The 57,671-nt window shown below is 68.4% G+C and carries 45 protein-coding genes and 3 pseudogenes (1 of these 48 running past the window's edge); 20 read left to right on the top strand and 28 right to left on the bottom strand.

The window, feature by feature from the left end; genetic code table 11:
* The 6 genes from EF387_RS40065 to EF387_RS40040 all read left to right on the top strand — a co-directional run.
* Positions 1-143, top strand: the final stretch of a protein-coding gene (locus tag EF387_RS40065) for an OsmC family protein (protein ID WP_128381538.1). It extends 280 nt beyond the left edge of the window; only the last 143 of its 423 coding nucleotides appear in the window; its start codon lies off the left edge, out of view; it ends in the stop codon at positions 141-143.
* Positions 144-325: 182 nt separating this feature from the next.
* On the top strand, positions 326-2,026 hold the full coding sequence (locus tag EF387_RS40060; protein ID WP_162467299.1) for an FAD-dependent oxidoreductase: 1,701 nt from the start codon (positions 326-328) through the stop codon (positions 2,024-2,026).
* Between the two features lie 285 nt (positions 2,027-2,311).
* A complete protein-coding gene (locus EF387_RS40055) occupies positions 2,312-3,058 on the top strand; it encodes an SDR family oxidoreductase (protein ID WP_128381536.1) in 747 nt (248 codons plus the stop codon).
* 254 nt (positions 3,059-3,312) lie between these two features.
* Complete coding sequence (locus tag EF387_RS40050; RefSeq protein ID WP_128381535.1) at positions 3,313-3,918, top strand: YceI family protein; 606 nt, start codon at positions 3,313-3,315, stop codon at positions 3,916-3,918.
* Between the two features lie 84 nt (positions 3,919-4,002).
* Positions 4,003-4,212 carry a hypothetical protein gene (locus EF387_RS40045; RefSeq protein WP_128381534.1) on the top strand — a complete coding sequence of 70 codons (210 nt, stop codon included), beginning with the start codon at positions 4,003-4,005 and terminating at the stop codon, positions 4,210-4,212.
* Between the two features lie 228 nt (positions 4,213-4,440).
* Complete coding sequence (locus EF387_RS40040) at positions 4,441-5,370, top strand: UTP--glucose-1-phosphate uridylyltransferase (RefSeq protein WP_128381552.1); 930 nt, start codon at positions 4,441-4,443, stop codon at positions 5,368-5,370.
* A gap of 4 nt (positions 5,371-5,374) precedes the next feature.
* Here EF387_RS40040 and EF387_RS40035 read toward each other — a convergent pair whose 3' ends face one another.
* From EF387_RS40035 to EF387_RS40010, 6 genes are all read right to left on the bottom strand, one after another.
* Positions 5,375-6,061, bottom strand: coding sequence for a TetR/AcrR family transcriptional regulator (locus EF387_RS40035; RefSeq protein ID WP_162467297.1), 687 nt, complete (start codon positions 6,059-6,061; stop codon positions 5,375-5,377).
* 11 nt (positions 6,062-6,072) lie between these two features.
* Complete coding sequence (locus EF387_RS40030; protein ID WP_128381532.1) at positions 6,073-7,011, bottom strand: hypothetical protein; 939 nt, start codon at positions 7,009-7,011, stop codon at positions 6,073-6,075.
* The gene (locus tag EF387_RS40025) at positions 7,008-7,493 is read right to left on the bottom strand and encodes a hypothetical protein (protein WP_128381531.1); all 486 of its coding nucleotides are present in this window, start codon (positions 7,491-7,493) and stop codon (positions 7,008-7,010) included. The genes EF387_RS40030 and EF387_RS40025 overlap by 4 nt, the downstream gene beginning before the upstream one ends.
* Positions 7,494-7,496: 3 nt before the next feature.
* On the bottom strand, positions 7,497-8,720 hold the full coding sequence (locus EF387_RS40020) for a macrolide family glycosyltransferase (protein ID WP_128381530.1): 1,224 nt from the start codon (positions 8,718-8,720) through the stop codon (positions 7,497-7,499).
* Positions 8,717-9,685, bottom strand: coding sequence for a patatin-like phospholipase family protein (locus EF387_RS40015; RefSeq protein ID WP_238431964.1), 969 nt, complete (start codon positions 9,683-9,685; stop codon positions 8,717-8,719). Before EF387_RS40015 ends, EF387_RS40020 begins: the two co-directional genes overlap by 4 nt.
* A gap of 560 nt (positions 9,686-10,245) precedes the next feature.
* Positions 10,246-11,196: an alpha/beta hydrolase gene (locus EF387_RS40010; RefSeq protein ID WP_128381528.1), complete on the bottom strand. Its 951-nt coding sequence runs from the start codon at positions 11,194-11,196 to the stop codon at positions 10,246-10,248.
* A gap of 499 nt (positions 11,197-11,695) precedes the next feature.
* Between EF387_RS40010 and EF387_RS47195 the strand changes: the two genes are divergently transcribed.
* The 3 genes from EF387_RS47195 (at position 11,696) to EF387_RS40000 (ending at position 15,340) form a co-directional block, all read left to right on the top strand.
* Positions 11,696-11,941: a hypothetical protein gene (locus EF387_RS47195; RefSeq protein WP_162467296.1), complete on the top strand. Its 246-nt coding sequence runs from the start codon at positions 11,696-11,698 to the stop codon at positions 11,939-11,941.
* Positions 11,942-11,984: 43 nt separating this feature from the next.
* On the top strand, positions 11,985-12,455 hold the full coding sequence (locus tag EF387_RS40005) for a transposase (protein WP_162467295.1): 471 nt from the start codon (positions 11,985-11,987) through the stop codon (positions 12,453-12,455).
* 113 nt (positions 12,456-12,568) lie between these two features.
* Positions 12,569-15,340 (top strand): helix-turn-helix transcriptional regulator, encoded by a 2,772-nt coding sequence (locus tag EF387_RS40000; RefSeq protein WP_128381527.1) that lies wholly within the window; start codon positions 12,569-12,571, stop codon positions 15,338-15,340.
* Between the two features lie 125 nt (positions 15,341-15,465).
* On the opposite strand, the gene EF387_RS39995 is transcribed toward EF387_RS40000, so the two are convergent.
* Positions 15,466-18,234, bottom strand: a complete 2,769-nt coding sequence (locus EF387_RS39995; protein ID WP_128381550.1) for a helix-turn-helix transcriptional regulator — start codon at positions 18,232-18,234, stop codon at positions 15,466-15,468.
* A gap of 352 nt (positions 18,235-18,586) precedes the next feature.
* Between EF387_RS39995 and EF387_RS39990 the strand changes: the two genes are divergently transcribed.
* Positions 18,587-19,291, top strand: coding sequence for a sigma-70 family RNA polymerase sigma factor (locus EF387_RS39990; protein ID WP_202918519.1), 705 nt, complete (start codon positions 18,587-18,589; stop codon positions 19,289-19,291).
* Positions 19,292-19,548: 257 nt separating this feature from the next.
* Here the strand turns inward: EF387_RS39990 and qcrB are convergent, their stop codons facing one another.
* Complete coding sequence (gene qcrB / locus EF387_RS39985) at positions 19,549-21,183, bottom strand: cytochrome bc1 complex cytochrome b subunit (RefSeq protein ID WP_128381526.1); 1,635 nt, start codon at positions 21,181-21,183, stop codon at positions 19,549-19,551.
* 373 nt (positions 21,184-21,556) lie between these two features.
* Here qcrB and EF387_RS39980 point away from each other — a divergent pair, with 373 nt between their 5' ends.
* The gene (locus EF387_RS39980; protein ID WP_238431963.1) at positions 21,557-22,735 is read left to right on the top strand and encodes a low temperature requirement protein A; all 1,179 of its coding nucleotides are present in this window, start codon (positions 21,557-21,559) and stop codon (positions 22,733-22,735) included.
* A gap of 73 nt (positions 22,736-22,808) precedes the next feature.
* Here the strand turns inward: EF387_RS39980 and EF387_RS39975 are convergent, their stop codons facing one another.
* Positions 22,809-23,099, bottom strand: a complete 291-nt coding sequence (locus EF387_RS39975; protein ID WP_128381525.1) for a WhiB family transcriptional regulator — start codon at positions 23,097-23,099, stop codon at positions 22,809-22,811.
* Positions 23,100-23,478: 379 nt separating this feature from the next.
* Here EF387_RS39975 and EF387_RS39970 point away from each other — a divergent pair, with 379 nt between their 5' ends.
* On the top strand, positions 23,479-24,411 hold the full coding sequence (locus tag EF387_RS39970) for a sigma factor-like helix-turn-helix DNA-binding protein (protein ID WP_128381524.1): 933 nt from the start codon (positions 23,479-23,481) through the stop codon (positions 24,409-24,411).
* 41 nt (positions 24,412-24,452) lie between these two features.
* Here the strand turns inward: EF387_RS39970 and EF387_RS39965 are convergent, their stop codons facing one another.
* From EF387_RS39965 to EF387_RS46895, 4 genes and pseudogenes are all read right to left on the bottom strand, one after another.
* Positions 24,453-25,385 (bottom strand): sigma-70 family RNA polymerase sigma factor, encoded by a 933-nt coding sequence (locus tag EF387_RS39965; RefSeq protein WP_128381523.1) that lies wholly within the window; start codon positions 25,383-25,385, stop codon positions 24,453-24,455.
* A 443-nt stretch (positions 25,386-25,828) separates the two neighbouring features.
* Positions 25,829-28,270: an FtsX-like permease family protein gene (locus EF387_RS39960; protein WP_128381522.1), complete on the bottom strand. Its 2,442-nt coding sequence runs from the start codon at positions 28,268-28,270 to the stop codon at positions 25,829-25,831.
* Positions 28,267-28,395: pseudogene (locus tag EF387_RS39955) on the bottom strand (ABC transporter ATP-binding protein); the annotation flags it as partial. The pseudogene EF387_RS39955 and the gene EF387_RS39960, both read right to left, overlap by 4 nt.
* Positions 28,396-28,409: 14 nt before the next feature.
* Positions 28,410-28,565 carry a hypothetical protein gene (locus EF387_RS46895; RefSeq protein ID WP_155589816.1) on the bottom strand — a complete coding sequence of 52 codons (156 nt, stop codon included), beginning with the start codon at positions 28,563-28,565 and terminating at the stop codon, positions 28,410-28,412.
* A 432-nt stretch (positions 28,566-28,997) separates the two neighbouring features.
* Between EF387_RS46895 and EF387_RS39950 the strand changes: the two genes are divergently transcribed.
* On the top strand, positions 28,998-29,582 hold the full coding sequence (locus EF387_RS39950) for a hypothetical protein (RefSeq protein ID WP_128381521.1): 585 nt from the start codon (positions 28,998-29,000) through the stop codon (positions 29,580-29,582).
* Positions 29,583-29,654: 72 nt separating this feature from the next.
* Here EF387_RS39950 and EF387_RS39945 read toward each other — a convergent pair whose 3' ends face one another.
* On the bottom strand, positions 29,655-30,155 hold the full coding sequence (locus EF387_RS39945) for a GNAT family N-acetyltransferase (protein WP_128381520.1): 501 nt from the start codon (positions 30,153-30,155) through the stop codon (positions 29,655-29,657).
* Between the two features lie 78 nt (positions 30,156-30,233).
* Positions 30,234-30,575 (bottom strand): hypothetical protein, encoded by a 342-nt coding sequence (locus tag EF387_RS39940; protein WP_128381519.1) that lies wholly within the window; start codon positions 30,573-30,575, stop codon positions 30,234-30,236.
* Positions 30,576-31,034: 459 nt separating this feature from the next.
* On the opposite strand from EF387_RS39940, the gene EF387_RS39935 reads away from it, so the two are divergent.
* A complete protein-coding gene (locus EF387_RS39935; protein ID WP_128381518.1) occupies positions 31,035-33,788 on the top strand; it encodes a cation-translocating P-type ATPase in 2,754 nt (917 codons plus the stop codon).
* A 165-nt stretch (positions 33,789-33,953) separates the two neighbouring features.
* Here the strand turns inward: EF387_RS39935 and EF387_RS39930 are convergent, their stop codons facing one another.
* A complete protein-coding gene (locus tag EF387_RS39930) occupies positions 33,954-35,309 on the bottom strand; it encodes an NAD(P)/FAD-dependent oxidoreductase (RefSeq protein WP_128381517.1) in 1,356 nt (451 codons plus the stop codon).
* A gap of 165 nt (positions 35,310-35,474) precedes the next feature.
* Here EF387_RS39930 and EF387_RS39925 point away from each other — a divergent pair, with 165 nt between their 5' ends.
* A complete protein-coding gene (locus EF387_RS39925) occupies positions 35,475-36,938 on the top strand; it encodes an FG-GAP repeat domain-containing protein (protein WP_128381516.1) in 1,464 nt (487 codons plus the stop codon).
* Positions 36,939-37,096: 158 nt separating this feature from the next.
* On the opposite strand, the gene EF387_RS39920 is transcribed toward EF387_RS39925, so the two are convergent.
* Both EF387_RS39920 and EF387_RS48870 read right to left on the bottom strand, forming a co-directional pair.
* A complete protein-coding gene (locus EF387_RS39920; protein WP_128381515.1) occupies positions 37,097-39,817 on the bottom strand; it encodes a DUF6493 family protein in 2,721 nt (906 codons plus the stop codon).
* The gene (locus EF387_RS48870) at positions 39,814-41,421 is read right to left on the bottom strand and encodes an SWIM zinc finger family protein (protein WP_238431966.1); all 1,608 of its coding nucleotides are present in this window, start codon (positions 41,419-41,421) and stop codon (positions 39,814-39,816) included. Before EF387_RS48870 ends, EF387_RS39920 begins: the two co-directional genes overlap by 4 nt.
* Before the next feature lie 889 nt (positions 41,422-42,310).
* Between EF387_RS48870 and EF387_RS39905 the strand changes: the two genes are divergently transcribed.
* Entirely contained in the window at positions 42,311-42,970 is a 660-nt protein-coding gene (locus tag EF387_RS39905; protein ID WP_128381514.1) for a DUF1326 domain-containing protein, read from the top strand.
* A 271-nt stretch (positions 42,971-43,241) separates the two neighbouring features.
* On the opposite strand, the gene EF387_RS39900 is transcribed toward EF387_RS39905, so the two are convergent.
* The 3 genes from EF387_RS39900 to EF387_RS39890 all read right to left on the bottom strand — a co-directional run bounded on the left by EF387_RS39900 (position 43,242) and on the right by EF387_RS39890 (position 45,821).
* Entirely contained in the window at positions 43,242-44,078 is an 837-nt protein-coding gene (locus tag EF387_RS39900) for a DUF2182 domain-containing protein (protein ID WP_128381513.1), read from the bottom strand.
* 649 nt (positions 44,079-44,727) lie between these two features.
* Complete coding sequence (locus tag EF387_RS39895; RefSeq protein WP_128381512.1) at positions 44,728-45,372, bottom strand: TetR/AcrR family transcriptional regulator; 645 nt, start codon at positions 45,370-45,372, stop codon at positions 44,728-44,730.
* A 29-nt stretch (positions 45,373-45,401) separates the two neighbouring features.
* Entirely contained in the window at positions 45,402-45,821 is a 420-nt protein-coding gene (locus EF387_RS39890; protein WP_274388980.1) for a PaaI family thioesterase, read from the bottom strand.
* 729 nt (positions 45,822-46,550) lie between these two features.
* Here EF387_RS39890 and EF387_RS39885 point away from each other — a divergent pair.
* Positions 46,551-47,054 (top strand): GyrI-like domain-containing protein, encoded by a 504-nt coding sequence (locus EF387_RS39885; RefSeq protein WP_238431961.1) that lies wholly within the window; start codon positions 46,551-46,553, stop codon positions 47,052-47,054.
* Between the two features lie 94 nt (positions 47,055-47,148).
* Here the strand turns inward: EF387_RS39885 and EF387_RS39880 are convergent.
* The 6 genes and pseudogenes from EF387_RS39880 to EF387_RS50235 all read right to left on the bottom strand — a co-directional run bounded on the left by EF387_RS39880 (position 47,149) and on the right by EF387_RS50235 (position 50,465).
* Positions 47,149-47,948, bottom strand: a pseudogene (locus EF387_RS39880) (transposase).
* A gap of 277 nt (positions 47,949-48,225) precedes the next feature.
* Positions 48,226-48,579: a cupin domain-containing protein gene (locus EF387_RS39875; protein ID WP_128381509.1), complete on the bottom strand. Its 354-nt coding sequence runs from the start codon at positions 48,577-48,579 to the stop codon at positions 48,226-48,228.
* A 182-nt stretch (positions 48,580-48,761) separates the two neighbouring features.
* Positions 48,762-48,914, bottom strand: coding sequence for a hypothetical protein (locus tag EF387_RS46890; RefSeq protein WP_155589815.1), 153 nt, complete (start codon positions 48,912-48,914; stop codon positions 48,762-48,764).
* Between the two features lie 282 nt (positions 48,915-49,196).
* A complete protein-coding gene (locus EF387_RS49535) occupies positions 49,197-49,511 on the bottom strand; it encodes a TIM barrel protein (RefSeq protein ID WP_274388979.1) in 315 nt (104 codons plus the stop codon).
* 23 nt (positions 49,512-49,534) lie between these two features.
* Positions 49,535-49,792, bottom strand: a complete 258-nt coding sequence (locus tag EF387_RS49530; protein ID WP_274388978.1) for a TIM barrel protein — start codon at positions 49,790-49,792, stop codon at positions 49,535-49,537.
* Positions 49,696-50,465 (bottom strand): annotated as a pseudogene (locus EF387_RS50235) (four-carbon acid sugar kinase family protein). Before EF387_RS50235 ends, EF387_RS49530 begins: the two are co-directional and overlap by 97 nt.
* A gap of 651 nt (positions 50,466-51,116) precedes the next feature.
* Here EF387_RS50235 and EF387_RS39860 point away from each other — a divergent pair.
* The 3 genes from EF387_RS39860 to EF387_RS39850 all read left to right on the top strand — a co-directional run bounded on the left by EF387_RS39860 (position 51,117) and on the right by EF387_RS39850 (position 54,983).
* On the top strand, positions 51,117-51,584 hold the full coding sequence (locus EF387_RS39860; protein ID WP_162467293.1) for a cupin domain-containing protein: 468 nt from the start codon (positions 51,117-51,119) through the stop codon (positions 51,582-51,584).
* Between the two features lie 218 nt (positions 51,585-51,802).
* Entirely contained in the window at positions 51,803-52,660 is an 858-nt protein-coding gene (locus tag EF387_RS39855; RefSeq protein WP_420802678.1) for an aldehyde dehydrogenase family protein, read from the top strand.
* A gap of 349 nt (positions 52,661-53,009) precedes the next feature.
* On the top strand, positions 53,010-54,983 hold the full coding sequence (locus EF387_RS39850; protein ID WP_128381507.1) for a MalT transcriptional regulator family protein: 1,974 nt from the start codon (positions 53,010-53,012) through the stop codon (positions 54,981-54,983).
* A gap of 1,043 nt (positions 54,984-56,026) precedes the next feature.
* Here the strand turns inward: EF387_RS39850 and EF387_RS39845 are convergent.
* A complete protein-coding gene (locus EF387_RS39845; RefSeq protein ID WP_238431960.1) occupies positions 56,027-57,526 on the bottom strand; it encodes a glycosyl hydrolase family 28 protein in 1,500 nt (499 codons plus the stop codon).
* Positions 57,527-57,671 lie beyond the last annotated feature (145 nt).

The raw sequence follows: 57,671 nt of genomic DNA, 5'->3' as shown, positions 1-57,671 counted from the left end.
ATCCTGCCCGCATTGAGGAACTCTTGGCAGCTGCGGGGCGCTGCCCTGTGCATCGCCTCCTGACCAAGGAGATTTCGATCGTCACCGTGCCCACTGTCATGGCGAGGCCCTCGGAGTCCCGCAATCGCACACTGCCGCGGTGACCGGCCCTACCGTGGCAACCGAGCGATCGGACGGTGGTCGCCATCAAGGACGAACGGCTCGCCCGGCTGCCCCGAGGGCGTCGTGGAGAGGTGTCACAGATCCCGGTACGGCCTGGTCGTAGTGAGTGACAACCCGGCGATCGGAGTGAACCGTGGCTTTCAACGAACAACGTCTTGCCACCATGGTGCTGGTGATCGGCACCGGAGGCGCTGGGCTGCGAGCCGCAATCGAACTGGCTGAGGCCGGCATCGACGTCCTCGCGGTCGGCAAGCGCCCCAGGGAGGACGCCCATACGGCACTTGCTGCCGGAGGGATCAACGCGGCTCTGGCCACCATGGACCCCGAGGACAGCTGGCAGCAGCACGCGGCCGACACGCTCAAGGAGAGTTATCTGCTGGCCGACCCTCGCACCGTCCAAATCGTCACGCAGGGTGCCGCCCGAGGCATCGACGACCTGGAACGCTACGGCATGGCCTTCGCCAGGGAGGAGGACGGCCGAATCTCCCAGCGCTTCTTCGGCGCCCACAAGTTCCGGCGCACCGCCTTCGCGGGCGACTACACCGGCCTGGAGATCCAGCGCACGCTCATCAGGCGCGCGGATCAGCTGAGGATCCCCGTGCTCGACGGCGTCTACATCACCCGGCTGCTCGTGCACGACGGCGCCGCCTTCGGTGCCTACGGCTTCGACCTCACGCGCGGAACGCGCTACGTGATCCACGCCGACGCCGTCATTCTCGCCGCGGGCGGTCACACCCGCATCTGGCGGCGCACGTCCTCACGGCGCGACGAGAACACCGGCGACTCCTTCCGCCTGGCCGTGGAGGCCGGAGCCCGCCTGCGCGACCCCGAGCTGGTGCAGTTCCATCCTTCCGGGGTCATCGAGCCGGAGAGCGCGGCCGGAACCCTGGTCAGCGAGGCCGCCCGAGGGGAAGGAGGGATCCTGCGCAACGCGCTCGGGGAACGGTTCATGGCGCGCTACGACCCCGACCGCATGGAGCTGTCCACCCGTGACCGGGTGGCCCTGGCGTCCTACACGGAGATCAAGGAAGGGCGCGGGACCTCCAAGGGAGGCGTGTGGCTGGACGTCTCCCACTTGCCACGGCAGACGATCATGACGCGGCTGCCTCGTGTCTACCAGACGCTTCTGGACCTGCAGATGCTGGACATCACCCGCGAGCCGATCGAGATAGCGCCCACCGCGCACTACTCGATGGGCGGGGTGTGGGTGCGTCCCGAGGACCACAGCACTGGCGTAGCCGGCCTGTACGCCATCGGAGAGGCGTCGAGCGGGCTGCACGGCGCCAATCGCCTCGGTGGGAACAGTCTCATCGAGCTGCTGGTCTTCGGCCGCATCACAGGCCAGGCGGCCGCCGCGTACTCGCGGTCCCTGACCGCGCAGCCGCGGTCGGCGTCGGCCGTCGCGGAGGCCCGCGCGGAGGTCGACGCTCTTCTCGCGGCCGACGGACCGGAGAACGTCCGCGCCCTGCAGCGTGCCATCCGCAACACCATGACCGAGCATGCGGGAGTCGTGCGCGACGAAGAGGGCCTGCGGGCCGGGCTGGCGGAGCTCGCAGTGATCGAGAAAAGGATGGAGGACGTCGGCGTACACCCGGACATCGCCGGCTATCAGGACCTGGCGCACGCCTTCGACCTCAAGTCCGCGGCCCTGGCGGCCCGGGCCACCCTCGAAGCAGCACTGGAGCGTCGCGAGACACGCGGCTGTCACAACCGCAGCGACTACCCCGGCCTGAATCCCGCCCTGCAGGTCAATCTCGTGTGGTCCCCGACGGCCGGCATCACCCGCGAGAGCATTCCGGCCGTCCCCGACGAGATTTCCTCCCTGATGGAAGAGGTCTCGACCGAAGGAAAACTTGCCGAATAACCTCGTACGACTCTGCGCGGCGCGGGACGGCGGCGCGCCCGTCTGCTCTCTTTCCCGCACGCCAGGTGATCGCCGGCGGAATCGTGGCGCGAGCGAACCAACAGTCGCGCTGTCTCGTGCCGCCGGCTCCTGACGGACATTTCGGGGAACTCCGGATTCTTGCGAGCCTCTGTCACAGGCAGAGCCCCTGTCTTGTCTCTTCTAGTGCAGACCGAATTCGGTGCCGGTGGACAGATCATCGCAGGATACGCGCCGCACCATGAACACTTGCGAGAGGAATCCGTTATGAAGGTCGTAGTCATCGGTGGAACCGGGCTCATCGGCTCGAAGCTGGTCAGCAAACTCAATCAGCACGGGCACGAGGCGGTCGCGGCCGCGCCCAACACCGGCGTCAACACTCTGACGGGCGAGGGCCTGGCCGAGGTCCTGGAGGGCGCGTCGGTCGTGGTCGACGTTTCCAACTCGCCTTCCTTCGAGGACCAGGCCGCCATGGAGTTCTTCCGCACCTCCACGACCAACCTCGTGAAGGCGGAGGCCGACGCCGGAGTGACGCACCACGTGGCGCTGTCCGTGGTCGGTACGGACCGGCTCCAGGAGAGCGGGTACTTCCGCGCCAAGCAGGCCCAGGAAGAGCTGATCAAGGAGTCCGGCATCCCCTACTCCATCGTCCACGCGACCCAGTTCTTCGAGTTCATGAAGGGGATCGCGGAGATGTCGACCGTTGGCGACACCGTGCGTCTGGCCCCCGTCAAGATCCAGCCCATCTACTCCGACGACGTGGCCGCGGCTGTCGGCCGCACCGCGGTAGGCCCCCCGGTCAACGGCGTGGTGGAGGTCGCGGGCCCCGACGTGTTCCAGCTCGACGAGCTCATCCGCAAGGGACTCGCTGCCAAGAACGACCCCCGCACGGTCGTCACGGACCCGCACGCCCCGTACTCCGGCGCCCAGGTGAACGAGACCACGCTGCTGCCGGGTCCGGGCGCGCACATCGCCGGAACCCGGTTCGCCGACTGGCTCGCGCAGCAGCAGTAGGTCCTGCCGTGGCCCCTGCCTGCCGGCAGGGGCCACCCCCGCAGTCCGGCCGCAGAGTCGCTCCACCACATGCACAGACACTGCGTTGGCCTTTCGCGGAACAAGCCGTTTTCGGTTCACCTCTCGCGGCTCCAGGTATCGGCACTCACGACCGGCGGCATTTCACTCGAGACGCGGCCCTCAATTCGACTGCACGGCCGCAGTGTGCCGGAATGCATCCCTGTCCGAAATCCCAGCAGGAGGGAACGCCCGCCATGTTCAACCACAAGGAAATCACTGTTCTGAATACCGCCCGCTATACAGGGCTGACTGGCGTCTACACCATTGACCCGGCCCATAGCGCGATCGGTTTTTCCGTCCGCCATGCCATGATCACCAACGTGCACGGAAAATTCACCGCCTTCGAAGGGCTGCTCAAGCTCGACGGGTCCCATCCCGCCCGGTCCGAGGCCCATGTCAGTGTCCAGACCAGCAGTCTGGACACGGGCATTCCGGAGCGGGACGCCCATGTCACCGGCCCCGACTTCCTCGACTCGGCGACGTTCCCTCTCATGAGCTTCCGTTCCACCAAGGTCGCCGATGCCGGTGGCGACCGCTTCACCATGACCGGTTACCTTCGGATCAAGGACGTCGAACTGCCCATTCACATCGACCTCGAGTTCGGTGGGGCAAGCCGGGACACCAACGGGCACAACCGTGTCGGCTTCGAGGGGACAGCCACTCTGAAGCGCTCTTACTGGGGAGTTGACTGGAACTCGCCACTGGCAACAGGTGGGGTCCTGATCAGCGACAAGGTGAAGCTGACTCTCGACATCTCTGCCGTACAGCTGGACGAGGCAGAAGCTTCCCAAGGGCTGTAGGCGCCTGTCGACGCATCAAATACCTGACTCAAGGAGGGGCCCCCTGCCGGCCCCCCTCCGTGCTCCGTCCGCAGAAGGACAACGATGACCCGAGCCACTGAGAACCGAATCGATACGGCGGCCACAGTCGTGGCGCTGACCACTGAAGCCACTGAGCTGGAGACGCGCGTCAACGAACTTCGCCAGGAAATCGTGGACCTCAACAAGCGGATCGAAGCGATCTCCGACGCTCTGCACCAGCTCCCCGCACATTCGTCGGCCGTCAGCAAGGCATCGGTCCCCGACGAACTCTGAGGCGCCATACGCTTGCCGCCGGGCCGGCTCCATCAGTCGAACTGGATGCCCGTTCGGGCGACCAGGAGGACGCCTGCCCGGCGCGGGCGGTCCCAGGTTCCCCCATGTTCCAGCGCATACCCAGGCGGCCGGGGAAACCGGCGAACGGCATGACAACGGTGGGTGTTGGTAGCGTCAAGGTGAGCCGTGTCGACCCGTACGGTGTGCCGCCCGACCGAGAGAGTCATGATGTCCTCGACGATTCGCAAGGCCGTGATCCCCGCCGCCGGACTCGGCTCCCGTCTGCTGCCCCTGACGAAGGCGACACCGAAGGAGATGCTCCCGGTCGGCGACAAGCCGGTCATCGAACACACCGTGCGCGAGCTGGTGGACTCCGGCATCACCGACATCACCATCGTCGTTTCCGGCGGCAAGAACCTCATCCAGGACCACTTCCGCCCCAACCCCGCGCTCGTCGAACAACTCCGCGCAGACGGCAAGACGGCGTACGCGGACGCGGTGGAGGAGGTCGCGGAGCTGGCCCGCCAGGGACACATCACCTACCTCGACCAGCACGGCCCGTACGGCAACGGCACGCCGGTGCTGAACGCCGCCCGTACCTTCGGCGACGAGCCGGCGCTGGTGCTGTGGCCCGACGACGTCTTCGTGGCCGAGGTCCCCCGTGCCCAGCAGCTGATCCGCGCCTACGCCCAGACCGGCTGCCCGGTGCTGGCCCTCATGCCGATGGACCCCACCGACTCACAGCGCTACGGCGTGCCGATCGTCAAGGAGGATCTCGGCGACGGCCAACTCCGCATCACCGGCCTGGTGGAAAAGCCGGAGCCCGCTGCCGCCCCGTCGTCGTACGCGGCCATCGGCGGCTACGTCGTGACGCCTGGCATCATCGACGAACTGCGCGAGCAGAGCCGCCGGTGGTACGAGCACAGGACCGGCGAGGTCTACCTGACCGACGCCATCAACGCCTACGCGTCCACCCGCGCGGTGTACGGGCAGGTCATCAGTGGCCGCTGGTACGACACCGGTAATCCTGCCGACTACCTGGTCGCCCAGATGGCGTTCGCCCTCGCCCACCCGGAGTACGGCCCCGTCCTGCGCGGCCTGGTCACCGAATTCGACGCCGACCGTGCCGCCGCCCTCGATGCGGACACCAACACGTGACCGCCTACTCCTGGGGTAACCGGTCGAAGTGGGCCTCGACGGCGGGGACGAGCCACTCCATCAGTTCCTCGAAGTCGAGTGAGGCCAGCGGCTCCACCGCGAGGACGTGGCGCAGCATGACGATGCCGGCCAGGTGCGCGGACACCAGGGACGCGAACGCCGGTGTCCGCGCGGTCTCCTCGGGGGCGATCCGGCCCAGGCACGACACGAAGGCTGCCTCGATCCGGTCACGGAACACCTTGGCGATCGCCTCGTCCGACAGGCTGGTCCGGTAGACGGCGACCAGCGGGAGGCGGGTCGACTCGTCCTCCCAGAGGGAGAGGAACGTCCGGGCGACCCACTCCCCGCGGTTCTTCATCCCGGCCTCCGCCTCGTCGTCCGTGCGGAAGCCGAAGAAGGCGGACATGTCGATCCGGAAGAAAACGGCGTCCTGGAAGAGACCCTCCTTGCTTTTGAAGAAGTGGTGGATCAGCGCCGGGTCCACCTGCGCCTGCCGGGCGATCCCGCGCATCGTGGTGCCCGAATAGCCCTTGGCGGCGAAGAGTTCGAGCGCAGCCGTGAGGATCTGGGCCCTGGTGCTGCTCCGTCCCGGACCTCGGCCGCCACCCCGTGAGGGCCGCCTCCCGCGGGCCGCGGCACCGTGGCGACCGGCGGCGTTGTCCGGACAGGGGCTCCCGGCTCCGTTGCTCATTGCACTCTCCCTCATGGCAACGGTTCGTCCGTCACGGTGGTCGCGCCGCAGTGGGCACGGATGAGGGCGATCACGGTGTCGGTGGTGCGGTCGAGGTGACTGCGGCCATCGGGCAGCTTGCCCTCCGGGCTGATGTAGCTGCGCGGCCCCAGGTGAGTGGCCGGGTCGAGCCGATGCACGGTGATCTTCCCGGCGCGGCGGGCGCGGTTCCATCCGCTTCGGCGGAACAGCCGCCAACGCTGCGGGAAGATCCAGGCGCCAAGCCGCTCGATCCGGTCGCCGGCGCTGGTGAGTTGATGCACGTGCTCGGCATGGGTGAGGTCGTTGGCGCCGTTGTGGAACCCGCCGAGCGTGATCACCACGAGGGGGCAGCGCAGCTCGGAATGCAGTTCGTCAACCGCGCCGGTGGCGACCTGCGCGCCGCCGCTGTAGCTCAGCAACACCACGGGGATACCGCTGTCGGCTTGGTAGCCGGCGAGCCGGAGCTGTGTGGCGATCTGGGAACCGACGGCCCGGTTGTACAGGGGGCGGTACCGGTGGTCGGCGGCGACGAAGACCTGCATGACGTTGTGCAGAAACAGCAGCAGCGCGACGTGACGGCGCAGCCATGCCCACACCGGCCGATCGGCAAGCGGGTCGGCCAGCGGCGAGTAGGGCTGCACCTGACCCAGCACCCGCAGCTCCGGCGCTCCGGCGATCACCGCCTTGACCAGCTGGCCGCCGTCCCGGGTGTCGCGGACGCGGCGTTTCCCGATGCCGTCCAGGTAGACCAGGTAGGCATCCGGGGGACTGTCGGGGGCCGCACCCCGGGCATACGGGATGCCCTCCGGGAGCTGGGTGACAGGAGCACGCAAGCCGGCGCTGTAGACCAGCACCTCGTGCCGGGCCAGCAGAGCTTCGGCGAGCAGAGCCGGCCCAAGGGCGATGGCCCAGAGCAGGAATTGGTTCATGCGATCGACTCCGTTGCCCGGGGCGCGCTGATCCACACGACCAGACGCCGAACGGTCTCGACAGGGACACCGAGCCCGACCCCGGCGATGGCCACGTAACCGGCGGCGCTCCACCAGCCGAGCCCGGTCGCCGCCGCGAGCGGGCCGGCCAGACCGGCCCCCACCCCCACGAAGAGCAGCAGGTGGAGCAGGGGCCCGAGCAACGGGAACGCAAGGACGGCAGAGAGCACCAGCGGGGCGACCAGGCTTGGTGTCCACACCAGCGGGGGCCCGGGCGGCGGAGAGGACAGCACGAACTCTGCCAGGGTCCACGCGGTCAGCGGCCACAGCGCGAACACAGCGCCCTCGAAGAGGCCGGCGGCCAGCAGCGCCCCGGCCACAAGGGTCCGCGACATGCCGTGTCGGCGCGCTACCAGAGGCAGGATGCGCCCGACGGCCTCCGACAGCCCGGCGAACACCAGCAGGACGACGACGGGTGACATCACTCAGCCTCGCTGTGAAGGATCGACGGGAACCGGCCGACGGACCGAGCCGGCCGCATGCAGGTACCGCTCGAGTTCGTCGGCGGCCCGCCGGTATCCACCCGCCTTGTGCTGGGCGGCCTTCAGGGTGGTCGCGGCCTCCCGGAACCCGGGCTCGTGGAGCAGGCGCCGGGCGAGGGCACGCACGGAGCCCCTGGCGACCTCCTGGGTACGGATCGACAGGCCGGCGCCGAGCTCGACGACGCGACGGGCCACCATCGGTTGGTCGGCGCCCTGCGGCACCACCACCATCGGGACCCCGGCGTACATGGCCTCGTTGACGCTGTTCATCCCACCATGGGTGACGAACAGCGCCGCACGGGCCAGCACCTCCGGTTGCGGCACGAAGCGGCGGGCGAGCACATTGGCCGGCAGCGGCCCCAGCGCGTCGGGATCGGTCTGCCCCGTGGACACGACCACGGTGCCGCCCAGCGGGGCGAGCGCGGTGGCGAAAGTGCGCAGCAGCCGTGGATCGGCGTTGAACACCGTGCCCAGCGAGGCGTACAGCACCGGGTCCTGGAGCCGGTCGACCGGGAAGGACAGGTCGACCGGTCGGGCGCCGATGCTCGGGCCGACGAAACGGTAGGACTGGTCGAAGTCCTCGACGGCAGGCTGGAATTCCCGCGAGGTGTAGACGACGTTGAGGGGCTGGCGGATGTTCGCCAAGTCGAGCAGTGGCAGCCCACCCGTGTCGAAGTGTCGGTGCAGCTTCCAACGAGACCGCAGGTAGCTCCGGACGCTGCGGGGCCGAGTCCTCGCCGCGGCCAGCAGGTCCCACGAGCCGCGGGTGGGGCTGGGGACATGCCGGTTGAAGGCGAACGTGGTGAACGACGCGGCCGCCGGAACCTTGAGTTCGCGGGCGGCGACCGCGCCCCACAAACAGGCGCTGTCGTGGACGATCAAGTCGGGCCGGTCACGGCGGAGGTCGGTGAGCACAGCGGGCAGCCACCGGACGGTGGTGCCCGCGAGCGCCTCCATCCACGTGACCGGCGTCGGCGGGTCGGGGAGCGGCTGGTCGCCCCCGGGGTAGAGGTACACCGTCGCACCGGTGACCTCGATCTCCTCACGGAACGCGGGCGAGCTGTGGTACGTGATGGTGTGGCCGCGCCGGACCAACTCGGCCACGACCGGCAGCGTCGGGTTGATGTGCCCGTGCATGCCGATGTTGAGGAACGCGATGGTACTCACAAGTCCGCCTCCAACAGGGAAGAAGTCGATGACACGTCGGGACTGGCGGATGTCGCCGAGGCGTCGTCGACCCGGTACAGACCGGGCCCGCTGATGCGCAGCCCGTCGAGAAAGCGCCCCGCCGTGCGGGACGCGGTGCTGATCAGCCGCTGGGAATGGCCGAAGTCCCACGGGGCGGGCCAGGTCTCGATGCCAGTCGGGAGCACAACGGTCGGTATGTGCTGGGACACCTCATGGAGGTCGCGCTCGATCTGATGGCGCAACAGCAGCAGCCCGGCCCGGCCGGCGATCGCACTGGCACGTCGGCGCGGATGGGTGGGGCGCAACGGTGAGCTCTCCGGCCCGGTCGACAGCACCACCACGCTGGCCGCCCCAGCCTGGTGGGCCGCCAGTACCGGGACATAGGCGACCACCCCGCCGTCGACGAGTGTCCGTCCGTCACGATCCACCGGGGGCAGGATCCCGGGAATGGCTGCGCTCGCCAGCAGCGCGGACTCGAGGTCTCCGTGGTTGAGCAGCACCGGAGCGCCGGTGGCCAGATCCATGGCCACGGCGGTGAACGGGACCGCCAGCTGCTCGATCCGCGACGGCAGCCCGGCACGAGCGATCAGTCGGCGCAGGCCGCGATCGGTGAAAACGCTGGCCCGTGTGGACAGGTAGCCGAGCGGATACACCTCACGGCGACGCAACTGCGTCCACAGGTGATCCAGCCATGGTGCGGCCGTGTTGGGGTGGGCAGCCGCGATCGCCCCGTTGAGTGCACCCACCGAGGTTCCGATGATCATGTCCGGGACGAACCCGCGTTGCTCCAGCGCGTACCCGACGCCGACATGCGCCGCTCCCAGCACACCACCGGCGCCCACCACCACGGCCACGGGGCGGGGAAGGGCGCGCAGACCCGCCGATGCGTGGTCACCGGGCGGCCGGCTCGATGACAGGGCAAGTGTCCCCTTGCCGCCCGTCACGGTTCGAGGCCTCTCATGGTCACGTCCGCGCGCCGAGTCGCCTCCGCGGAAGCCGAAGCGCGCCCAGGGGACTGGTCCCCGCCAGGTAACCCTCATGATGGTCAACCCTCCTCACCACGGCGCCGACGCGGACTGGTTTCGCGGCCAGGACCGGCCGGCGGCAACGGTGGCGGTGGCCATGAGGGAGAGAGGAGTACGAACCCGTCGGTAAGACCAACGACGTTTCATGGGAGACCTTTCGAGGCAGGGACTTCAGCCGTGTCCGGGCCGATGCAGGCGGCGATTGCGGTAGGGCACTGTCGCGGCTGTTGGAGAGGCAGTCCGTGGTCGGCGCGCGAGGCGGCAAGCGAGGAGGAGATCCGGGCTTGTCCAGGAACGTGCGTGCGTCCGCGAACCAGGCTCACTCACGGTGCCCATCGTCGCTGTGCGGGCCTTTGGACAGGTGAGGACGGGCTGGTCGCTGTCCCGCACCGATGAGATTCGCGCGCAGACGTACCGGGGGGATGGGAAGGGTTTCGGTCCTGCTGATCCTTGGGATGCTGCGGCCGAGCTGCCGGCCCTCAGTCGCTGTGCAGGGCGGTGCGCAGGGCGCGGATGGCCTGCTCCACCGCGGCAGTGGCGGCCTGCGTGGTGCGGAGGGGATTGAGCATCATGAAGTCGTGCAGCGTGCCGTTGATGCGGATGCTCGTGGTGGGAACGTCGGCCTGGGTCAGCTTGCGGGCGTACGCCTCGCCCTCGTCCCGCAGCACGTCGCTGTCGTCGACGATGACGAGCGCGGGCGGCAGCCCCTGCAGTTCCTCCAGGCTCGCCCGCAGCGGCGAGGCGGTGATCTCCGCCCGCTGGGCGAAGTCAGTGGTGTAGCAGTCCCAGAACCAGGACATGGCCTCCGCCGTGAGGTAGGGGCCGTCTGCGAACTCCCGGTAGCTGTCGGTGTTCTGGCCCGCGTCCGTGACGGGGTAGTACAGCGACTGGTGCGCAAAGGTCACATCACCGCGCTGCTTGGCCATGAGGGTCAGTGCCGCGGCCATGTTGCCGCCGGCGGAGTCTCCGGCCACCGCCAGGCGGGAGGCGTCCATGCCTTCCTCGGCGCCCTTCGCGGTGATCCACCGAGCCGTCGCGTATGCCTGCTCGATGGCCACCGGGTACTTGGCCTCCGGCGCACGGTCGTACTCCACGAACGCGACGGCGGCGTTCGTCCCGACGGCCAGCTCGCGCACCAGACGGTCATGAGTGTCGGCGTCGCCCATGATCCAGCCCCCGCCGTGCACGTAGAGGACGACCGGCAGCGTGCCTCGACCACCGACGGGCCTGACGATCCGTACCCTCACATCGCCCACCTCGGCGGGCACCGTGATCCATTTCTCCGCCACGTCCGGCTTCTCCACCGGCACTGCCTGCAGGCCGTCCAGGAGCTTCCGGGCACCATCCGGACCGAGCTCGTACAGGAACGGCGGATAGGCCGTCGCGTCCGCGAGCTCCTGAGCCGCAGTCTCAAGAACGGGCTTGGTCATCGCTGCTCTCCTTGGGTCGGCAAGGGTTTTCATGCCTGCTCTCACCCTTATGACAGGCCACCTGCTGAAGGTGTGACATACGCCGGGAGAGGGCCGGGGGAACACCGCGAGGGACAAGGTGTGGCCCCTGGGCCGCCGTGGGACGGTGTCCGTCACAGTGTGTGGGGACAGACACAGCAAAATCGGCCTGCTCGTGTCACAACACGGAATGTCATCCAGTCAAGGATGTAGAAGGGCAAATCGAACCACCCGTTTGCTGCTCACAGGTGGGCCGGATGACGCCGCCGCTGCCAACCCGGACGATACGCCGCGTCACCCCTGTTCACCCGACTCGGAACGGAGGCAAATCAGCATGTTGCTCAAGACGGACAGGGACGAAGCGCAGGGCGCATCCACGTTCAGCTTTCCTCCGGCCGGGAGGGTTCCGAAGTCTGGCCTCTCGGAAGGCGACGAACGTCATCCCGCGTCCCCTGAGCGAACTCCCTCTCGCTCACGCCTCATGGATCGTGACAAGTGGCTGGTGGGCCTGCAGTTCCATACTGCCGGCCACCAACCCGTATGGCTTTACTACGTTGTAGATGAGGCCGTCGACACCGATCACGCAGTGCGCACCGCCATCCAGCGTGCCAGCGGTGACCCGGATCGGGTGGTCCGGGGCGACGTCCAGGCCGTGGCTGATCGGATCGAAGTCCAGCGGATACTGCGGAATGCCATCGGTCAGGTCAGTCTGACCATGTGTCTCTGATCTGCTTTGCGAGAGCCGTGCCTCGCGAAGCCATCGCAAATGTGTGACGACTCGGCCGTGGATCGTGGACGATGCCTCGTGGGCGCTGATCGAACCCCTGCTGCCGCCCTGGCCGAACCGGTCGCCGGGGCCAGTGGATGATCGGCCCGGTCTGCAGGGCATCCTGTACGTCCTGCCCCATGACATAGCCTGGCAACTCCTACCACTCTCCCTGGAGTTCGGGACCGGCTCGCCGAGGCGACGCCGGCGGACCTGTCGGCGCCGCTGTACACGGCAGTCGATGCCCGCGGAGGTAATACCCCGCCCCGAAGGCGACACCATCACGGCCCACCACACGGCACCGGCGACCGGGTCGGTGTCGATGGCCTCCTCATCGGCGTATCCCCCGATCTGCAGCGGCCCCTCGGGGGCGATGTCGCTGTGCAGCACACACAGGATGCCATGCAGGCGCAGCCGGTCCGGCACCGGCCGCGGGCCAGGAGCCTCTCGGGCCAGGGCGGCAGCAGCGTGGTGAGCAACGCCCACCGGTATCGGCCCTCGGACAGGAGCAGCTCGGGCCAGCGGCGCTGGGCCGACTTACCTGCTGGGCCGAATTGGTCCTTGCTACCCTCGCCCCAGGCGGTGGCGATGGCGAACGAAAACCTTCGGAGACAGCTGCACGGCCGGCGCAGCGAATGCGACGCGCTCGATCAGCTCGCATCCGGTGTGGAGGCAGGACACAGCGCTGTCCTGGTTTTGCGCGGCGAGGCCGGAATCGGCAAATCCGCTCTCTTGGAATACCTGGCACAACGTGCTTCCGGGTACCGAATCGCCCGCGGAGCAGGTGTCGAGTCCGAGATGGAGCTCCCGTTCGCGGGCCTGCACCAGTTGTGCGCTCCGTTCCTCGGGCGCATCGATCGCCTTCCGGGTCCGCAGGCCGAGGCTCTGGCCACGGCGTTCGGACTGAGCACCGGGCCACCGCCGGACCGATTCCTGGTCGGTCTGGCAGTGCTCAGCCTGCTGTCCGATGTGGCGACAGAGCAGCCGCTGTTCTGCCTCGTGGATGACGCGCAATGGCTTGATCGAGTCTCCGCACAGACCCTGGCCTTCGTCGCGCGACGGATGCTCGCCGAACCGCTCGCGTTGGTGTTCGCCTTCCGTGAGCTACAGGAACACCACGAATTCGCCGGTCTACCGGACCTCACGGTCGAAGGCCTGCAACATGCCGATGCCCGCGCGCTGTTGGATTCGGCGATAAGAGGACCAGTGGACGAGCGGGTCCGCGACCGGATCGTCGCCGAGGCGCGCGGCAACCCCCTGGCGCTGCTGGAATTTCCCCGCGGTCTGACAGCGACAGAACTGGCCGGCGGGTTCGGGTTGCCCAACCCCGGAACGACGGTCGGCCACATCGAGCAGAGCTACCTCCGGCAGGTCCAATCCCTTCCGTCGGCGACGCAACGACTGCTGTTGGCTGCCGCCGCCGAACCGGTCGGCGACGTGATCTTGCTCTGGCGCGCGGTAGAGCGACTCGGTATCGACCCCGGCGCGGCGGCCGCGGCGCAAGCTGCCGGGATGCTCGACATCGGCGCCCTGGTGCGATTCCGACACCCCCTGTTGCGCTCTGCGGTCTACCGGTCGGCCGACCTCGCCGAAAGGCGCGAAACCCATCGCGTCCTGGCGGAGGTGACCGATCCCACTCTTGATCCCGACCGCCGCGCGTGGCATCGCGCCCTAGCGGCCGTGGGACCCGATCAGGCGATCGCCGCCGAGCTCGAGTCATCGGCCGGGCGGGCACAGTCGCGTGGAGGCGCCGCTGCCGCGGCAGCCTTCCTGGTACGCGCCACCGTGCTGACCCCGGATCCGCGGCGTAGGGCGGCGCGCGCAGTTGCCGCTGCGCAGGCAAAGCTTCGAGCCGGCGCGCCCGATGGCGCGCGGGAGCTACTGGCAGTCGCCGAAGTCGGGCCGTTGGATGAGCTTCAGCAGGCCCGCGTAGGTCTCCTTCGGGCGCAGATCGCCTTCGCGTCGAGCCGCGGCACTGAGGCTTGTCCTCTTTTGTTGGCCGCCGCACGCCGCCTCGTACCGCTCGACGCCGGCCTCGCTCGCGAGACCTTCCTGGACGCGATCCTGGCTGCCATGTACGCCGGGAGCCTTGGAGGTGGCTCCGACGTCCGCGCGGTGGCAGCAGCCATACGCGAGATTCCGCCAGTGGCCCGGGCGCCGCGCAATGCGGACCTGCTCCTTGACTCTTTGGTCCTCAGGTTCACTGAGGGATACAGTGCCGCAGCCGCCGCCTCTCAGAGCGCTCTGCGTTCACTCGACTGGGACACCGACGCGGGGGAAGTGATGCGGTGGTGCCGGCTCGCGATCGCTGTCGCGGGCGACATGTGGGACGACCAGAGCTGGTCGGAGCTCGCCACGCGCCATGTGAAGACCGCCCGCGCCATCGGCGCCCTGGGCGAGCTGCCCCTGGCGCTCAGCTCCGCGGTCCTGGTCCACGTGTTCGTCGGCGAACTGGACGCGGCCGCGCTGCTCGTCGCGGAGATCGCGGCGGTGAACGAGGTGGCCGGCGGCGGCTTCGTCTCGTACGGTGCGCTCGGTCTGGCCGCCTGGCAAGGAGATGAACTCATAGCCGATGCGCTGATCCAGGCCAAAATGAAAGACGCCGTGGCCCGTGGAGAAGGTGTCGGCGTGACCGTTGCGCAGTGGGCCAGAGCGGTGCTTTACAACGGCCTGGGCAAGTACGAACAAGCGTTCGCAGCGGCAAGCCGGGCAAGCGCGCACACGCAGGACGTGGCCGTGGCCAACTGGGGACTGACCGAGTTGGTGGAGGCAGGGGTGCGCAGTGGTGAGCGTAGTGCGGCTGTCGCCGCGCTGGGGCGGTTGGCCGAGATGACGGATGCGGCCGGTACGGAGTGGGCGTTGGGTGCCCAGGCGCGCTCCCGTGCGCTGGTCAGCGAGGGTTGTTCTGCTGAGCGGCTTTACCGGGAGGCGATCGAGCGGCTCGGCCGTACCCGGATGCGTGTCGAACTGGCCCGGGCCCACTTGGTGTACGGGGAATGGCTGCGTCGGGAGAATCGTCGCGGCGACGCTCGTGCGCAGTTGAGGTCCGCGCACGGGATGTTTTCCGGGTTCGGTGCACGTGCGTTCACCGAACGTGCCGCCCGCGAGTTGCAGGCCACCGGGGAGACGGTGGCCAAGCGCACGATCGCCGCACCAACGACGCTCACTTCTCAGGAGGCACAGATCGCGCGCCTTGCCCGTGACGGACTGACCAACCCCGAGATCGGCGCGCAGTTGTTCATCAGCCCTCACACCGTTGAATGGCACCTGCGGAAAGTGTTCGCCAAACTCGGCATCACCTCCCGCAGGCAACTGCGCACCACACTCACCGACCGATCAGCCACCACTCCCCCGGCCTAGACGACGTCGTGTCGGCAGCGTCCGGGCAGCCGAGGTCATGGGCAGGCGAAGGTGACCAGGGCCTGGTCATGCTGGACGCGTTTGTCGTAGTCGGCACCTGACGGTGCCCACGACGCGGTTGCGGATCAGGCCGACGTCGCCTCGCCTTCGAGCTGCATGGTGCGGATCTCCTTGCGAGAGGAGATGCCGAGCTTCGCGAACACCTTGCGGAGGTGCCATTCGACCGTGTGAGGGCTGAGGAACAACTGCGCGCCGATCTCCGGGTTCGTGAGCCCTTCGCCGGCGAGACGAGCGATCTGCGCTTCCTGGGAGGTGAGGGCCGTGGGCGTCGCGACGGTATGGCTGCGCACCTTCGCTCCCGTGGCCTGCAGCTCCCTTCGCGCGCGTTCGGCGAACGCCTCGGCCCCGATCTTGCTGAACGTCTCGTGTGCGACGGTCAGTTGGGCACGGGCGTCGACGCGGCGGTTCTCGCGGCGCAGCCACTCGCCGTACAAGAGCTGTGCGCGGGCCAGCTCCACGTGGACCCGGATCCGGGCGAGCCGCTCGATCGCCTCGCGGTAGAGCGGCTCCGCGGCGTCGCCCTCACTCAGGAGCGCCCGCGAGCGTGCTTCCACCCCCAGTGCCCAGTTGGTGCCACTGGCTCGCGTCGTCTCCGAGAGCTGCTCGAGGGCGTCGGTGGCCAGCTCGGGTGAGCCGCCGCATGCGGCTGCCTCGATCAGTTCGACCAAGCCCCATCGCGGCGCGCCGAACTCCTGCTGGGGGACGGCTGCCTCTCGGGCCGCAGCCAGCGCGTCCGCGTATTGGCCGAGACTGTTGCAGAGCACCGCCTGGTACCAGTGTGTGACGGTAACGGCGTTTCCCTGGCCACTCGGCACGGCCTCGCTCATGATCGCATCGATCAGCGTGCGGGCCTCGCGCTCGCGACCACGCCAGACAGCCAGCCCGAGCGGTCCGACGCGCGCCGGGTGGCTCCCGATTGCCGCACACACTGTTCCCACCTCCTCGACCAGCGACTCGGCCGCCGCCAGTTCCCCCGCGATGAGGTGCATATGTGCGCGGGAGTCCAGCGCATCGGGGAGCGCGCTGAGCGCGCCGGCCTCGCGCGTGATCGCCACATGACGGGTTGCGACCTTGTGCCAGCGCTCGTCGTCCCACAGATCCGCAGCAAGGACCGATGCGAGCCAGAGCCAGCGCCGCGCCTCCTGGACGGGGAGCTCCTCGTCACAGAGCGCTTCGAGGGCTCGCTTCATCATCGGCACCGAAGCCGAGTAACCGTCGGTGAGACGCACGGCAAGGGCATCCAGCAGCAGGTCGGCCAACCGCGGCAGATGCGGCGACGGCGCGCCGCGGGCGGCCTCACCCACCTCGCGCAGGCCTGGTCCGCGCGCCAGGCGGCCGGCGAACAGCGCCGCCGCGATGGCATCCAAGTAGGTCTCACGGGCGAGCGGGACGTCCCGCGGCCCGAACCGGCGAGCGGCGGCGAGCAGCAGCGGGGGCGCCTCACCGCCGCGGTTCTGGGCGAACGCGATCTGGGCGTGCAGCACATCGATCCGCGCGCGCCCGAGCTCGTCGAGGGGGCCTGCCTGCGCCGTGGCGAGGAGAGTGGCCGCCGGCTCGAACGCCCCGGCGTGGAGCTTCGCCTGTGCGGCATCCACGGCGCGCTGCGCACGTCTGGCAGGATCCTGCGTCAGCGCGGTCGCACGTTGGAGGAACGCGGCCGCAGCCGCGATGCCGCCGCGCGCCTGCGCCCGGCCCGCGGAGCGTTCCAGCTCGGCAGCCACCGTCTCATCGGGTCCCGAGGCCGAGGCCGCCAAGTGCCAGGCCCGACGGTCGGGATCGAGCTGGGCATCGGTCGCCTCGGCCAGCGCCTTGTGTACCTCTCGCAGGTCTTCCGGACCCGCGGCGCGATAAGCCGCCGAGCGCACCAACGGGTGCCGGAAACGCACCCGGGTGCCGAATGTGATCAGCTCCGCTGCGCCGACGTGCGACGCGGCGACGTCGACGTCGATCCCCAGCCGCTCGGCCGCACGCCTCAACAACGTCACGTCGCCGACCGGCTCGGCGGCTGCGGTGAACAGCAGGCGTTGCGTATCGACCGGGAGCGACAGCACACGGCTGAGGAACCCCTGCTCGAGCTGACTCGACAACGGCCGTGCATCCGGAGGCCCGAAACCGCCGGCCAGCTCCGCCGCGGTCAACCCGCGAGGCAGCTCGATCAGGGCCAACGGGTTACCGCGCGACTCGGCGACGATGCGGTCGCGCACCCGCTGGTCGAGCGGTCCGGTGACGACCGAGTCGAGGAGTGCGCGGGAGTCGCGGTCGGTCAGCCCTGTGACGGCCAGCTCGGGAAGACTGCTGAGAGCCTCGCCCGCGCTGGGCTCGCGGACGGCGAAGACGATCACGATTGATTCCGCGAGCAGTCGGCGGGCGACGAACGCCAAGGTCAGTGCCGACGCGTCATCCAGCCACTGGGCGTCGTCGATGAGGCAGACCAGCGGCTCGTTCCCTCCGGCGTCCGCGAGGAGGCTCAGAGTGGCCAGACCCACGAGGAACCGGTCGGGCGCACCGCCTGCACGCAGACCGAACGCCGTGCCGAGCGCGTCACGTTGAGGCTCGGGCAGACGGTCGAGGCCGTCGAGCAGAGGAGCGCAGAGCTGGTGCAGACCGGCGTAGGAGAGCTCCATCTCGGACTGGACGCCGGCAGCCCTGACGGTGCGGCATCCGGTGGCACGGTCGAGGAGATGTCTCAACAGCTCGGTCTTCCCGATACCTGCCTCACCGCGCAGGACCAGGACACCACTACGTCCAGCTCTGGCGCCTGCGAGAAGGTCATCGAGAGCCTGGCACTCGTTCTGCCTCCCGAGGAGTCCGGCTCTTGAACCGCTCCTCGCCATGGCAGCTCCCCTGTCCGGAATCCTTCGATCGGTATGGTAATCCGTCTGTGGATCGCTGCGCGTTGTCGACCGGGGCGAGCCGACTCCGTCACAGGGCCGTACAAGGACAGTGGACGTCGTAGTCACATCCTGATCCAGGCAGACCGCTCCGCCTCCTCGTCGACGAAGCGGACCTCGTCCTGCGTCCTGGCACTGCTGGTCAAGGCGGCTCTGGAGCCCTTGGCCACGGATCAACCACGGCACGACCACGGAGCCGCCTACGGCCTTCCAGGGGCGCCATCGGCTTTCCGGGGCGCGACGTTGGTTGTCAGCAGCCATCAAGCCGCTGCCCCACGGAGCAGAGGAGCCGGTCGTGGACACACACCTGGCCGAAGCCGGCCAAGGTCGGGAGATGACGGGTACGACGGCCAACCGGACGATCGGTGATCTGGACGACGCCGCAACGGTGTTCGCCCGTGCCAGGCCCGGACTTCTCAAGATCGCCAGCGGAATCGTAGGGAACGCGAGCGAGGCAGAAGACGTCATCCAAGAGACATGGCTTCGGTGGCAGGGCGCAAATCGTACGGTCGTCTCGAACCCCCGGGCGCTGCTCAGGACGACAACCGTCCGGCTGGCCATCAACGTCGTCCAGTCCGCCTGGAGACGTCGAGAGTCCTGCGCCACTCCTTGGCTCCCGGAGGTGGTGGACACCCGCGCGACGCCGGAAGCAGCGGCCGAGCGGCAGGACGCCGTTGAGCGAGCGGTTTTCCTGCTGATGGAGACGCTGACGCCGAGGCAACGCGCCGCGTATGTCCTACGGCAGAGTTTCGGCTACCCCTACTGCCGGATCTCCGAGATCCTGCGCTTGAGTGTCGCCAATACGAGGCAGCAGGTCACACGCGCCCAACAGCGTCTCGCCGCAAACGATCACACGCAGCCAGTGGACTCCGTCGCGTATCGGCGTCTCGTTCAGGCGTTCCTCGCGGCAGCCCGGTCCGGCGACCTTGCCTCCCTGGAAAGAGTCCTTACCGCAGACACCGACGCCCCACCCACCTGCGGGCCGATGGAAACAGGGTAAGCGGGTAGTCGTCGCTCGGTGGTTTCCGGGAATCCTTCGGTAGCCGGGCTGGGACGGTGGCTGGTCCAGCCCGGACGTCCGCTTCGACGTGCCCGGCTCGCCCCTCCACTTCCTCCGCTCCCGCCCGAGGACACGTCGGCGGCGCTCCAGAGCGCCGTACGGCAGGGCCCGTGCGCGGGCCAACCGGCCCTGGTGCCACGGTAATTGGCCTGGGGCTTGTATCCCTGCCCGGGAGGACGGTACGCGCAACGCGTTCGTCACATGTGCGGTTGGTCAGAGGCGTGTTCGGCTGTGATCTCCTCGTACTCCTGCGCGGTCGGCTTGGCGATCTGCGCGCCCTCGCCGTAGAAGCTCCGGCTGAGCCTGGCACGCAGGCGCTGGGCAAGGCGGGATCCCGCATCCGGGCCTCCCCCGTTACCCACGGGGACGATCGGCTTGTATTGCACGTGCTGTGTGAGAAGGTGGCGTTGCCCTTGGCTGAGCGGGGCGTGCACCTCGATGAACTCCCCATGCGGCAAACGCTTGATGATCCCGGTCTCGCGGCCGTGCAGCACTTTGTCGCGGTCTCGGCGCTGGAGGCCCAGTGCCCACCGCTTCGTCATGACGTACGCCATGAGCGGCACGATGAGAAGGCCAATGCGAACGGCCCACGTCACTGCGTTGACCGAGACGTGGAAGCGGATGGCGATGATGTCGTTCGCGGCACCGATCAGGGCCACCAGATAGAAACTCAGCCAGGCCACACCAAGTGCCGTGCGCACGGGGCGGTTGCGGGGTCGGTCGAGGAGGTGCTGCTCACCGTCGTCATCGGTCACCCAGGACTCGATGAACGGGTATGCACCCATGGCAAGGAAGAGACCGATGCCCACCGCCAGCGGGATCAGGTTGTCCAGTGCCAGTGTGTGGCCCCAGAAGGTGATCTCCCAGCCAGGCATGACCCGCAACAGCCCGTCCGCCACACCCATGTACCAGTCGGGCTGCGAGCCGGCCGAAACCTGGTCGGGACGGTATGGGCCGTACAGCCAGACAGGGTTGATCTGTACGACCGCGGCCATCGCGAAGATGACACCGGCGACCAGGAAGAAGAACCCTGCGGACTTCACAGTACGCACCTTCAGCGGCAGGCCCACAACATTCTTGTTGGTCCGCCCCTGACCTGGATACTGCGTGTGCTTGTGGTGGAGAACCAGGAGCAGATGGGCGGCAAGCAGTCCCACCATGAGGGCAGGGATGAGCAGCACGTGAATGGTGTTGAAGCGCGCCACCAGATCATCCCCCGGGAACTCGCCTCCGAAGAGGAACATCGAGAGGTAGGTTCCGACGATCGGGATGGAGAGAAGTGTCCCGTTGACGACCATGAGTCCGGTCCCCGAAAGAAGGTCGTCCGGCAGGTCATATCCGGTCAGACCTCCGAACATCCCGAGTATCAGCAACAAAAAACCGAGAACCCAGGTGAGTTCGCGCGGCTTCCGGAAAGCCCCGGTGAAGAATACCCGCATCATGTGAACGAGCATGGCGGCGACAAAGACCAGCGCCGCCCAGTGGTGGGCCTGCCGTATCAGTAGGCCGCCACGAACATCGAAGGAGAGGTGCATGGTCGAGTTGAACGCCTCCGACACCAGCTGGCCGCGCAGCGGCGCGTAGCTGCCCTGATACTCCACTTCCTTCATCGATGGATGGAAGTACAGTGTCAGATACACACCCGTAATGATGATGACGATGAAGCTGTAGAGGCATATCTCCCCCAGCAGGAACGACCAGTGGTCCGGGAAGGCCCTTCGTGCTCTTGCCCTGACCAGGCTGTAGACACCCAGGCGTCCATCAGCCCATTCGGCAACCCTTTCCCCCCTTGTTCCTGGTCGTGCTTCGCTCTCCTGGCTCCCGTCACCCATGCCTCGACCACCATTCACAAAGCGTTCGATCTACGCTCGACATTGCGGATCCCGCAGCTCCCAGCCTCGTCACCGGATCCTTCGGCGATGGGCAGTGAATTCAGAGCCCGTCACGGAAAGCAGGCCCATGGACTGCTCGCACCCATATGACCGGGCAGGCGGCGAGGATGTGACACGCGAAGCCGCGGAGTGGATGCGATCCCCCTGGCCCCGAGCGCACGCAAAGGCACGGCCAGTCAGGCTTCTGGAAAGGGTGTAGCCTCTCTCCGGCCGGCTGTCTGGAAACCGGCCGCTGCTGAAGCAGCATTAAGACGATCACGGCACAATCCCTGCCGTTTTCCTCATTCCCCCACGTCCCAGGGACATCACTCGCATGAATCAGTCACCGTACGTTGGAGTTTCCTGGTTCCGGCCGATGCTGGCTCGTCTCTCGGACGAGGAGCACCGCACCGCCACCACGCTGGAGCTGTTTTTCGATCTCTGCTTCGTCGCTGCCGTCGCCCAGGTCGCTTCTGCCTTCGAGCATGAGCTCTCGGAGGGCCGCATAGGTCAAGGCGTCCTCAGCTATGTACTCGTGTTCTTCGCGATCTGGTGGGCCTGGATGAACTTCACGTGGTTCGCCTCGGCCTATGACACCGACGATGTCCTGTACCGAGTTATCACTCTCGTTCAGATCACCGGCGCCCTTGTCATGGCAGCCGGCGCTGCACGGGCTCTCGAGCACGGCGACTGGACCGTGATCACCTGGGGCTATGTTGTCATGCGGCTGGCCATGGCAAGTCAATGGCTGCGTGCAGCCTATTGTGATCACGAACGTCGGCGATGCTGCTTGCGGTACGCCTTTGGCATTCTCGTGGCCGAGATCGGCTGGGTGGCCGCGTTCGCCGTGCCGGGCAACGGTGGTATCGGCTCCTTCCTGGCTCTCGCCGTGATCGAACTCGCCATCCCGCTGTGGGCCGAGCATGCGGCCAACACGACTTGGCATCCGCATCACATCGCCGAGCGCTACGGTCTGTTCACGCTCATCGTGCTCGGTGAGTCCGTCATCGCTGCCTCCAGCGCCGTGCGAACCGCATGGGACGCCGACGTGGACAGCGGCACGGTCGCCCTCCTCGCGCTGGGCGGCCTGCTCACGGTTTTCTCTTTGTGGTGGCTGTACTTCAACCAGGACGCGCCACGCCGACTCACCATGTTCACCACGGCGATGGTATGGGGCTACGGCCACTACGCCCTCTTCGCCTCCGCAGCCGCCACCGGTGCCGGGCTTGCCCTCAACGTCGCTCGGGTCACAGGCCACGGAACCGTCACCGACCAGCAGGCCGCAGCCATGTACACGATCCCTGTGGCCGTCTTCATCGCGCTCGTGCGGCTCCTGCACCGACATGCCTCGCGGGCGTCCGCCCTGGCCGACATCGTCAACGTGACCGCGGTCATCGCCGTCCTGGGCGCCACCTTCACCGCCGTGCCCGTCCTCAGCACCGGCATCATCGCAGGGCTCCTGATCACCGCAACCCTCGTCCTGGACAGGCGCGGCGCTGTCAAACCTTCATGAACGCCCACCCGCTCCCGCCCCGTTCGGTGGGTCGGCCGGGCACGCAGCTCGGAGCGCGGCGGCGTTGGAGCCGTCAAGCCGCCGTAGCCACCGTGCCGTTGACCTGGCGGGCCCTGCATCGCCTCATCGCGCGGCGTTCACTCTCCGTCGTACCGCCCCATACGCCTTCCACCTGCCCCACCTGCACTGCCCAGTTGAGGCACTGCTCCACGACAGGGCACCGGCCGCAGACAGCCTTGGCCTCGTATATCTGTGCAAGCGTCAGGCGGCCGTTTCCCAGAGGGAAGAACAGATCAGGGTCTACGCGTAGGCAAGCTGCCCGTTCGCGCCAGTACGTTGCGTAGTCTCCTCGTTCAGCAGCCATGGGAAAGCAAACCTCCAGGGTTCGTCATTCGGCAGGAGGGCCCCGGAATTCGATCACGTTCCTCTCGTCTCCACGAAGAGGCACCGGGAGCTGTCTCATCAGACCGCGCAACCAGCCCATGTGTGACACCGAGCAGAGTCCGCGTGGAGGGAGATCGGCAAGGAACGGTGTGGCCGAGGCGCGGTTCGCCGGGGCTGGGCCGCCCGGTGGGATGCCCGACAAGCGGCACCGGGCGGCGCTCCGTGGGCCGCCATGTCACAAGATCCGTGTCCGCCCGGTCTAACGGATTGAACGGAGAAATCAAAGGAGTCTGTTGTGCTCGAAGACTCAGCCATCGGCTACCGCAGTCCTTGGTGTGGTGACAGAGGGAGGTTGCGGTATGGACCATGCTGAGGCGGTGCCGATAGCGGAGTTGCTCGAGGAGCGTCGGTATCTGCTGGATGTCGCCTACTGGATGCTGAGCAGTCCGCGTGAGGCGGACGGTGTTGTGGATGAGACCTACCGGCGGTGGTACGGATTGTCGGATGCTGAGCGGCGGCGCATCACAGCACCCCGGTCCTGGCTTGCGAAGACCGCGGGCGGGATCTGTCTGGCGCGGCTCGCTCTGCCCGGCCGGGACGCGGCCGGCCGGGGGGAGGGTTACGGCGCGCGAGCGGCAGACGACGGCGAGGGGGCTCAGCAGAGGCTGGAGGAGGAGGTCAGTCGGGTTCTGTTGAATGCGCTGGACTACCTGTCGCCGGCCGAGCGGGCGGCGTTCGTGCTCAATGACGTCTTCGGGATGCCCCCCGATGCGGTCGCCGACATCATGGGGCGCACTGAGCCGGAGTGCGCCGAACTGGCGGATCAGGCCCGGCACAGTCTTCGGCAGCGGCGCTCGCACCCCACGACGCCGGCAGAGCACGACGCCCTCGCCCGCGCCGTGTGCCAGGCCTGTGTGAGTGAGGACGCCGACCTGCTGGCATCAATGTTGTGTCCGGACGCCACCGCGTTCTTCGACGGTGGCGGCAAGGTCCGGGCCTTGACCAGGCCCGTCCACGGCAGCCGGCAGGTGGCCCGCAGCCTGCTCACCCTCCTTGCCCACCGCCCGCGCACCACCCTGACCACACACGCCGTCAACGGCGCCACCGGCCTCGTCGCCCGCTACGGCCACCAAGTCGCCGCCGTCATCAGCCTCGACATCGCCGACGACCACATCACACAGGTCTGGGTCGTACTCAATCCCAACAAACTGCGCGCCTGGAACCAACCATCCGCCACCGGTGGCCGTAGCTCACACCAGGCCCCGTCACGGCAGGACGACAGCCGATTCTGACCACTTGATCGCGCGAAGACCGCCTCGGCACAGTCCCGCACTCACACGGCACCCGCCGCAGAGTCAAGGCCGGCTGTGACGCGGGTACGCGAATCAAGGAAAGCGGCGATCTTGCTCGGAGAGAACACCCACATCAGCTTGTAGATGCCTTCTTTCGAAGCCGCCATCGTCATGAACGCGATGGGCCCGCCATCCCGGTAGACCATCACGCCCGTACAGCCGTTGGCATCGACCAACCTGGGCTCCGCTTCCCGCCAGAGCTTGGGGTAGGTAACCATCTTGGCCACACGTGCACGGCCTGTCACAGGAATACGAGCGCAGCCGCGCAGACCGTTGCCGTCGGACAGACTGACCGTATCGGGGGTTAGAAGGGCCTCCAGCGAAGCCACATCGCCCGTTTGAGCTGCTGAGACGAAGACGCTGAGAAGGCGTCGGTGCTCCGCTGTGTCCACGCTCTCCCGCTGCTCTTCCGACAGATGCTTGCGAGCACGGCTAACGATCTTCCGCACGTTGACGAGGCTGAGGTGAAGGACCTCAGCTATCTCGGGATAGGCGTAATCGAATGCCTCGCGCAGTACGTATGCGGCGCGTTCAGTGGGGCTCAGCTTCTCCAGCACCAACAGCAGCGCCAGTTCGAGAGCCTCCGCGCGCTGCGCGCCCACCTCCGGGTCGGAGCTCGTGTCGACGGGTTCGGGCAGCCACGGTCCTATGTAGGTTTCCCGGCGCACACGCGCGGATTGCGCGACGTTGATGGCCAAGCGGGTCGTCGTACTGGAGAGGAAGGCGACCGGGCTGATCACCACGGAGCGGTCGGTGTTCTGCCAGCGCAGCCACACTTCCTGGACCACGTCTTCGGCCTCGACGGCGCTGCCGAGCACGCGGTAGGCGATTCCGAAGAGGCGGTTCCGGTGCTGCACGAAGACAGAAACAGCCTCTTCAAGCTCACTCGTCGTGGGGGACAGTTCGAGATCCATGGTCCTGCGGTCTCCGTTCCTCCGGGTGCAATTTTCCAAGGGCGTGACCGCGCGGCGACCGCGTGGTCACGGCCGGATCCGACAACTGGTCCAAAACACGTTCCTGGAGGCCGCAGTACTGCCGGGTGTTACGCACTGCGTGGGTCGTTGGGGTCCGGCGGGGACCACTGCCCCGCCGAACGTCACGACTGCTCCAATCGCGTCTCCCCAATAAGACCGGGGTCGGCTCGCTCCTGTGACAGGGATGGGGCAGCGGAGTGCTGCCGACCGTCTCCAAGACGACGGGCATCCCACCAGAAACACAATGTTGGGTTGGGTCAAGAAAGATCATGTACGGAGAACTGACACGCTGTTGAGCGACCCTCGGTACGAGACATCCGGGTCGGTCAGGCGCCGTCAGTCCGCTCCACAGTTCCGCTGTGCGGAGCTGTGGGGCATCGTTGTCACTCCGTACGCAGTCCCTCCGGCCGCATCATCCTCCACAGTGGTGGCAGGCTCACCAGGGTGACGAGCAGAACCAGCCCCGCGGCCACCCCTGCGTAGGGCAGGAAGACCCACCAGTCCTTGGCCGGTTTCTGCACCATGCCGAGCATCACATGGCCCAGCGCCAGCCCGCCGGCGGAAGCGAGCACAGTGCTGACGAAGACCGGGATGGCCGTCTGCCACAGCACCGACCAGGCCAGCGTGGAGCGCCGCGTACCGAACGCCAACAGGACCGACAGCAAACGCCTGCGCTCCCGTAGTTGCTCGATCTGGGACACCAGCATGCTCGCGGCGATCAGCACCATCATCAGCGTGCCGCCGACCAGCAGGCCTGTCTGGACCGACTCGTAGTCCTTGTCCCGCTGCCGGTTCTGTCGTTCCCGCACTCCTATGGCCGGATCCAGCTTGGCAGCCGTGTTGCGGACCTGGTCCGCCACGTCGGTCACGCGGGGATTCGTGTGAACACCCGCCAACGTCTCGGCTCCTGGCAGAGGACCGGCCGGCAGGGCGCCTGGGGTGGCCAGGATCCCGTCGTGCCTCTCACCCATCGGATCCGGCACGGTCAGGACCACTGGGCTGTCTGCCGGCAGCGTCCACCGGAGCACTCGAACCGGGCCGTCGGAGCTGTAGTCGTTGAGAGTGACAGCCTTGCCGGGCCTGGCCGTCTCGTCCACATGCCGACTGCCCGCGGCATCACCAGGGTTGTGCGCGACGAACGTGTCACCGTCGCGGCACGAGGGCAGGCGGGCCACTTTCCGCAGCTGGGCGCAGTCACCGACGGTCAGGGACGTCACAGACCGCTCGGGACCGGACACGTACGTCCATGTAATGGCGAACGCCAGTGTCACGCCCGGCGTGCGACGCAAACCCGCCTCCAACCGTGCGGCGGTGGCAGTGTTCCCGTTCATCGACACAAGGGTGAGGTCCGGCGTCCGAGCGCTGCCACCGCTCCCTTCGCTCCCACCGCTCCTTTCGCTCCCGCCGCTCTCTCCGCTCCCGGAGGTGGTCATGAAGCTCTGCTGCATCGCTCCGAACATCAGCTGCAGGACAATCGCCCCCGTCGCGGCCACCATGATGCCGCTGACGGCACGCGCCGCTGATCCGCTGGACAGCTGGAGACGGCGAACGGCGAGCTGCCACGCCACGGGGCCGCCCCGCAGCCGGGCCACGGCCCCCTCGACCAGCCAGGGCAGGAGGCCGACCAGGCCGACCAGCACAAGCGCCGCCCCGGCGGCGACAGGGATCGCGCTGACTTCCTGGGACGGGGCGGTGATCCGGTCGGAGACCAGGAGGATCACCAGGCCCACGGCCGGCAGAACCAGCCGCCACCACAGTCGCCTTCGTCTCAGACGGGCGTGGCGGACCACGCCGAGGGGTTCGACGGATACCGAGTGCATCGCGGAGAGCGTCACCACGACCGAGGTGAGCGGCACCGCCAGGGCGACGACTACGGCGAGGTCAAGGCGCGGGACAATGTCGCTCGGGTAAGCGCTGACGCCCCACAGCCGGACGTAGTCGGCGGCCTGACGCCCCACCAGGAACAGCGCGGCGCCGATGATGACGCCCAGGACCGAGCCGAACAGCGCCTCGCCGGCGGCGATCCGCGCGACCATGCGACGATCCGCGCCGACCAGCCTCAGCGCTGCGAGCCTGCGGTCCCTGCGGTCGCCGCCGAAGCGCACTGCTGTGGCGATGAAGATGCCGACCGGCACCAGGAGCACGACGCAGATCATCACCACCAGCACGTACAACAACGCGTCGAGGGGGTCGTGGCGGGGGACGTACCCGAAGCGCGTGGCGCGTACGGCGCCCGCGTCGAGACTGATGCGATCGCTGCCCGCGTAGTAGCGAAGCTCGCTCCCATCCAGCAGACCCGGGGGTGCGATGGTGCCCACGATCCGGTAGTCCAGACGCTCTTTCAGCAAGGCGCCCGTGGGCGCGTCCAGCAGCTCCCTCAGGGCCGGGGAGACGACCATCTCGCCGGAAGCAGGGATCTTCGCGATTCCGGGCGGGGCAGGCGCGCGCGGGCCGTCGGCGCGCAGCAGCATCCCGCCCACGAGGTCGGACCGGAAGACGGTGTCGCCTGAACGCCACAGGAAGGAGGATTCCGACCTCGGCACCGAGGTCGACGACATGACATTCGACGGCTGGCGGGCGTTGCCGCGGTCGGTACGGACGGAGAGGATGTTCGGCGTGGAAGCGGCGAGCAACAGCAGGGCCACGCCGAGCGCCACCCCGGCGGCGGTGAGGACGGTCCTTGCCCAACCGCCCCGGCCCCCCGCCGCGGCGAAGCGTATGCCCAGGCCGAGTTCGCGGATCCACGCTCCTGGTCCTCCGGGCCCCACCCGGGACGGCGCCGAGGGAAGCGCATCGGTGCTGTGCGCACGGTCGTCGGGGGTCATGCGACGCGCTCCGTGTTCCGGGAGCGCCCGTCGCGTACGACGGTCTGGCGGTCCGAGTAGGCGGCGACGCGTGCCTCGTGGGTGACCAGGACGACAACGGCGCCGGTTGATCGAGCGGTCTCGGTGCGTTCCGTGTCGTTCATCGCCGAGTCACCGCCTTCGCGAGTCGGCCTCCGTCGTGGACCTGGCCGTAGGCGAGGCACCGGCCGGGGCTGAACTTCTCGTGGAAGACGCGCTTGACGTCGTGGCAGGGGCCGGACTCCACCAGCCCGAGGGGGGTGTTGCGGATTGACATACCGAAGACCATACACACGATGTATACACGGTGTGCATAGACATGGTGTCAACATACGCCAGTACGGACCTCGCAACGGGTAACCGCGACGCGGCCACTTCAGGACGAGCACGCACAATCCGCCCATGCCAGTTGGCAGCGGACGGTGTGTTCCTGCGAGATGTTGTCAAACGATGCGAGGAGCAGGCCGCGGGCGACGTACTGGTTGCCCCTCACATACTGGCCACGACCGTTGCGATGGCATTGAATACGTATCGCACTCTGTCCAGCACCCTTCCGCGGGTCGGCCGTTCCTCTCCAGGACAGCCTTCCGACTACGTTCAGAGTGGGTCACTGCATATGATGACGGAGGGGTCCCATGCCCGCGTTCGGATCGAGCGGTACCGCAGGTGAGCCGGGGCGTGGCACGTGGGCTGAAGATGAGAGGAACACATGGTCTCTGTAACGGCGCATGACATTGAGATCACCGCTGAGAGCCTTCAAGAGGACCTGGCCCGCCTGCAGCTCCAGAAGGAGGCACTCGAAAGGGAGTTGGCCGCGGTTGTGGCGCATCTCAGCTCGGTACAGCGGGCCCTCAGCGCCCTCGTGCCCCTGATGCACAACCAAGCCGCTGCGACCCTGACGGCTACGGCCGATGCTGCGGGTGCGCGGCGGGGCCGGGCCGCGACGACCGCCGAACCGCAGGCCGACACCACTTCCACCGAGCCTGTGGACGCGACGGCGAAGGCCGCTCCGCAGCCTCCGAAGCCGCGGAGCGGCAAGGACGCGGAACGTCCTGTCGGCGCCGAAACGGACACGGACAGGCAGAAGTCGTACGGCAAGCTCACCGAGCAGATCATGGAGTACTTCGCCGGCCTCGGCGATGTCGATGTGCGAGCCCGCGATGTTGCCGCGGCTCTCGGCCGCGATACCGACAGCGGAAGCATCAACGGCGTTCGCAGCACCCTCGACCGCCTGGTCGGTGCGTCCCGTGTCCAGCGGACCGGCCGGGGCCTCTACCGCGCCAAGCGCTCCTAGCGGCATATATCATCGCGGTCCGCTACGAGGCGACCGTCCTCGTCGCGCCCATCAATGAATGGCTGTGACCACTCACACGGCTCGTTCCATGCAGACCAGTTGGTCCCGCTCGTCCCACGACTCGGTGACGGTGAATCCAAGCCGCTCGTACATGGCGATCGCGCCTGCCCGCCACTCCCATACCGACAGCCGCACCGCGCTGACGCCGCTTTCCGCAGCATGCACGAGAGCGGCGCTGACCAGGCTGGACGCGATGCCCCGCCCCCGGAACGCCGGGTCCGTCCAGAGCCTCTTGACCTCGGTCCGTCCGTCGACAGAGGCGGTCACCACCAGGCAGCCCACCGCGGTGTCCCCGCTCAACGCCAGCAGCACGACATCGTCAACGAACGCGGCCTGTGGATCCGCGATCTCTGCACGGTAGCGGTCCGGCAAACCATCCACCCCGGCGACGGCCGCACCCTTCTCGGCCTGCGTCTGCAGATGGTAGGCCGCCAGCAGATCTGCCGGCCCATCCTGGGCGGAAGGGGCCTGACCTGGCCAGCGGACGATGGCAACCTCGCGGTGGTCAGTCATGACGTGAGCATCGCATGACATGACTGCTCGCCTGTCCGCAAGTCGGCGACCGGACGCGGGCTGATGAGCGCCGGTGGTTCAGCGCATCGACTGCAGGATCACGACGCACAGACCGATCATCGTCACGGTGATCACGGTCATCGCGGTCAGTGTGCCTCTCAGCCATCGCCGGACGCGGACACGGTGCTGCTCTTCCGCCACGCTGATGCTGTCGGCGATGTGCTCCGTCACCATGCGGGCAACGTAGGTCTGCTCCTCCAGATACCACCTCTCGATATCCATCTTCTGCTCCCGGGTCAGCCACGGTGCCCGTGCGGTGAAATCGGCCACGCGCCGGTGTGCTGATTTCAGATGGGCCTCCTGGTAGAGGAAGTTCTCGATCTCGGTCAGGCCGCGCTTGGCCTCTTCACTCGCGTCCATGGTGTGCTCCAGCGGGGAAGGCAAGAAGCCCGGTTGCGGCGATACCGGACCCGGGCGGGTCGAATGCCGGGATGCATCGCGGATCCCGGCGCACTGAGCTGTGTGGGCGCACCGCCGGCCGGCTCGGTGGAAGGGCGTCGGCAGCCGGCCAGTCGCCGTAGTGCGTATCTGCGGTTCACGCACCAGCGCCGGGAAGCCGCGAGGACATCAACCACGGCACCGTCACGGTGCGGCCTTCTCATCTCATGGACCGGAGAGCTCGCCCGTCTGTGACACACACAGTTGAGGGTCAAGGCTGTCGACGTCACAGCGCAATCCACCCCGCGGCCTGGCGTGTCACATCCGTTCCTCGTGCCCGGTCATACGGGTGGGGTCTGCTGCTGGGCTCGGTCATCCAGGCCGTTCCGCATCACCCGTACTGCCCCGTCGTGATGCTCCGCTCCGGAAAGGAATCAATCAATGACGACGCTGGACGGGCAACCCGGGAGCCAGGTCGCGCGCACGGACACCGCGCCGCAGGTCCCCGCCGCTGAGCCGGACGCCTATCGGCAGGCTCCCGCCCAGGTGGCCGACCGGCTCGGCGTCGACCCGGGGATGGGGCTGAGCACGCGGCAGGTCTCCGAGCGCGCGGCGGTCCACGGCGCCAATCGATTGTCCGAACCGGCCCGACGCCCGGAGTGGCTGAAGTTCCTGGACCAGTTCCGCAACTGGCTCATCGTCATCCTGCTGATCGCCGCGGTGGTGGCCGGAGCCATCGGGGACATCAGGGACGCAGTCGTGATCACCGTCGTTCTGCAGATCAACGCCGTGCTCGGATACTGGCAGGAGCGGCGTGCCGAGCGCAGTCTTGAGGCGCTGCGCCGGATGCTGGTGCCCACGGCGAGGGTTCGCCGCGACGGCACGGAGCAGGTGGTGGAGGCACAGTTCCTCGTGCCCGGAGATGTGGTCCTGCTGGAGGCCGGCGACCGCGTACCGGCTGACGGCCGGCTGATCGTCGCAGAGGCGGTCGAGGTGGCCGAGGCCGCCCTGACCGGTGAGTCCCAGCCGGTTGCCAAGAGCGTGACCGCCGTGGATCACACATCGACCGCCCCGGTGGCGCTCGCCGAGCGCACCAGCATGCTGTTCATGAACACCGCACTGACCCGGGGCCGTGCCGAAATGATCGTCACGGCCACCGGAATGCGCACCGAACTCGGCGCCATCGCCGAGGCGCTGCGTACCGGGACGGAGCCGCCGGGCCCGCTCCAGGTTCAGCTGGACAGCCTCGGCCGGCGGCTGGCACTGCTGAGCGGAGTCGCGGTCGTCGCCTATGCCCTGAGCGCATGGGTCCGCGGCGAGTCGCCTTCGGACGTCGCGCTGCAGGCCGTAGCCCTGGCCGTCGCAGCGATCCCCGAAGGGCTGCCCGCCGTGCTGGCCCTGACGCTGGCACTCGGCGTGCACCGCATGGCCCGTCGCGGTGCCATCGTCAAACGACTGGCCTCGGTGGAGTCCCTCGGTGCGGCCACGGTCGTGTGCAGCGACAAGACCGGCACGCTCACCCTCAACGAGATGACCGTGCGGAGCTTGTGGACCGCGGGCAGGCTCTACGACGTGACCGGGGAGGGGTACGGAACGGCAGGCGTCCTCCGCGTCCCCGGCGCGGATGACACGTCTCCCGCCGACGATCTCCGTGACGCGGTGCTTCCCTTCGCCCTGTGCAACGACGCACGCCTGAACGACGGCTACTTCATCGGTGACCCGACAGAAGCCGCACTGGTCGTCCTGGCCGCCAAGGCCGGTGTGGACGCCGACCGGCTGCGTACGGAGTTGCCCCGCACGGGCGAGCTGCCCTTCGACGGGGCCACCAAGTACATGGCCACCTTCCACACCCAACCCGACGGCCGCACCCGCGTCCACGTCAAGGGCGCGGTCGACGTCCTGCTGGGCATGTGCACCGACGTCCTCACCGAGGACGGTGCTCGCCCCCTCGACGAAGGGCGCAAGGAGGAGATGCTCGCCGTGACGGGCCGGCTCGGCAGCGCCGGACTACGAGTACTGGGCGCGGCCACCGCCGTGATGGTCGACACGCCGAGCGCCTTCACTCCGGCCGCGCTACCCGGCCTGACCTTGATGTCGGTCGCCGGGATCGCCGATCCGCCCCGCCCGCAGGCACGGGACGCAATAGCGCAGTGCCGCACGGCAGGAGTGGCCGTCAAGATGATCACCGGTGATCATGCCGACACGGCGGCGGCCACCGCCCGCGAGCTGGACATCGACGGCGACGTCGTGACGGGCACTGAACTGGACCGGATGACGGAGGAACAACTCGCCGAGCGCATCGACGACATCGCCGTGTTCGCCCGGGTCGCCCCGGAGCACAAGGTCGTGATCGTCCGGACGCTGACGAATCGGGGACACATCGTCGCCATGACCGGTGACGGCGTCAACGACGCCGCGGCGCTCCGGGCCGCCCACATCGGCGTGGCCATGGGCATCACCGGCACGGACGTGGCCAAGGAAGCCGCCGACGTGGTCCTGACCGACGACGACTTCTCCACGATCGTGCGGGCCGTCCGCGAAGGACGGGCCATCTACGCCAACATCGTCAAGTTCGTCCGCTTCCAGCTGGCAACCAACATCGGCGCGATCCTGACCCTGCTCAGTGCCTCCCTCGCCGGTCTGCCGTCCCCGCTCACGGCGGCCCAACTGCTGTGGGTCAACATCATCATGGACGGACCACCCGCGATGGCCCTGGCCGTCGACCCCGCCCGTGACGATGTGATGCGCCACCCGCCGCGCGACCCGGGTGAGCGGATCCTGGACGCCCGCCGGCTCTTCGCCATCGGCCGGGCCGGTGCGGTCATGGCCATGGGTACCGTGACGCTGCTCGCCGTCGCCCGCTCGTACGTCGCCCCGGACACCGCGCTGACCATGGCGTTCACCACGTTCGTGCTGTTCCAGCTGTTCAACGCCCTGGGCGCCCGCGCGGACGACGGCCCGCTGCTGGGCCGACATCAGTTCCGCAATCGCGCGCTGTGGCTGTGCCTGGCCGGTGTCCTCGCCGTACAGGTCGCCGTCGTCCACCTGCCCTGGGCACACACGGTCTTCGGCACCGTGCCGCTGACCCTGACCCAATGGGGCCTGTGCCTGAGCATCGCGTCCACCGTGCTCCTCGCCGAATTCGTCGTACGCTCCGTACGGTCGGCGATGGCCAGGGCGGGATTGCGGGTCTGACCGTACGCCCGGGTACTCACTCCCTCCACCGCATTTCACGGCAATTCACGGCAATTCACGGCAATTCACGGCCCACTGTGTGCTCCAGCGGTTCGGGGTCAAGGGCCGGTGAGGCAGACGAAGTGTGAGTGCCGGCCGTCAGCCGCCGGCCCTGTTCCGGCATGCTCAAGCGGCCGTGTGGTCGCTCGCCCGGCTCTCGCCGGAGCGCTGCGGACCGCCGTTCGTGACGAACGCGTCCCGTGGGTGCTGAACGGCCGCGAGGGAGACAAGATCCCGGCCGAACAGGGCGGCGGTGAGCCACACGGTAAGAACGCGGACCTTGCGCTCCCAGGTGGGCACGGCCAGGACGTGATAGCCCCGGTGCATCAGCCAGGCGAGGACTCCCTTGATGACGATGCCCCTGTACTGGAAGATGCCGCGCCCCAGCCCCAGTGTCGCCACCACTCCCAGGCTGCTGTGGCGATAGTTGCGGATCCTGCCCCCGCGCAGTCCGGCCGCGATGTTCTTCGCGAGGCGCTTGCCCTGACGCACGGCATGCTGGGCGTTCGGGACCGTGCGCGCCCCCGGCACAGGCGAGGCAAGGTCGGGAACGGCCGCGTCGTCTCCGGCCGCCCACGCATCCGGCACGAGATCGCTGTCGGTGCCCACGCGAAGATCGGGGCGGACCACGAGCAGTCCCCGCTCGTCGACCGGCAGGTCCGTGTGGTTGTGCACGACCGGGTTGGAGGCGTTGCCGGCGGTCCAGACGATCAGTTCCGAATCGAATTCCTCTCCGCTGGAGAGCACGACGTGCCCGTTCACAGCGGAGAGGAGTTGTGTATTGAGATGCACGCGCGCGCCACGGCGTTCGAAGGAACGCACCACCCACGCACCCGGCCGGTCGCTCACCTCGGGCAGAATGCGGTCCCGGGCCTCGACGAGATGGAACGACAGGTCCTCCAGGCTCAACTCCGGATAGGACTTGAGCATCGCGGTCGCCAGCGACAGCAGTTCGCCGAAGCCCTCGACACCGGTGAAACCGCCGCCCACGAACGTGAAGGTGAGCAGTTTCCGCCGCTCGGCGCCAGGCCGCAGCGACGCCGCCTGGTCGAACGCGGTCAGAAGCCGGTCACGGATGGCCACTGCCTCCTCCACGTGCTTCAGGCCGATGGCCTGCTGCGCCAGACCGGGTATGGGGAAGGTACGCGTCACAGCACCGGCAGTGACGACGAGGATGTCGTAGTGGAGTTCGTAGGCGTTTCCGTCCACAGGTTGGACGGCGACCGTGCGGTCCTTGTGACGGATCTCCGTCACGCTCCCCGCGATCAGCCGGGTCTTGCGCAGATGACGTCGCAACGACACAGCGGCGTGGCGTGCCTCGACCGAACCTGCCGTCACCTCCGGCAGGAAAGGCTGGTAAGTCATGTACGGGCGTGGGTCGACAACCGTCACCCGCGCCTCGCCGGCCCGCAATGACTTCTCCAGGCCCCACGCGGTGTAGAAGCCCGCATAGCCACCACCGACGATCAGGATCTCACGCATGGTTCCCTCTGCTCCTCGTCCGTCAGCCATATAGACAGGCGAGAGCGCGTTGGTGTGACAGCACCGACAAGTGCCTGACGGCCGTGACGACGGCGGCAAGGACTGTTGCCCGATTGAGGGCGGCAGCGTTATCGAGCCGTGGTGAGACTCGCGCAGACTGGCGTCATGAACTGGCACGGAGTTCCAGCGGCGATGGCCTGCGTCTGCGCGATGGCTCTCCTCGCCGGGGGCTGCACGGGCGACGGCGAGGAGCGGACGGCGGACACCTCCGCGTCAACCATGCCCTCGACGTCCGGGTCGCCACCGACACCGGCCGAACGCGACACGGGCGAGGTCAACCGCCGTGACGTGAACGGCGACGGGCACGCCGACGCCGTCGTCAACGGTTGGTACAAGTACCCCAAAACCGGCGGTAAGTGGTTCAACAACCGTTTCATCGCCTTCGCTTCGCGTTCCGGCCTCGACCCCGCCGGCGCCTTCGGCCTCTCGGAGCGCTTCGCCCCGCCCGATCCCCGGGTCGACTCCTCACCGATCTTCCGTGACGTGTCGGAACAGTTCACGGGTGATCTGGACGACGACGGCCACGCCGACATCGTCGTACGCAACCGACTGAGCCACCCGAGCGGCAAGTACACCCCCGACCAGCGCATCATCTGGGGCGGCCCGCGCGGAGCCACGGGCACCACCGGGCTGCCCTCCGATGTACAGGACGCCGTCGCCGTCGCGGACTTCGACGGCGACGGTGCGCTCGACCTGCTCACCCTGGGTGAACCGAGCTCGGACCAGGACCTGGAACCGCAGCAGGCCGTGATCCTGCACGGCCCGCTCGCCCGCGACAAAGGTGTGCCCCGGACCACCACGAGTGTCGACGTCGGGCATGACGGCTGGGTGCCCGTGGCCCACGTGGTGGCGGCGGACTTCGACGGAGACGGCCGCGACGACCTGGTGACCAAGGCGAAGTACGACGAAGAGGACGCCCGCTTCGAGGACGACGACATGCCGGACGTCGACGACGCCGCCTTCTACCGCGCAATGCCGCAGGGTCTGAAGGAGGTGGGATCTGTGCCAGGCATCACGAGTGATCACGAGAGCGGAATGGTCCCCGTCGTCGCGGGGGATTTCGACGGCGACGGCCGCGACGACATCCTCGGGCGTACTCAGGTCGATGAGGCGGTGGCCGTGTACGGCAGCGCGAACGGCCCCGGCCGCGGGCGCTCCGCCACCAGCCTGGGCAAGGTGCGGCTCTTCGACGCGGTCGTCGGTGACGTCGACGGAGACGGTCGCGACGATGTCGCCACCCAGACGGTGGGAAGCGATCGGCGCGTCGGCGAGGTGACGGTACTGCTCGGCGGACCGCGCGGCCTCAGCGAGGACCGTGTCATGAGGATCGACAGGTACTCCATCGGCCTGGGCGGCTCGCCCCGGCACGAGGGGGACCGCGATCGGTTCGGATGGGACCTCCACCTCGCCGACCTGGACATCGACGGGCGCGACGAACTGCTCATCGGCACCTTCGGCTTCAACAAGCCGCGCAAGGAGGCCGGTTACTGGATTCTCACCGGCACGAAGACGGGCCCCTCCACCAGCGACCGACGCTTCGTCAGGACTAGGGACTTCGGCAGAGGCTGACGTCGGTGGCCAAGGCATCGTCACGCTCGTTGATACGGCCGTCCGGCTGTAGCGGAACACGCCAGGGGACTCCCAAGGAATCGCACCTTCGCGGTGGCCGCGCTCCGGGTGCCGGGAATGTCGTTCGACGGCCCCGGCCGGGTGCAAAGCAGGGCCGCTCAGCGCAGTACGTCGCGCAGCAGTCTCGCGTTCTTCACCACCTGGCTCGAGCCGGTACGCGCGGCGACCGCGGTGACTTCGGGTATCTCGCCCTTCGCCGCGCAGCGGGAGGCGCAGTCGACACCGAGGGCGAGCAGCGCTCCGGTGCCCCGTACCACCGGATCGCCCAGCAGGTGGGGCAGGGCGACTTCGAGCACGGACCACACGGTGGCGTACGCGCCGGTCTCGGCCGCCATACGCAGGGAGACGGTCACCCGGTTCGACTCGATCGACTTGCCGCGCAGCATCTCGGCCAACTGCCGTCCGAGCAGGTCGGTGTTCAGCTGCCCCCGCGCGGCGAGCACAAGAAGCGCGTCCACCGCCGCGTCGCGTTCGCCCTGCCGGTCGTACGAGAGGCTGAACGCCAGCGCCAGATGCAGCGCGAATCCCGCCGGGCCGCCGGACTCCGCGGCGAACGGCAGGGCGTAGGCCCAGCCCCGCTCGCTGACGCGGTACCTGAAGTAGTCGCGGGCCAGCACGACTTCGCGGTGGTGGGGCAACTGGGCGAGCCAGAAGGGGGCCATCGGGTTGAAGAGGGCACCGCCCCGGTGCGGCCCGATCAGGGTCGCGGCGGCCGGGAGCAGCGGGGGGCCGGGGGCCGGCTCAGGGCGTATGTGGCTCACCCAGTCCGTCGGGTCCTTGTGAGAGTGGGCGTCGGGCCAGTCGGCCGGCCCGCAGTCCCAGTGCGGCAGACCGCCCTCGCGCAGCCACCGCGCCAGCCGCTGCCCGGCGTCGGACGCGAGCTGCCCGGCCGCGGCCGGCACCTTCTCGTCGGCGGTCGGGGCGACGCGCAGCAGCGCCTGGGCCAGGTCGACCGGCGCGGGTGTGATGCCGAGTCCGTCGAGCACCGAGATCCGCTCCACGAGTACGGCGGCGTCCAGCGCACCGGTGGTGTCGGTCGGCACGGCCAGCAGGAACGGCTGCGCGTCGGCCTCGATGATGTCGATCGCCTCGGCCAGGCGCGCGCCCAGCAGTTCACCGGCCGGGGAGTTGCTGCTGTACTTGGGGCGGACGGTGAAGTGGCGCTGCCTCGGCTCGTCGCCCCGCAGCGCCGCGGCCACGTCGTAGACGTCGGCCTGGGTGCAGTCCTCGTCCGAGCGGGGCTCCTTGCGCATGACCGGCTTCAACGCCTGGGCCAGCGCGATCCGGTCGAGGTGGGCGTGCCGGACCAGCCCGTCCAGGACCCGCTCGAACGTGACCACGTCCTTGTCGTCCGCGACGACCGCCGCGAGCTCCTCGGCGACCTCGACGGCCGTCTCGATGGGGCCCTGTACCGGGCGTGGCTCGGGCACGACGGGGAGTATGTCGCTGTACTGCCGGGTGAGTTGGTCCGGTGCGGTGCCGAGGAGTTCGGCGGCCCGTGCCGCCAGACCGGGGTTGATCCGTGCGGCAGCCGTGCGCAGCTCAGGCAGTACGGAGTCGCCCGCGGCCCTGAGGTGCCGGGCGACCACGTCGAGGGCGCGTTCCTGCATGTCGACGTCCCGGTGGTCGAAGGCCCTCGCCGCGTCGAGCACGGTCCGGGCGGCGCGCGAGGGGTCCCGGCGGGCCGCGCGGTCGAGCCGGGTGAGCTGGGCGCGGACCAGCTTCTTCTCCGGGCGGAGCAGGACCCGTTCGCACACCTCGGTGAACACGTCGGGCTCCAGCAGCCCGGCCTCGTCGAGCCCGTTGAGGACTTCCTGCGCGTATGAGGCCACCGGCGACGACAGGTCGAGCAGCGCCACATGGTCCCTGGCGGAGGGTGCGTTCTCGTCCGGGGTGAGCGCGAGCGCGCGCAGGAACGCGAGCGGCGGCGCGGTCTCCGCGCGTGTGCCGTCCTGGAGCAGCCGCGCGCGCAGGGGTTCGGCGAGCGCGGTGCGTTCACCGGCCACCGAGGCGAGTTCCGCCGGGGTGGGGGCGAGTTCCTTCAGAACGATCGCGACGTCCAGCCCCCATGTCATGGCGGCATCCAGGTCGGCGAAGACGCGCCGGACCAGCGCGGCATGGTCGACCAGTCCCTCGGCACAGAGTCTGATGAACGGGCCCAGCCTGGTGTTCTCCATCATGTACGACAGGCCGTTCCGCGCCGTCCCGTGATGGAAATAGTGCACGCCGAGCTGGATCTCCGGCCGTTCCAGGACCAGCGGGAGGAGTTTCGGCGACAGGTCGTCCGCGCGCAGCCGCTCCAGGATGGTGGCGCCGGGCCGTGGCCCGCCGCGCAGCCCCGCGGGATGCTCCCTGTTGGCGATGCGGCTCTCCAGCCAGCCGTGGACGAACCCGACGGCGTCCGGTACGGGGCAGCCCGTGTCGTGGACGAGGTGCTCGACGAGGTCGGCCCTTGCGGAGCGCTCGGTCGTCAACCGCTCGGCGAGCTGCGCGGCCAGCTCGGCCCGCCACGCGACGGGGTGGAGGTTCAGGACGTCGAGCATCCAGGACCCGCCGAGGAACAGGGGGGACCACGCTGCGCCGTTCTCGTCCCGCTGGATCCAGTCGGCCGCGGCCACGCGGTCGGTCCGGCAGCCGAGTTCGGCGGCGAGCTGGGCGGCCTTCTCCCTCTCGGGGCGGTGGCTCCAGTCGGCCCGCAGCGTCGCGCGCCGGGCTTCCAGGGCCTCGGCCTGTGCCGCGCGGTCGCCCGGCGTCAGGGCGCCGAGTTCCCGGAGCACCCCCTCGACATCTGATGCTTCCGCGAGGTGGACCAGCTTCATCGTGCCGTCTCCGATCGTGTCGTGTTCGCCGTCGTTTGCGACTCCGCCGCCGTGCCTCGTGCCAGGCCAACAGCGAGGACGTGCTTGCAGGGGCCGCGTCCGCCCCGGTACTTCGCCCACCAGAAACAGGTGCAGCTCAACCGCCCGGTCGCGTCGTCGGTGCGGACCACATGGGCGTCGTCGCCCTTCCCGACCCGGGCCAGCGGGCCGTCGAGCCGGACCGACCCGTCCGCGACGAGCGCCCGCGCCCCGCGCAGCCGGGGGTTGCGCGTCTCCGCGGCGCCGGCGTCGTACGGCAGGTGGCGGTGGAAGTACGCTTCCTCGGCGATGTCGTAGCCGATCTGGCCGGACGTGCCCAGCATGGTCAGCGCGGCACGCACCCGGTCGGCGGGCAGACCGGTCTGCCCCGACAGGTCGGCGACATCGATCCTCGGCTCCCAGGCGATCAGTTCGGCGATCCGTTCCGCGTCCGCCGCCGCGGACCCGGTGACTAGTGCCCCGGCAGGCAACGTTCGCCCGTCGAGGAGCGGCGTCCGGTGCGTGCTCTGGGGTACCCCCTGCTCGAAGAGCTTGGGAGAGTGCCGGCCGGAAGTCCTCGTACTGGATGTACTTGGGCTTTCGCCCGGTGCGGCGAGAGTGCGTGCCAGGCGTCGGCCGGCAGGCGCCACTTCCGACACAGGCCCTAGGTCGTGGAGCACTCCGCCCTCGCCGGAGAAGCCACGCGAGGCGCTCTGGGAGAGCAGCAACGTCAGCCGCATGCCCGGCAGTTCGACCTCCCAGGCAACGGCGGCGGCCCCGTCCGCGGCGTCGGCCCCGTCCGCGGCCGTCGGCGCGTACACCCGTACGGTCGTCGCGTGCCGCAGGACCGTCTGCAGGGTCAGCAGCCGCTCCGGCCCGGGCAGGCACACGGCACCCGGCGCCGGCCTGGTCACGGGACGCAGGGTGCGGCCCGCGGGCACCACCCAGCGGGTTGTGCGGGCACCGGACTGGCGGGTGGGCCGGGGCACCGCCCGCAGCAGGGCGGCCGCCTCCGCAGCGGGAACCTCGGCCCGGAGAGCGAAGCCCGCCGCGAGCACCTGGGCCTCGGCGAAGCCGCGCAGCCAGCGCTCCGGCAGCGGGACCTTCTTCTCCACGAACTCGCCGTCGAAGGTGCGCACCGCCAACTCCTCCGGCCCCACGGCCAGATGAAGCGGGTCGAGCCCACCGAGCCCGGCGAGCGCCCGCCGCAGCGGCGGGTTGACGTCCACGTTCGTGGTGCCATGACCGACATCGCCACCGTCGAGGCCGGGCGCGAGGACGTCGAGGCGGGCGTAGACACCGCAGCAGCCGGAGAAGGACTCAAGCCGCAGCCGGTCGCCGTCGGCCGTCACCACAGGGTCGAGCGAGGCCCCGCCGCTCGGCCGGTAGTAGCGGGCGGCCGCCACGTCGGCGACCGCGAGCAGCGCCGTCGCCGCGGCGGCCGGCGCGGTCAGGAACCCGCTGAAGAAACGGGGGTTGGCCGCCTCTCCGGCCGGTGTGGCACCGCCGGAGGTCTCCAGCGTGAGGCTGCGCCCCGCCATGGAATCGTGCACGCCCGAGGGGCGTAAGTAGAAGTAGTTTTGCATGAGTTGAGTCACCCGCACACGCTACGACCATGGACTGACACCGGGCCGCAGGGACGCGCGCACACCGCCGTAGCCCCTGCTGCGGCGAGGAACTGGCTGCCGCCGCTGCCCTGCTGCGGCGCGCCCACGACGGCGCCGCCCACCGGACGTGAGTCGTACGGCTGCCGAGGTCTTGCACCGCGTCACCCAACTGCCCCCTGCTCGACGCGATCCCGCGGGTTCGCGGCCGGGTGGGGCTCCCACACCGCAAACCTGACTCGCTCTTCACCGACCGCGGCAACGACAACGACATCTACCGCGACCTGGTCCGCCCTCGTGACATGGGGCCCAGGATCGCCCGCCGCAGGACGCGGCACGGCGGCCCGTTCCCCGGCCCAGCCGCCTGGGCCGGGCACGGACGGCGTGGCGGCGTGCGATCAGGTGGCGATGTCATCGCAAGCACGGTGTCCTGGCGTACCAGCGACCGCACCCTGCTCAGCGCATCCCGGGGAGTTGGTGAGACAGCGGTGCCGGGAGCGCCCGGTGGCTCGCGTCGAACCGCGGGGGCCCGCCACCGCCCAGCCGGGCCGGTCGGCGTCCGGCCTGGACGCCCGGCCGGCGGCGACAGACTCGCGGAGCACTCGGCGAAGCCGCCGTCTCCGCGGCCCGCACCGATACCTTCCTGACCGTCGAGATTTCCGGTCAGGCGCCCTGCCCTTCGGCATCCCCAACGCCCCATCTGAGCGTCCGGGCCTTCCGCGACCAGGCGCCCGCCTCACCAGCACCACCAGTCACAGGAAGCAACACCAGTCACAGTCGCCTGATACCACTCGCCCGCAGAACGGACGAGGAGCAAGCTGGAACAAAGAGCGTGATCTCGCCTCGAACTCCCTCGGCGGAAGGAAGCAAGATGACGGAGCAACCCACCACCGGTCCGCCGCCCTGGCATCTGGCAGGCGACTGGTTCGATGTCTGCAAGTGCGCCATCCCGTGCCCCTGTACGTTCGCGCAGGCCCCGACTTACGGCGACTGCGAGGGGGTGCTGGCCTGGCACATAGGGGAGGGCAACTTCGGCGACGTGCGGCTCGACGGCCTCAACGTACTGATGCTCGGCTCTTTCGTCGGCAACCCCTGGGCCCGCGAGCACACGGACGCCTACGCCGCGGTCTTCTTCGACGAACGCGCCGACGAAAAACAGCGCGCCGCCCTCCAGGCGATCTTCGGCGGTGAGGCGGGCGGATGGCCTGCGGAGTTCGGCGAGATGTTCGGCCCAGAGATGAGGGGCATGGACTTTGCGCCCATCCGCATCGAGGTCGACGAGGACCTGGCAGCCTGGCGCGCGGAAATCCCCGGAAAGGTGACGGCAACCGCCGAAGCGCTGACCGGCCCGACCACGCCGGAAGGCACGCGGGTCCAGGTGCACAACGCCCCCGGCTCCGAGGTGGGACCCGGCCAGATCGCCACCTGGGGCCGCGCCACCACCGACCGGGCCGACGCCTTCGGCTTCACCTGGGACCGTTCGGGCAAGTCGAGCAAACACTTCCCCTTCGACTGGACCGGACCGACCTGACCACACACCCCCGCCCCTGGTAGAGGCGGTAGGGGCCAGGATCGGCAACCACGAGGGACTCGAAGAGACCTTCACCGGCTACTGCGGTTTGCGGCCTGGGTGAAGGTGATCTCGCGGTGATCGCGCGGCGTTTCCTGCGGCATTCTCGGCCGCGCATGAAGCGCCGGCTGCGCGTGCGCTGTGCTGTGCTGTGCAGCTGCCCGTAGGACGGGCAACCCCGGGATGCCAAGGGCGGGACCGAATGCCTGGGCACGGCCGTCTTCCAGGTGAGTCACATGCCGCCCATCGACGGCATCGAGTCCTGCAGCCCCGGCAGCAGCCAGTCCTGGAACGGCGCGAGCACGGCCAGGACGAGAAACGCCGAGCCCACGACCCGGGCGAGCAGAGGGCCCCGGGACCACAGCTTCTCCACGAAGATCACCAGGGCCAGTCCCGCCATCGCCGCCACGTTCATCACGCCGAGCGGGATGATGACCACCATCAGCCCGGCGCAGCATCCCACGCAGTAGGCGCCGTGATGGACGCCCACCCGCAGGTCACGTGCCGGCGCCCGGAAACCGGCGTAGTGCATCAGGTGGCTCATGGGGTCGCGGCAGTGCCGCAGGCACACGTACTTCAGCGGCCCGAGCTGGTACAGGCCGGCGAGCAGGAACGCGGTGAAGCCGATCCAGCGCCCGGCGGTCGGGTGGTCGGCCACCAGGCCGCCGGTGAGGGCCAGCGCCGCGTAGGCGAGCGCCCCGAAGGCGGTCCACACCATCAGGTACCCGCCGACGAACTCGACGGTGCGCGCGGCCCGGGTCCAGCCGGAGGACCGTCGGCCGATCCCCCGCACCCACGTGATGGCCACCGGCGCCATGGACGGCAGCATCATGGCCGCCATCATCGTCACCCAGAGCAGCAGGAACAGGGGCAGCGCCATCCCCATCGTGCCGGGCTCGACCCCCATGTCGCGGGCCTGCCCGATCGTGAGCGCCCACGCGGGCACCGCGATCAGGAGGACAAGGAACCACGCGGCTGCGAGATCCCGCTTCGGCAGCAGCCCTCCGCCGGCTCCGGTCGGCGCGGGCGTCCGCGTGGGGGCGAGGACGGAGGTCCGGGTGAAGCGCATCGGCGTGCCCTCCTACGGATAGTTCCAGCAGACCACTCATCCAAGTACGGCGCGACCTCGCCCCGCCCCACTCACTCTGAGTGAGGGACCGCCCGTGCCGGGAAGGCAGTGCGGACAGGCGACGGCGGCATTCCGCGCCCGCCAAGCAATTGCTCGGTCGTGGGCACTGGGATCGGCCGGGCTCCAACCGGGCGAGGGCCCTGAAGAACAGCACGCCGTAGGACCGAGGTGCGGGTGAGGGCCTGCGCATCGTCCGACCGTTCTGCGTCCTGACTCGCGATGTCAGCCATGTTCAAGATCCGTTTCTGAACTCATCCTGCAGCGCCGCGGCGCTGAGATCGTGTCAGCATGAGCGGCCGGGGCACCTCGGGGATTGAGGACCGTTCCGTACCAGAGGGAAGCATGGCCCCGTTGCTCATTTGTTCGATCGACCGGCCTCGACACGGCAGGGTGTTGACTCGCGTACCCCGCATCTCCAGATGCGGATCGGTCAGCAGCTTCTCGTGGGTCAGGTAGCAGTCCAGCGAGAGCTTCGGGAAGGTCGAGGCGTCGAACAGCGAGAAGACGTCGTCGTGTTGTAGACCGGCCTGCCTGACCGTCCTGGCTGGTGGTTCATGCGCTCGATGAGTAGTCGGCCGATGCCCCTGTCTCAGCTCGACGGCATCACGGCCGACATCGAGGGTCTGGACACGTGAGATGCGGTGAGAAGAGCGCCGTGGACGGCTGCGGATGCCGCCCGCATGGCATAGTCAGCGGTGTCCGAAGGCCATGCGTCGCGGCCCTGGTGGATCAGGAGAGAAACCGCGCCATGCACGCCGGCACACAGCAATCTGGCGGTTTCGGTCCTGCTCTCGACCGGTAGACCGGCATCAAGACAGGCCGCGACCTTGTCTCGGAAATATCGGAAACACGCGTCCGCGTTCTGGCGACTTGCTTCAGTGGCTTCGCCATCCATCACCAGTCGGTAGTGGGAGGGGTAGCGAAGCCCGAACGCGATGTAGGCGACGCAGGTTTCGTAGAGCGCCGTCACAGGATCCGAGATCCCCCGGGACACTGCTTCCAACTCGGTGAACAGTGAACTCCACACACGCAGGCACGTGGCGTGGACGAGTTCCCTCTTCGAGGCGAAATGTAGGTAGACGGCTGGAGGGGTGACTCCCGCGCTGGTCGCTACTGCGCGAATCGTGAGAGCGTCCTCGCCACCGTCCTCGAGTAGATGATCGGCGATGTCGAGGAGCTGGTCGCGGAGCAGGCCGCCCTGGCCCTTGGCGGCGCGAACGCGGGAGCCGGTCATGGAGAGGGAGCCTTCGGGAGAGAGTGAGATCAGGATGTCCTCGGTTTGACGGCGGTGACCACTTGGGTCACCCGGGCGCACAGTTCGCCTTTGGCGTCATGCACGTTGACCTCGACGACGGTGTTGCGGCCTACACGCAGGGGGCGAGCTGTCGCAACGACGTCTGTGTGTGCCGGCCGAAGGAAGTGCGTGGTCGACTCCACGGTGGCCGGTGCGGCGCCCGCCGGACCGTTGAGGGCGGCGCACACGGCACCGCTGACATCGGCGAGTCCCATCAACGCTCCTCCATGGAAGCCGCCGCCCACCGTGGAAAGAGAGAGATCATGCGCCAGCGTGGCTCGAACGCCGGCTGCCGTCATCTCGTCGAACACGACTCCGAGTGTCTTGGCGTACGGCGCGAGAGCGTAGATGTCTTCAGCTCCGAGTGTGGGCACAGGTTTCCCTCCCATGTGAGTTAATGTCGTTAAGTTATCGACGTTAACCCAGGCCGTCAACCCAGGACTTCAGATGCTCCGCATCGTCGCGGCGCTGCGTTCACCGGCGTCGGTGTCGCGCGCGGACGACCCTGGCGCCGTGCTGGACCCGTTCAGTGGCAGTGATACGCGCAGCGCGCAGCATGGCCACCTCGCGGCTTGGCTGAAGCGCTCGATGAGCCTTCGGCGTCCCTCGATGGTCAAAGAGGCGTTCGCATGCGTCACTGGAGCACCTCGAGACGGGCTCCAGATGCAGACGGACGCTGTTCTCAAGAAGCGCCTGAACCGGCTCGGCATCCTCACCCGAGCCGGACGCAACACCGCTCTCATGGAGCTGGCAGGGCAGCTTCCGGCAGTGGTCCCAGTCGGCTCCTCGGCCTGCACATCAACACGGCCACCCTGTGGTCCCGGGACGCGGGAAACTCCTGTCCCGGCTGCGCGGCGGAGGTTGCCCGCAGGGCACTCCGCAAGGACTGACAGCCGGGGTCACCAGTACGCCTCCGGGAAAGTGATGTCACACCCATCATGACAGCTCAGAGGGTGTTTTCGTAGGAGGAATGGCACAGGCGATCCTCATTCTCGCTGGTCAGAGGCGCTTTCTGCTTAAGTGATCACCTGCTGGACAACCCCACGGGCGAAAGCACGTTAGCTCGTCCGGCCATCGAATATGGTGAAACGCCGGTAGCCTCTCGCGTGGAGGTTACCGTGGAAATCATCGAAGGTCCCCAGATCGTCACGAGGCCCGAAACCCCCTATGTCGGCATTCGCATCGTCACCCCGTTCCGCGGCCTGTTCGCCGTCCGTGACAAGCTGATGGCAGAGCTGTACGCGTGGCTCGACAAGCGCGACGTAACCGACGTCGGTAACACGTTCTTCCGCCTCCATGTCATCGACATGAACGGCCCGATGGACGTCGAGCTCGGTGTGATCACCAAGGAGAGGCTCGATGGTGACGACCACGTGCGCACCGGCGCTCTGCCGGCGGGCAGGTACGCGAGCCTCACCTACGTCAACCACGCGCGGCGCGCGAACCACCTGTTAGTTACCTGGATCAGGGACAACGGCATGACCGCCGACCGGTGGGACGAGCCGACCGGCGACCATTTCGCCTGCCGGTACGAGGCTTATCTCACCGACCCCCGATCCGAGCGGATGAAGACCAAGTGGCAGGTCGAGCTCAACATCCGCGTCGCCGATGGCGACGCCTGACACCGTGCCCGACGAGGACCGGTACGCTTCCTCACCTGGAGAGTGCCTCCTACCCTGCGGTGGACAGAACCTTCAACAAGCCCATCCCTCCAGGTCAGAAGCACTCTTCTCTTGACAGCCACTCGTTAATGGCTGCTCCCAGCTCGGTCGCTTCGTAGCGGACGGTGAGTTTGTCGTACCGAGTGGCGACGGCCCGGTGACGCTTGAGACGGTTGATCCCGCACTCGACCGCGTGCCGCTGCTTGTAGTCATCCTTGTCGAACGTCGGCGGCCGCCCACCTCGCGATCCGCGCTTGAGGCGGTTGCGGACACGGTCCGCCGGGACCGGGATGGTGGCCTTGATCCCGCGTCTGCGCAGGTAGGAGCGGTTGCCGCGGGAGTCGTACGCCTTGTCGGCCCGGACCCGGTCCGGACGCTTGCGCGGCCTGCCGAGACCCAGCCTCGGGACCCGGATGGCTTCCAGGACCGCATCGAACTGGACCGTCCGAGGGCGTGGTCGGCCGCCTCGACGAAGATACCGTCGGGCGGCTGCTTCTGGAGGTCCCCCCTTTTCGTCGCCCCGGCGGCGTGCTGGTGGGCCCGGCAGACGGTGAAGTCGACGTTGACGTCCCAGGTGACCAGGCCCTTCGCGTCCGCCTCGGCCTGGAGCTGGGTGAGGGTCCTCGCCCGAGTGCCTGCCGTCCCGCTGCCAGCGCCGGAACAGGCCATAGACCCGGTCCCACGGTCCATAGCGTTCGGGCACCTCGCGCCACGGGGCACCGGTCCGGGTCCGCCACCGTATGCCGTTTATGAGCTGCCGCCGCGTCCACACCTGCGGACGACCCGGCTTGAGGCCCAGTGGCAACAACGATCCAGCCGGGCCCACTGGCTGTTCGTCAGATCACGCCGTCCCACGGGACGTGATCATCCCCGACCAAGATCCACTTTCGCAACACACCCTGGGCGGCAGCAACTCGCCGGACTTGAGAGCCTCTGACCTGCGGCGCCTTGGCTGGATCCGGACATCTCTGTGAACCGTCTGACCTGCTGCTTCTCTGCGGAGTCCTCACCTGGGACTCTCCGTGCGTCCGCCCGCTCTCTGCGCGGCGACACGGAGCAGTACGGATGGGACCGGGAGGCAGCCGCCCGGTCCCATCGCCTCATACCGCATCGCTGAGCTGGTGCATCGGCGTTACGACACGGTCAGGTAGATCTTGCGCACGGTTTCGATGGTCTTCCAGACACCGACGAAGCCCGGCTTCATGACAAAGCTGTCACCTGCCTTGTAGACCGCCGGCTCGCCACCTTCCGGCGTGATTTCGATGACGCCGGAAATGATGTGGCAGAACTCGAAGATCTCGCCCTTGATCGAGCGCGTCTCGCCGGGCGTGGCTTCCCAGACACCCGTTTTGATCGTTTCCCCGCGGGCGGCGTCCTGGGCCCAGGTCTTGTACGTCGGGTCGCCGGAAATCAGGCGTTCCGGCAGTGGGCCGGACTCGAGGGGTGCGAAGGAGGGATTGGGATCGATGGTCTTCAGAAGCGACATGCTTTTCCTTTACTGGTTTGGAACAACGCACATCGGGAGCGGACATACCAAGCGTCACCGGGCCGAGTCCGACCAGGCTCATCGCGCATCTCGGACCAGGCCCGTCGGCTGCCCGCCACGGTCTCGCCGCGCAGCAGGTCGGCGAGCATCCCCGCGGGCATGAGGCCCTTCTCCTTGGCGAGTCAGGCCACGCACCGGCCGACGGCAAGGGCGTCCTTGGCGATGTCGATGGCCTCAGTGGACCCGATGTGTCCGGGTTGGGCGGTCACCAGGCTGATGGAGCTCTCGACACCCGCCCCCAGCGTCTCCGTGTTGCGGTGATGCCGTCGACGCACCGCTCGGCGAGGGTCAGGCGACGGCGACCTCATGGGCGACCTCAACAGTCACCGGATGGACCTTGCCCTGATGCTCGAACGGGTCCGCACCGGTGGCATGGATCGTGCGACCGTTGCGGTGTATCGAGTATCTCCGACGCCCCGCAGGGAGCCCACGCGTGATCTGTCCGTTGCGGGCACGATGTTCGGACGTTGTGTCAACACGGGGCGGAGAGGCGGCGCTCACGACCGCTCCGGCCCAAGGAGACGCTGAAACCGCCGAAGCCACCCGTGATGACATCCTCATGCGCCCTCCTCTCGGTGGCTCCGGTAGTCGTTGAGCCAGCGGAGACCTTCGCTCGTGCCGGCGCGGGGGCGGTACTCGCAGCCGGTCCACCCGTCGAAGCCCAGCGCGTCGACCACGTCGAGCAGGTGGCGGACGTTGATCTCACCCCGGTCGGGCTCGCCCCGGTCGGGCACGCCCGCGATCTGCAGATGACCGACCCGGCCGGTCGGCAGGTCGCGGCGCAGGGTCGCGGTGAGGTCGCCCTCGACGATCTGGCAGTGGTAGAGGTCGAGCTGCACCTTGAGATTCGAGGCTCCCACCTCCTGCACCACGGCGTGCACCTCGGCCTGGGTGCTCAGGAAGTACCGGGCATGTCGCGGCAGTTGATCGGCTCGATCAGGATGTCGACGCCGGCCGCGGCGGCCCGCCCCGCGGCCCAGGCCAGGTTGGTCAGGTAGGTGTCACGGTGCTTGGCCCGCTCGACCGGTGTCGCGTCCGGTCGGACCAGCCCGGCCATCAGGTGCACCCGAGGGCAGCCCAGCACCGCCGCGTACTGCAGCGCCCGGTCGACACCGGAACGCACCTCCGCCTCGCGTCCGGGCAGTGCCGCCATCCCGCGCTCTCCCGACTCCCACGCTCCGGGAGGTGCGTTGAAGAGCACCTGTGGGCGTCACGCCGCTCGCCGTCGAGCAGCAGGGCCACGTCCAGCTCGTACTCGGCGATCCCGCCCCGCTCCCGCAGCCGGTCCAACTGCCTCGTGGTCAGCGCGACATGAGACTCCACGACGATGAGACCGTGCGGCGCGTTGCCGCGCAGCGGGCGCAGTTCGGCCGGGGTGAGCGGTGCCCGCGCCGCCTGTCCGGCGCGGGCCCTGACGAAGGACGGCCCGACCCGGTACAGCAGCCGCGTGCCGTTCTCCTCCGCCTCGGCGAGGGCCAGGGCCAGCACGCGCAGATCGTCGTCGCACACCGCGTCGACCACGGCCACCCGTCGCCGCGCAGCGAGGACAGCAGCCGCGCCGTGTGCGCCGGGCCGCCGCCGCGCAGGTCGTCGAGGGTGACGCGCAGGACCTCGTCCGCGGGGATGCGTCCGCCCGTCTTCTCCTCGACCCACTCGGGCAGCGACGAGCTGCGGTAGCCGAAGGTGGCGTCACGGGCGAACTCGCTCTGGCCGACCGGCAGCATCCCGTCGGCGGTCCGCATCCAGTGGCGGGAGCCTACGGTCGGCCGGCCCGCCTCGATGTAGGCGGGGACCAGTACCACACCGTCCGGAGCACCTGCGCCCAGCTCGGTCAGCTCCTCGGCGAGGACATCGGTCTCCAGCGGGAAGTGGCCGCGCAGAGCTTCGCAGTGTCACCGCCGTCGGTATCGGCTCAGGACGACTTGTCCTCCGATGCGGTGGTTCTGCATACGGCCGATTGCAGCAGCCGGCCGGGCGGCGCGCCCAAGACACAATCCCGATGTGCCTTGTAAGGCAGCCCCATAAGCCCGTTCTCTTAGGGGCTTCCGCGGTTCCGTCAGCGCTCCGTCCAGGAAGGTCATCGCCGCCGGGCACAGCGGGCCGCGGCGGCTGATCAGCGCGACACGTACGGCGCCGTCCCGAATCATCGGCCGCCGTCGGCGAGGGCGCGGCGCGGCGACCGTTGTCCGCGACAGGCTCCTGGTACTGGCGGTTCTGCCGGCCCGGGCACTGCAAGCTCGGCACCTCGCACGACGGCGCCAGAAGCCGAGAAAGGTCAGATCATGCGCGCCGGCCCGGGTCGGAAGCCGGCGGCCCCGCCTCGCGCGGCGGCCGGAGAGCGGCCGGCTGCGCCCGGCGCGGACTCGGGGCGTCCCCCGGGCCGCACGGCGGCCGTTCGCGCCGGCACGCCGTTGAACCGGACTCCGCGAAGAGCCGTTGTGCCGTGCGGAACGTCCTACCGATCAGAAAGACCGTCAATGTCCCTCCCCCCTCTGCACGTACCGCCGGACGGCGGCTCTCCCGTCTTTCTCGTGGGAGACACCTACACCACTCTTCTCGGGGCCGCCGACACCGGCGGTGAACTCTCCCTGGCGGAAGCCGTGGTGCCCGCCGAGGCCGGGCCGCCGCCGCACACCCACCACGGTGAGTCCGAGACGTTCATCCTCCTGGAGGGCGCGCTCCATGTGACCGCCGGCGACGAGGAGTTCGAAGTCGAGCCGGGCGGGGTGGTCTACGTCCCCAAGGGAGTGCGCCACTCCTTCCGCAACATCAGCCCCGAACAACCCGCCCGGATGTACTTCCTGTATCTTCCCGGCGGCATGGACGGCATGTTCCAGGAGATAGGGCGCCCCGGTGTCAGGGGCCAGGTCGGCCCGCCGCTCGACCCGGCCGACGTGGTGGCCATGGGAGCGGTCGCCGAGAAGTACGGCTACACCCTCGGCTGAGCCCGCGACAGGAGCGAGGACCCGGTCTCGGACGGGTGGGCCCACCGCAGGGTGATCAACAAGCGAAGGGCGGGCAGCGGTCCAGTCGTTCCCCTCCTGCCCCGGCTCGAGCCGCACAGCTACCCCTTCGTACGGACGCAGGACGACCTCGGCGCGGATTCGGCGCCCGGCAAGCCGGAGGCCCCGCGTCGGGGCGAAAACGCACACCAGCAACACCGATGACGGACACGACCCTTTCCGCCGTGGCGTTCACCTCGCATTCCCCAGCCACAGGAAGGCAGCCGGCCGAGTACCCGGTGGAGGGGCCGGATCAGATCGCCGAGGCCGTGCACCGGGCACAGAAGGCCGCGGCCGGCTGGGCAGCGCTGCCGGTGATCGGCGCCGTGATCGGCGCCGTGATCGTCGCCACCGACGCGGACCTCGACGCCGCCGCCGACGCCATTGTGTGGGGTGCGATGGCCAATGCCGGCCAGACCTGCGTGGGTGTCGAACGCGTTCATGCCGTGCGGAAGGTACACCAGGCCCTGTGTGACGAGGTCGTTGAGCGGGCCCGCGCACTTCGCCCCGGGAGGGGCCCCGACGCGGCCTATGGACCGATGACCATGCCGGGTCAGGCGGCCGTGGTGGAGCGTCACGTCAACGAGGCAGTGGCATCCGGGGCACGAGCCGTGCTGGACGGTGTCGAGTCGGTGTCCGAGGCCTACGTGGAGCCCGTCGTCCTGGTCGACGTACCGGAGCACGCGACAGTCATGACGGAGGAGACGTTAGGCCCGACCGTCGCGGTCAATGCGGTCGCCGATCTGGACAAGGCGATCAGCCGCGTCAATGTGTCACGCTACGCCCTCGGAGCTGCGGTCTTCTCCCGCAACCGACGCACCGGCTCCGAGGCCGCCTCCAGGCTGCGCTCCGGTATGGTCTCCGTCAACTCCGTCCTCAGCTTCGCCAGCCTGCCCGCCCTCCCCTTCGGGGGCTCCGGCGACTCCGGCTTCGGACGCATCCACGGCGAGGACGGCCTGCGCCTTCGCCGCGCCCCAGTCGATCACTGGTCCAGCGCTTCGCCCCGCCGGTCAATCTGACCTCCTTCACGGCCCCCGCCGCGGCGAAGGAGCGCGTCGTCTCCCTCGTCCGCCAACTCCACGAGCGCCGCTGACGCATACGGTCCCCGCCGGAGTACCAAAACCGACCGTGGCGTTCCGTGAGATCGCCCACTCAAGGACGCAGCGCGTACTCACATCGGTCCGATGCGATCACATGCGAGAATTCTCGATCGTAAGTGATCTGGACGTCTGCGCCATCCGCGCGACAGCGAACCGAGGGGCCTGCATGAGTAGCAGCGGAGCCGGCTGGATAGGGGCCCAGTTACAGGAGGCACGAGACCGTGCCTTCGCTGGCCGAGCGGCCGAGCTGGGCATCTTTCGTTCCGCCTTGTCCGGTGATGCGAAGGGCCTTGCGGTGCTTTACCTGCACGGGCCCGGCGGCATCGGCAAGTCGATGCTCTTGCGCCGCTTCGCCGCCGAGGCGCGGGCGGCGGGGCGTGAGGTGCTGGAGGTCGACGGACGGATCACCGAGCCCACACCCCAGGCCTTCGAAGAGGAGGCCGGGGCCGTACTCACCGGCGAGCGGGCCGTCCTGCTCATCGATACCTTCGAGCGCTGCCAGGGCCTTGAGGGCTGGCTGCGGGACAGGTTCCTGACCCGCCTGCCGGCCGGAGCACTGGTCGTCATCGCGGGACGCCAGGCACCGGATGCCGGGTGGACCTCCGATCCCGGCTGGGCAGCACTGATGCGGACCGTAGCGCTGCGCAACCTCAACCCCGACGAGGCCGCTGCCTTCCTGAACAACCGCGGAGTGCCGCAGCGGACACATGACGCACTGCTGGCCTTCACGGGTGGCCACCCCCTCGGCCTCGCGCTCGCGGCCGCGGTGGCGATCCAGGACGAGGAGAGCACCGGGGACTGGGAGCCGAGCCGGGATGTGATCGAGACGCTGCTGCCGCAGCTGATCGGCGAGGTGCCCTCGCCGACGCACCGGCGGGCGTTGGAAGTGTGCGCCCATGCGTACGTGACCACGGAGACACTGCTGCGCGCCGTGCTCGGAGACGCGGCGGTGTCGACGTTCGACTGGCTGCGCGGTCTGCCCTTCGTCGAGTCCGCGCGGCACGGCCTGTTCCCGCACGATGTGGTGCGTGCGGCGCTGGAGGCGGACCTGCGCTGGCGTGACCCCGATGGGTTCACGGAGTTGCACAGCCGGCTCCGCCGCCACCTGTTCGATCGGATACGGACGGTTCCGGAGAGCGGGATGCTGCCTGCCGCGGGCGAGTTCTTCTATCTGTACCGCACCGATCGCTACATATCCGACTTCAACAGCTGGCGTGGGGACGGCGAGGTGGTGTTGCATACCTGCGATCCGGCGGAACACACCTCGGTGATCGAACTGACGACCAAGGTGGAGGGGCCGGAGTCGGCTGCCCTGGCCCGCTTCTGGCTGGACCGGCAGCCGGATACCTTCCGCGTGTACCGGTCCACGCGCAGCGGCGAGATCGTGGGATTCTCCACCTGGCTGCGACAGACCGAACCGTATGGCGAGGACGTCGACCCCGTGATCGCGGCGGCCTGGAAACACGCCCGCAGCACCGCCGCGCTGCGGGACGGTGAGCACCTTGCAGTGTCCCGATTCCATGTGCCCGGGCTGACGGGGGGAAACCAGCCGAGAGTATCGCCGGTCGAGGACCTCCACCAATGGCGATTCGTGGCCGAGGTCGTCCGCGCCGGACCGCGACTGGGCTGGTCGTACATAGCCATACGAGCCGCGGACTTCTGGCATCCCTATATGACCAGCCTCGGCCTCGTCCCGATCGACGACCGGCCTCGGATCGGCGACGTCGAGTATCACCTGTTCGCCTTGGACTGGCGGACGCAGCCGCTCTGGACGTGGGCGGAACAGAAGACCCGTCTGATGCTGTCGAACGTACTGGGCACGTCCGGTGCTCCCGACGAAACGCCGGCCTCGGGCGGGCCCGCCGAACTCACCGTACTGTCCCGGCCCGAATTCGAGGCCGCCGTACGCGACGCGCTGCGCAAGCTGCGGAACCCGGAGAAACTCACGGCGAACCCATTGGCCCGCAGCAGGCTGACCGTCGAACAGGGGGTGGCACTGCGGGACGTAGTGATTCAGGCCGTGCAGGCGCTGGCAGAGGAACTTGGCGGTGAGAAGTACCACCGCGCGGTGGCGACAACCTATCTGCGGGGCACAACCACCCAGGAAGCGGCCGCAGCACGGCTGGGCCTGCCGTTCGGTACATACCGCAGACATCTCGTCGGCGGCGTCGAGCGGATCTGCGACGCCCTGTGGCGCCAGGAGATCTACGGAACCGCCCCTGGCGGGCACCGGTCGTCGTAGCCGTCGGATGTCCCTGACCACGAAGCCGGTCGGGGACCTGCAATGGCACGTTCGGGACACGGCGGGCACGAGCGATACGAGACGACGTGACGAACCCGGTCCGTCATACGGTGGCGTCCAGGGCCCCGCGGGTCATCAGGTCCGCCTTGAAGTGAACAGCCAGGGACGGGCCGTGTGGGTTCCGCAGGAAGTCCAGATGGCTCAACACCCTCGCGGCCGCCTCCTGGACGACATCCTCCGCCTGGTGCGTCGCCTCCCAGGAGCCGGGCCGCGTACCGCACCAGATCCGCGCCGTGCTGTTCGTACAGTCCCCGGACGAATGCCTCGCGGTCGGAGCTCTCGCCTGCCGGCCTCGGAAGTGATGTGGGGTGCTCAGTGGAAGCGCCGATGGTATCGGTGGTGCGCCTCATGGCTTGGGGTCAGGTCCTCGTGCTCGAAAATGTGCATGCCGCGTGTCGGCGCCGTGCGTTGACGTACCTATGCTCGTGCACGGGAGTTGGCCGGAGCTTGTCGTCGGATTGTTGAGGGGCACGGCGGGCGCCGCCCCCGCGAGAAGTCAGCCGCGCCAAGACGCGGACTGCAAGCGCTCGACAGGCAGCTACGCCCACCTGATCTCCACGAGTTCCGCGGTACCTGGGCTGAACCGCGCCTTCAGGGATGTCACCTGTGCAGCGGTGCCACCACCCGGAGTTCTGGAACAGCTACGGCAGCAAGCCTCCTCGGGCCAACGCCCACATCCCCAACACGAAGCTCGTGACGCTGATTTTGGGCGCAACGATGTCGGCTTCACCGAGGTACTCGAAACCTGCGTGCGGAAGCTATTGGAAACTAAGGGCTGTCCCTGCAAGGCGGAGTTCACGAAAAGCGACCTCGGCAGGTTGGAGAAGGCTCACTGACTGACGTGGGGTGACCGTGCCGTCCGAGACTGGTTCGCAGTCCGTCAGGGAAGCCGCCTGCCCACCTGATGGACGACACGGCGAGGCGGGCGGCGCCCCTACAGCGTTGTCTGCCCGGGCCACGGATGTGGGCCCGGGCAGCCCGGTTCAGGGCTGAATGGTGAGAGTGTCGTAGTGGGACAGGTTGGTGAGGTTCATCTGAGCCAAAGTCGTAGCCGGCGTTGTGCGGCCGGGCATCACGATGTTGTGCAGGGTGACGTTGTTGATGAGGGCACCAGGCTGTCCGTTGATACGGGCGGGCGTGGTGCCGGCGTTGCGAACCCGGATGTCCGACAGTGTCACGTTCCTGACCGGTCCCGTGCCCAGGGCGTTGCCTGTCCACAGGGCCAGCCACGTGCGGTTGTTGTCGTTGCTGAAGCTGAGGTTCTCTATGTCGATGTTCTCGAACCGCAGGTTACTCGCTGCAGCGGAACCGTACTTGTGATGAACGCCGATGCCGACTGCCGCATCGTGGACCACGACGTTTCTGAACGTCACACCGTCCTGGGCTTGTATGACGCCCTGGCCGACCTTGACGCCATAGCAGTAGGTCCAGGAGACAAGGTCGTCGAACACGACGTCGGACAGGGGGCGGGGAGTCCCGGGGACCTTGACGAAGAGGTCGGTGCTGCTGTCCCACGTCTTAGTGCTGAATGGATCGTCCAGGCCGATACCGATGGCGTGGGTGACCCGTACGTTGGTGGACTCCATGACGTCGATGCCGTCGTTCTCGCCCATGTCGAAGCGGTTGAACATCTTGATGTTCGAGAAGCGCAGGTCGGTGGAGCGGGTCGGCATGATGGCCCAGCTGCTGGACTCGCGGAAGGTGATGCCGTCGACCCTGAACTTGGTTGTGTAGATCGGGGTCAGCAGATTCACGGCGAGGTTGTCGGGTGCCAGAGTGGCCTGCCCGTTTCCGTCGATGATGCCGCGTCCGTAGATCGAGATGTTCTCGGACGAGTACCGGGTGGAGAGGAACCAGGTGACGTCCCGCTGCTGCGAGTTCTTGTGCCAGTGGACGTCGTAGTGCTCACGCTCTCCGGTGTAGCGCAGCACCGCACCGGGCTCGAGGTAGAGGGCGACATTGCTGCGCAGATAGAGACTGCCGAGCGTGTACACCCCGGCGGGCACGTACACGGTGCCCTGCCGCCCGTTCGCTGAACCCCACGCCGCCGCGTCGTTGAGCGCCTGCTGGAACGCCGATGTCACATAGTTCGCCCCCGGCTGGGCGCTGTACGGCGCGCCGCGGACGTTGAAGACGCCGGTCCCTGAGGAAGCGGGCCGGTCGGTCTCGGCGGGGTCGATCGCGATGACGAGCTTGGGCCGGCCGTCCAGCTTCAGAATGAGGTACTCGTCCCTCTGCACGGTGAACCTCAAAGTCGGTCCGCTGACCCTGCCGGTGAGATTGAGCTTGGCCGGGCTGATCGAGTACGACCCGATGTCGGTGTTGTTGACCTTGGTCAAGGCCAGATCGGCGGTGCCCTGGCCGATTGCGAACTGGGCGATGTCGTAGCCGGGGTACCGCGTCACCGGCACGCTTTTGCCATTGGCGGTGAGCCGGTAGTCGGCGGACGCCTGGTAGATGGACGGCACAGGATAGACCTGCACGTCTGCAGGTGCGGCCTGAGTAGCTGTTGTCGTTCCGAATCTGAGGGCGGTGTTTTCGCTGGTCAGGCATAGGGCCGGTGAATCGGTGGGAGTGGTGGCGTGTTGTGTCGTCGCTCCCCGGGAGGTTGCGGATGCCGTCGGTCGT

The sequence above is a fragment of the Streptomyces cavernae genome (assembly GCF_004023625.1).
Lineage (GTDB): Bacteria > Actinomycetota > Actinomycetes > Streptomycetales > Streptomycetaceae > Streptomyces > Streptomyces cavernae.
This window is presented reverse-complemented; position numbering and strand designations above follow the sequence as displayed.

Coding starts and splice junctions, on each gene's coding strand:
- EF387_RS40060 (WP_162467299.1), top strand. CDS start 326: ATGGTGCTGGTGATCGGCACCGGAGGCGCTGGGCTGCGAGCCGCAATC.
- EF387_RS40055 (WP_128381536.1), top strand. CDS start 2,312: ATGAAGGTCGTAGTCATCGGTGGAACCGGGCTCATCGGCTCGAAGCTG.
- EF387_RS40050 (WP_128381535.1), top strand. CDS start 3,313: ATGTTCAACCACAAGGAAATCACTGTTCTGAATACCGCCCGCTATACA.
- EF387_RS40045 (WP_128381534.1), top strand. CDS start 4,003: ATGACCCGAGCCACTGAGAACCGAATCGATACGGCGGCCACAGTCGTG.
- EF387_RS40040 (WP_128381552.1), top strand. CDS start 4,441: ATGTCCTCGACGATTCGCAAGGCCGTGATCCCCGCCGCCGGACTCGGC.
- EF387_RS40035 (WP_162467297.1), bottom strand. CDS start 6,061: ATGAGCAACGGAGCCGGGAGCCCCTGTCCGGACAACGCCGCCGGTCGC.
- EF387_RS40030 (WP_128381532.1), bottom strand. CDS start 7,011: ATGAACCAATTCCTGCTCTGGGCCATCGCCCTTGGGCCGGCTCTGCTC.
- EF387_RS40025 (WP_128381531.1), bottom strand. CDS start 7,493: ATGTCACCCGTCGTCGTCCTGCTGGTGTTCGCCGGGCTGTCGGAGGCC.
- EF387_RS40010 (WP_128381528.1), bottom strand. CDS start 11,196: ATGACCAAGCCCGTTCTTGAGACTGCGGCTCAGGAGCTCGCGGACGCG.
- EF387_RS47195 (WP_162467296.1), top strand. CDS start 11,696: ATGGATCGTGACAAGTGGCTGGTGGGCCTGCAGTTCCATACTGCCGGC.
- EF387_RS40000 (WP_128381527.1), top strand. CDS start 12,569: ATGGCGAACGAAAACCTTCGGAGACAGCTGCACGGCCGGCGCAGCGAA.
- EF387_RS39995 (WP_128381550.1), bottom strand. CDS start 18,234: ATGGCGAGGAGCGGTTCAAGAGCCGGACTCCTCGGGAGGCAGAACGAG.
- qcrB (WP_128381526.1), bottom strand. CDS start 21,183: ATGGGTGACGGGAGCCAGGAGAGCGAAGCACGACCAGGAACAAGGGGG.
- EF387_RS39980 (WP_238431963.1), top strand. CDS start 21,557: ATGAATCAGTCACCGTACGTTGGAGTTTCCTGGTTCCGGCCGATGCTG.
- EF387_RS39975 (WP_128381525.1), bottom strand. CDS start 23,099: ATGGCTGCTGAACGAGGAGACTACGCAACGTACTGGCGCGAACGGGCA.
- EF387_RS39970 (WP_128381524.1), top strand. CDS start 23,479: ATGGACCATGCTGAGGCGGTGCCGATAGCGGAGTTGCTCGAGGAGCGT.
- EF387_RS39965 (WP_128381523.1), bottom strand. CDS start 25,385: ATGGATCTCGAACTGTCCCCCACGACGAGTGAGCTTGAAGAGGCTGTT.
- EF387_RS39960 (WP_128381522.1), bottom strand. CDS start 28,270: ATGACCCCCGACGACCGTGCGCACAGCACCGATGCGCTTCCCTCGGCG.
- EF387_RS46895 (WP_155589816.1), bottom strand. CDS start 28,565: ATGTCAATCCGCAACACCCCCCTCGGGCTGGTGGAGTCCGGCCCCTGC.
- EF387_RS39950 (WP_128381521.1), top strand. CDS start 28,998: ATGGTCTCTGTAACGGCGCATGACATTGAGATCACCGCTGAGAGCCTT.
- EF387_RS39945 (WP_128381520.1), bottom strand. CDS start 30,155: ATGACTGACCACCGCGAGGTTGCCATCGTCCGCTGGCCAGGTCAGGCC.
- EF387_RS39940 (WP_128381519.1), bottom strand. CDS start 30,575: ATGGACGCGAGTGAAGAGGCCAAGCGCGGCCTGACCGAGATCGAGAAC.
- EF387_RS39935 (WP_128381518.1), top strand. CDS start 31,035: ATGACGACGCTGGACGGGCAACCCGGGAGCCAGGTCGCGCGCACGGAC.
- EF387_RS39930 (WP_128381517.1), bottom strand. CDS start 35,309: ATGCGTGAGATCCTGATCGTCGGTGGTGGCTATGCGGGCTTCTACACC.
- EF387_RS39925 (WP_128381516.1), top strand. CDS start 35,475: ATGAACTGGCACGGAGTTCCAGCGGCGATGGCCTGCGTCTGCGCGATG.
- EF387_RS39920 (WP_128381515.1), bottom strand. CDS start 39,817: ATGAAGCTGGTCCACCTCGCGGAAGCATCAGATGTCGAGGGGGTGCTC.
- EF387_RS48870 (WP_238431966.1), bottom strand. CDS start 41,421: ATGCAAAACTACTTCTACTTACGCCCCTCGGGCGTGCACGATTCCATG.
- EF387_RS39905 (WP_128381514.1), top strand. CDS start 42,311: ATGACGGAGCAACCCACCACCGGTCCGCCGCCCTGGCATCTGGCAGGC.
- EF387_RS39900 (WP_128381513.1), bottom strand. CDS start 44,078: ATGCGCTTCACCCGGACCTCCGTCCTCGCCCCCACGCGGACGCCCGCG.
- EF387_RS39895 (WP_128381512.1), bottom strand. CDS start 45,372: ATGACCGGCTCCCGCGTTCGCGCCGCCAAGGGCCAGGGCGGCCTGCTC.
- EF387_RS39890 (WP_274388980.1), bottom strand. CDS start 45,821: ATGGGAGGGAAACCTGTGCCCACACTCGGAGCTGAAGACATCTACGCT.
- EF387_RS39875 (WP_128381509.1), bottom strand. CDS start 48,579: ATGTCGCTTCTGAAGACCATCGATCCCAATCCCTCCTTCGCACCCCTC.
- EF387_RS49530 (WP_274388978.1), bottom strand. CDS start 49,792: ATGGCGGCACTGCCCGGACGCGAGGCGGAGGTGCGTTCCGGTGTCGAC.
- EF387_RS39860 (WP_162467293.1), top strand. CDS start 51,117: ATGTCCCTCCCCCCTCTGCACGTACCGCCGGACGGCGGCTCTCCCGTC.
- EF387_RS39855 (WP_420802678.1), top strand. CDS start 51,803: ATGACGGACACGACCCTTTCCGCCGTGGCGTTCACCTCGCATTCCCCA.